This is a genomic window from Rhodococcus sp. NPDC060176 (assembly GCF_042728675.1).
In the GTDB taxonomy this organism is placed as follows: Bacteria; Actinomycetota; Actinomycetes; order Mycobacteriales; family Mycobacteriaceae; genus Rhodococcus_F.
In genome coordinates this window covers 173,015-225,020 of the sequence record NZ_JBHWYS010000004.1, presented here as the reverse complement: position 1 = coordinate 225,020, position 52,006 = coordinate 173,015, and the positions used below count along the sequence as shown (strand labels likewise).

The window sequence follows — 52,006 nt, the reverse complement described above, 5'->3', positions numbered from 1 at the left end:
ACATCCACCGGAGCCGGATCCGAGACCGTCACCGTCTGAGCCGACGCCGACGAACTCACAAACCCAGCGCCGGCGGTGAAGTCAGCGGTAACACTCTGCGCACCAGCAACATCGAACGCATGCGACAGAACTGCAGACCCACCGGCAACAGTCACCGGGGAACCGATCGCCGTGCCATTCGACTTGAACTGCACAGTGCCCACAGCGTTGTTCGGAGCAACCGTCGCCGTCAGATCAACAGCCGCACCCGTAACCGCCGTAGCCGGCACCGACAACGACGTCGTCGTCACCACATCCACCGGAACTGGGTTCGAGACTGCCACGTTCGCGGCGACGGATGTCGAACCCGCGTACGCCACCGCACTCGACGTAAATACCGCCGTGACAGAACGTGAGCCAGCGGATCCAAAAGAGTGAGCCAATGTGGCCACACCACCGCTGACGGTGACAGGGGACCCGATATTGCTGCCGTTGTCCTTGAACTGGACAGTTCCTGGCACGTTGTTGGGCCCGACTGTCGCCGTCAGGTCTACCGACGAACCCACCGTCGCGGTGGCCGGCACCGACAGCGCAGTTGTGGTGTCGCGCTTGGCAACCGTCACCGATGGCCCCATGGTGGAATGATCTTCGGAGACTCCGAAACCACTGCTTCCCATCACGGTGCCCCTGGCGGTGACGCCACCACCGAGTGCACCGAACGCGCAGGAATCCGTGACGAGGTACGTCACGCTGAGTGTCCAAGGATTGTTCCCGTTGACCAGCCAGCCGGCATTGGTCACAGTGACTGACGTTCCCGAGACGGACGACGGAGTGATCGCCGACGTGGATCCTCGCGTCAGTTTCGCAGACCCCGTTTCGTACGTCAGGCAGGCGGGGTGCACATCGACGAAGGTGTTGATGTACCCGTCTATACCGGACTTGGTGAGGGCAGTTGTGTACGTGATCTTGTCACCGAGATACACGGTGTCGACGTTGGAACTGCGTGTGAACCGGTACTTGCCCTCGGAGACGGTTGCCGTCGCAGCAGAGGAGACGGTAGCCGAGATGGAACCGACCGTGAGCAACGCCACCGAGGCGACGCCGACGAGCGCTATGCCACGACGAATCAGGTTACGCGACATGAAAACTTCTCCGACCTGAATCGCAGAACTCTTGGTGTGACATAGCTACTCCCGTCGACGGTATTCGAATACTGCAGATGCTGTGACCAGATCAGGAACCGAACGGAAGGGACCCCAACGATCCGGTTTCGAGCGAACCGGTACCTCCGTCACCGGGCACCTCGTTGACCTGGACGGTGCGGACATCGGACGTGGATCCCGTGAATCCGGCTGCGCCACTGTAAATCGCCTTGATCGAGTGCACACCGGTCGTCGTGAATGTGTGGTTGAGGGCGGCGATCCCGTTGATTACCGCAACAGCCTCACCGATCGGTGTGTCACCGTCCATGAACTGTACGGTTCCACCGTTCTGCACCGAAGTGACAGTGGCGGAGAGAGTTACCGACTTGTTGACGGTCGAACTGCCGGGAACGGTTATTCCAGTGGCTGTTGCGATGTCGGACGGAGCCGGAGCGGTGACGTTCACCGTGCGCGCCAGCGCCGTTGATCCGAGGATTCCGGAGCCGCCTGAATACACCGCGGTGATGCTGTGAGTTCCCGTGTTCGTGAACGTATGCGACAGGCCGGCAGCGCCAGCCGTCACGGCTTCCGGACCACCGATCGCGACGCCGCCGTCGAAGAACTGCACGGTGCCTTCTCCGACGATTCCGTCAGTCGATGTCCGAACGCTCGCCCACAAGTCTGTTTCCACACCGGTTTTCGCTTCACCGGGCACACTGAGCAATGTCACGGAGCCCTGATCGGCGACACTCACCTGAACGGACTGAACACTGGACGTTGATCCGTTCACTCCGTTAGTACCCGAGAACACCGCCGTGATGTCGTGCGAACCGGCCGTGGTGAAGGTGTGGTTGAGCGTCGCTGAACCGCTTGTCACCGCGATGGCGCCGCCGATATTCGTACCGCCATCCTTGAACTGCACCGTTCCGCCGTTGCCCGCAGGAGACACAGTGGCTTTGAGGTCAACGGCACTGCCGGTGTCAGCACTGAGCGGAACAGTCACGGTAGTCGCAGAATCAGCTGCTGCAGTCGACACGGTCACGGTCTTAGGGGCCGAGATCGAGCCGCCGAATTCTGCACCGCCGGAATAGACGGCCGAGATGCTGTGCGCACCGTTGGTAGTGAACTGATGCGAGAGTGTCGCCGATCCGTTGACCACTGCTACCGCACTTCCGATGTTCGCCGCACCATCTTTGAACTGGATGGTTCCTGAGCTTGGCGTCGGCGAGACCACCGCAGTCAAATCCACGGCTGCGCTGGTTGAGGCAACATTCGGCGCGTTGAGCGCTGTCGTCGTGTTCTGTTGAGCGAGAGCCACTGTGACGGTCGAGGGTTGGGAAGCCGAGACACCGAAGCCGGCGGCACCCGAGTACTCGGCAGTGATGCTGTGTGCGCCGGTAGCGGTGAACGTGTGCGCAAGAGAAGCGATTCCGCCACTCACGGCAACCGGGCCATCGATCGCAACTCCACCGTCCTTGAACTGGACGGTTCCACCGTTGGGTTGCGGGTTCACAGTTGCCGTCAGGGTGACGGCAGCGTCCTTGTTCGCGGTGGAAGGCACCTGAAGTGTCGTGGTCGTGTCTTGCGTGGAGCTCGAGATGTCGATCGTCTGCGCCTCTGCGGTCGAACCGTCGAAACCTGCAGTGCCGGAATAGACTGCGGTGATCGAATGCGCGCCGGTGGTGGTGAAAGTGTGGGCAAGCGTCGCTGCTCCGGCCGTCACCGGAATCGCGCCTCCGATGTCGATCCCACCGTCCTTGAACTGCACCGTTCCACCGTCGGTTGCCGGTGAGATGTATGCGTTCAGGTCGACGGAGGTCTGCTCGACAGCGCTCGCCGGCACGGTTACCGACGTGCTCGTATGTTCATTGGGTGCCGCCACGTTCACTGTCTGTGCTGACGACGTGGATCCGAGAAACTCGAGAACTCCCTCGTATGCGGCGGTTATGGAATGACCCCCCGATGTCGTGAATGTATGCGGCAGTGTGGCAACACCATTGACGACGGTGACTGGAGCACCGATGTCGGTCCCCCCGTCCTTGAACTGAACGGTGCCGCTGGTCGGCGCCGGCGAGACCTGCGCGACCAGATCCGTCGACTGGCCGACGGTGGCCGTCGTGCCGGATGTCAGGGCTGTTGTCGTCGCCACCTGTGTGACGACGTTGACGGTGGCCAGCGCCTGACCGCCTGCATTCAATCCGCCATTGTTCGAATCACGCGGCGAGCAGTTGTACCGCTCCCAGTACCCCGGCCACAATGTCTCGTACTGCAGGAAGGTGAATGCGTTTTTCGGGGAGTTGAACGAGCCCGAATCACCATCGGTCGCACGAACCTTCGGCTGCACCGTGCTGCCGGCAGCACCGGCAAGCACCGTCACATCGATCGCCGGCAACCGGAAGGTATTCCCCGCTGCGACCTCGATTCCGCCGTCGCTGTTCTTACTCGTGCTCGGGCCGTTGCTGCCCTTGTTGTTCGAGTCGGCAGTCTGGTTGTTCCCCGAAATACGTAGATGCGATCCTGCGCCGTCCGGCGAACCGCCGTCGTTGATCCGAATCACCGACGGAGCCACACCTGACAGATTCGATGATGAACCTGCCACCACTCGCGCATCCACGAAGGACACCCCCGAAGGAATGTCGAAGTCGTACTTGAGTCGCGTCCACTTACCGACACTGCGACCAGCATGACCACCTGTCGGCACCGACATTGCATTCGGTTGCACCCGGTACGTGAACGTCGACCCTGCCACTACCTTCTCCGGCGCCGACACCGTCACACCCGTCGAATGAAACACATCCGAGATGTCAACGGCCAAATGCTCGTAGCCGTCACACCCCAACTTGAAGTCAACACTCTTCTCCACGGGCGGCGACGACGACGGAGCTGCCGAAGCAACACCACCCGCGACCAATACACCGCCGACCAACGCCGCCACCACAACCGCGGAACTTCTTCTCACAGACACGAATACTCCTCAGCTAGCAACGCACGAAGGTCAGGAACCGAACGGAAGAAAATCACTGGATCCGCCGCCACCGTTGCCGGTCGAGGCCTTCTCGACGAGGACGGAGGTAGCCGCCGACGTCGAGGCAGAGAATCCGGCAGCACCGCTGTAGACAGCGGTAATCGGGTGAGCACCCACCTTGTCGAAGGTGTGCCCCAGGGTGGCAACGCCGTTGACCAGGACGACCGCCTGACCGATCGGTGTGTCGCCATCCATGAACTGCACGGTTCCACCGGCAGTCTCCGAGGCGATGACGTTGGCGCTCAACGATATTTGTGAACCCACCGTGACTGTGCCGGGTACGGAGATGACGGTGGCGGTCGAGATGTCCGACGCGGTCGCCTCCGATACGTTGATCGAACGGGCTTGCGCTGTCGAGCCGTTACGACCTTCTGATCCGCTGTAGGTCGCGATGATCTCGTGTGCACCCGTAGTGGAGAAAGAATGTGTCAGCTTGGCTACTCCGTCGAATACGAATACGGGCGCACCCAGGCTGACCCCTCCATCGGAGAACTGAACGGTTCCGCCGGTCGAAACAGGCTGCCCACTCGGCAATTCGAACACCGAAGCCCAAAGATCGGTGGCGGTGCCGGTCTTGGCTTCGCCGGGAACACTGAGCAGAGTGGCGGTGCCGAGATCCGCGAGACTGACGTCCACGGTGCCCGGGGCGGACGTGGAACCGTCGAATCCGACAGCGCCGCTGAACGCAGCGGCAATATCGTGAGACCCGGAATTCGTGAAGACGTGGCTGAGCGTCGCGACACCATCGACCAAGTTGATCGGATATCCGATAGGAGCGCCCGCGTCCGTGAACTGAACGGTGCCACCCGAAGGCTTCGGTTCAACCGACGCCTTCAGATCTACTGCGCCACCGGTCCTGGCAGCCGCCGGGACGGTCACCGTTGTCGACGTGGCGACATCGGAGGACGTCACCTCGATGCTCTGCGCCGCCGAAACCGATCCGGCGGACGTCGGATCACCGGAATAGAGCGCGGTGATCGCGTGCGTTCCAGCCGTCGTAAAGGAATGGGTGATGACCGCTACGCCGTTGTCGACGGCGACAGGGTCACCGACCGGTACACCCGCGTCGGCGAACTGAACGGTGCCACCCGCTGGTGCGGGACTGATCACCGCGCGCAACTCAACCGGGTTCCGGGTCGTTGCCGATGACGGCACGGTGACTACCGTCGTGGTCCCGGAGATTCCGTCATCGATCGTGATCGTCGTCGGCAGCGATCTCGAGGCTGTGAAGCCCACCGTTCCCGAGTAGATCGCAGTGATCGAATGACTGCCCGCCGAATCGAAACTGTGAGTAAGGTTTGCGGTCCCTCCGACGAGTTCGACCGGGGCGCCGATATCGACTCCACCGTCCTTGAACTGGATCGTTCCGCCAGTAGGTGTTGGGAAGACTGACGCGGACAGCGCTACTTCGTCGCCGGTCGCGGCTGACCCGGAAAGGTTGACGAATGTTGTCGTCACCGAATCTGCCGCTGCGACTCCCACGATCTGAGGAGTTGACGTCGAGCCCGCAAATTCGGATGTTCCGCTGTAGATCGCTGTTATCGAGTGCTGCCCGGAGGTTGCGAAGGAGGTGGTCAGCTTGACCTGCCCGGAGGTAACCTGCTGCGGCGCACCGAGATTGTTCGATCCGTCCTTGAACTGAACCGTGCCACCCGTCGGCGTCGGTGAGATTGTTGCACTCAAATCCACTGGCGCGTTGAGCGCCGAATTCTCGGGCGCGGTCACTGCTACCGATGTCGCAGTGCGTGCGGACTGGACCTTGATTACCTTGGCCGCCGATGTCGATCCGGAGACTCCGGGTACGCCGCTGAATTCAGCAGTGACGCTGTGGTCGCCGGCCGTCGTGAAGGTGTACGGAAGTGCGGCGGTTCCGTTGACGACCGCGACCGGTCCACCGATCGGGTTGCCTCCGTCCTTGAACTGAACCGTGCCACCAGATGTTCCACCGGAAACGCCCGCAGACAGGGTTATCTCGGTGCCTACGTAAGTCGAGGCCGGTAGGTTGAGCTGTGTGGTCGAGGGTGCATCAGCGCTCGATACTGCGATGGTCGCCAGCGCGCCTGCCCCGCTGTTGAGCCCCGATCCCGTTCCGTCCCGCGGAGAGCACTTGGTCGGCGCCCACTGGGTTCCACCGAGGAAGGTGGCTTTGGCGAGTTGGGTGCTGAAATTCTCGCTTGCGTTGTAACTTCCGGCGCTGCCGGACGTCCGCACCTTCGGAGTGATTGCCGTCCCGGCAGTGCCCGCGACGACGGTTACCTCGACGGCCGGCATCTGGAACCAACTGTCCCCGTTGCCGTTGGACGATCCGTCCAGATTCTTCTTGAGTTTGGGAGCACGGATGCCCCCTTCGCTGTTGGTGCTGTTCGAAGTGCCGTTGGCAATTACTTCGTTGTTGCCCGACAGCCGAAGCAGAGGTCCTGCCGAATCGACTGAACCCGACGTGTTGATCCTCAGCACGACTGCCGGAACCCCATCGAGGTTCTTACCCGTGTTCGGCAGCACAGCGGCCTGAACGAATGTCGTGTTATTCGGAATCTCGAAATCGAACTTCAACCTCGACAGATTGCTGGTCGTCGCGCCGGAATCACTGTCCGGGTATGAAGCCGGGCCAGGCTGGATCGTGAACGTAAATGTCTCTCCGGATACCACTGTGGTCGGCGCATTGACGATGACTGAATCCTCTTTGGTCTTGTCGACGTTGATGGCCGCCGATGCGCGACACGTACTTTTGAATGAGGTCGTGGTGGTCTGCGCAGCAGCCTGCCCACCACCTATAAGCAGCATCCCGGCCACCAGGGCAGCGCCGGTCAGAGGCGCGGCGCAGTGCCGGAGCGTCGAGATGTGCATTGGTTCTTCTCTCGGAATACTCAAACAGAGCGAAAATCAGGATTGAAGCTGGACGCCCGTACAGTACCCGCCAAAAGTAGCACGTGTATCAGTTTTTTCGGACAAACATTCACAAATTGCCGATACCTACGCTAACGACCAATCGCTGAGTCTTTCGGCAATGCAATGCCCCTTGCACCCATGGGCGCAAGGGGCATCACATCATCGGAGAATCAGGAACCGAACGGCAGCGACAGCGATCCGAGCGAACCGGAGCCTCCACCCCCGTTACCGACGTTCACAACCGATGCAGTCGACGTGGAACCCGTAACTCCCTGGGCTCCGCTGTAAACCGCGGTGATCGAATGATTTCCGGTGGTGGTGAAGGTGTGGCTCAACACAGCCTGCCCACCTACAACATCAACAGCCGTCCCGATCGGAGTCGTTCCGTCGAAGAACTGAACTGTTCCCGACGTCGCGCCGGAAGAACTGACCACAGCCTTCAGCTGCACCGAGGTGCCGACCTTTGCCGAAGACGGAGCCGTCAACGACGTAGAGCTCTCGACATCCGACGGGGTCGGAACGGTGACATTGACGTCGACGGATTCCGCTGTGGAGGCAGTGAACACACCGGATCCACTGAATGTGGCCGAGACTGCAAAGGTGCCTTCTGCTCCGAATACGTGCGGCAGCTTGGCAACTCCGTCCACAACCGCGACCGGGGCGCCTTGATCGACTCCCCCGATCTTGAACTGGACAGTTCCGCCGGACGGAACCAGGGCGTCCGAGGGATCTTCGGACACTGTCGCGAAGAGATCGACAGGGAGTCCGACCTTGGCTTCACCCTGAACGCTCAGAACCGTCTTCGTCGCCTTGTCGACCGGAGCCGGATCGGAGACAGTGACGGTCTGGGCAGATGCCGAGGAACTGACAAACCCTGCGCCAGCGGTGAAGTCAGCCGTAACACTCTGAGCGCCAGCAACATCAAACGTGTGCGACAGCGTCGCAACACCCGAGGAGACTGCAACCGGGGAACCGATCGCCGTGCCGTTCGACTTGAACTGCACAGTGCCGACAGCGTTCGAGGGAGCCACGGTCGCGGTCAGATCAACCGCCGTACCCGTGATCGCCGTAACCGGAACCGACAGTGACGTCGTGGTCTCGACATCCACCGGAGCCGGATCCGAGACCGTCACCGTCTGAGCGGACGCCGAAGAACTCACAAACCCAGCACCGGCGGTGAAGTCAGCCGTAACACTTAAAGCGCCAGCAGCATCGAACGAATGCGACAGCGTCGCAACACCCGAAGCAACCGTCACCGGGGAACCGATCGCAACACCGTTCGACTTGAACTGCACCGAACCAACAGCAGTGTTCGGAGCAACCGTCGCAGTCAGATCAACCGCCGTGCCCGTGATCGCCGTAGCCGGGACCGAGAGTGACGTCGTGGTCTCGACATCCACCGGAGCCGGATCAGAGACCGTCACCGTCTGCGCCGACGCCGAAGAACTCACAAACCCAGCACCGGCAGTGAAGTCAGCCGTAACACTCTGCGCACCCGCAGCATCGAACGCATGCGACAGCGTCGCAACACCCGAAGCAACTGCAACCGGCGAACCGATCGCCGCACCGTTCGACTTGAACTGCACCGTACCGACAGCGTTCGAGGGAGCCACGGTCGCCGTCAGATCAACCGCCGTACCCGTGATTGCCGTAGCCGGAACCGAGAGTGACGTCGTGGTCTCGACATCGACCGGAGCCGGATCAGAGACCGTCACCGTCTGAGCAGACGCCGACGAACTCACAAACCCAGCACCGGCAGTGAAATCAGCCGTAACACTCTGCGCACCAGCAACATCAAACGCATGCGACAGCGTCGCAACACCGCCAGTCACTGTCACCGGAGAACCGATCGCAACACCATTCGACTTGAACTGCACAGTGCCCACAGCAGTGTTCGGAGCAACCGTGGCCGTCAGATCAACCGCCGCACCCGTAACCGCCGCAGCCGGAACCGAGAGTGACGTCGTCGTCTCGACATCGACCGGAGCCGGATCCGACACCGTCACCGTCTGAGCCGACGCCGACGAACTCACAAACCCAGCGCCAGCAGTGAAATCAGCCGTAACACTCTGCGCACCAGCAACATCAAACGCATGCGACAGCGTCGCAACACCGCCAGTCACTGTCACCGGAGAACCGATCGCAACACCATTCGACTTGAACTGCACAGTGCCCACAGCAGTGTTCGGAGCAACCGTGGCCGTCAGATCAACCGCCGCACCCGTAACCGCCGCAGCCGGAACCGAGAGTGACGTCGTCGTCTCGACATCGACCGGAGCCGGATCCGACACCGTCACCGTCTGAGCCGACGCCGACGAACTCACAAACCCAGCGCCAGCAGTGAAATCAGCCGTAACACTCTGCGCACCAGCAACATCAAACGCATGCGACAGCGTCGCAACACCGCCAGTCACTGTCACCGGAGAACCGATCGCAACACCATTCGACTTGAACTGCACCGAACCCACAGCAGTGGAAGGAGCAACCGTCGCCGTCAGATCAACCGCCGCACCCGTAATCGCCGTAGCCGGAACCGAGAGTGACGTCGTCGTCTCGACATCCACCGGAGCCGGATCCGACACCGTCACCGTCTGAGCCGACGCCGACGAACTCACAAACCCAGCGCCAGCAGTGAAATCAGCCGTAACACTCTGCGCACCAGCAACATCGAACGCATGCGACAGGGTCGCAACACCCGAAGCAACTGCAACCGGCGAACCGATCGCCGCACCGTTGGACTTGAACTGCACCGAACCGACAGCATTGTTCGGAGCAACCGTGGCCGTCAGATCAACAGCAGTACCCGTGATCGCCGTAGCCGGAACCGACAACGACGTCGTCGTCTCCACATCCACCGGAGCCGAAGCAATGCTGATTGTCGCGAGCGGACCCGCGCCGGCATTGAGCGGTGTGGTGTCCTTGTTCTCGCGGGGCGAGCAACGGGTCGGCGCCCACTGTGTACCAAGGAAACTCGCCTTTGCGAGCTGAGTGCTGAAGTTTTCGCTGGCACCGAGGTTGCCGGCCGTACCCGCGGTCCTCACCTTCGGTTGGATCACTCCCGTCGCACCAGCGACCATTGTCACGTCGACTGCGGGAAGCCGGAACCAGGTGTCTCCGTTGCCGTTTGTCGAGCCATCGAGGTTCTTCTTGGACTTCGGTACTCGAATACCTCCCTCCGAGTTGGTACTCGTCGTCGGACTGTTGCCGATCACCTGGTTGTTTCCGGACAGCCGCAGGATCCCGCCGCTACCGTCGACGTTGCCAGAGTCGTTGACCCTGAGAACGTTCGGTGCGACGCTGTCGAGTCCGACCGAGGTGCCCGCGACGACGGCCGCGGAAACGAACGTCGCGTTGGCCGGGATTGCGTAGTCGACCTTGAGACGTGACAGGTTCGTAGTCGTCGCGCCGGAATCCTTGTCCGGATACGACGTTCCGCTCGGCTGAATTCGGTAGGTGAAAGTCTCGCCGGGTTGGACAGAAGCGGGTGCGTCGACCGTGATGAGGTTGTCGGTGACCTTGTGGACGTCTCCAATGATGGAGTCTGCGACACACGCTGTTTTGAAACCGGTGGTCGAGATCGCGGCGGATGCGGGCGTGCCGACCAGCAGCATTCCGGCGACCATGGCGGTTCCGGTTATGGGCACGGCGAATCGCCGCAACTGAGAGATTTGGGGCATGGGCACTTCCTTCGGAAGGGCAAACATGAGCAGTGGATTCGGACAAAACGTGTGCGCGCCGTCACAACATAACGAAAAAACTAGTACGTGTACTACTTTTGGCAAGACACTTGTCCAATTCACCCCGGACTCACCCTCGTATCACCAGACGCGGGATGGAAAAGCAGGGTATGGAAACTCGATTGAACGCAAAACTATCGCCAAAGCGGCCCATCGACAACGCTTTTGGTGGTCACCGCGCCATTCGGCGGGAAAAAGTTAATATTTCGTCAGTTCGGAAAAAGTTCCAAACCTACCAGTACGAAAGTACGAAAAGGGCCGCGACGGAGTCCGTCGCGGCCCTGATTGTGTTGGTTCAGCGTGTCAGCGAAGCACATCCGTGCCGACAAACGGCACCAATGCCTCGGGCACTCGCACCGAGCCGTCGGCCTGCTGATGGTTCTCGAGAATCGACACGATCCAGCGCGTCGTAGCCAAGGTGCCGTTGAGGGTGGCAGCCGTCTGCGGCTTGCCGTTCTCGTCGCGGTACCGAACTCCGAGGCGACGGGCCTGGAAGGTCGTGCAGTTGGACGTCGATGTCAGCTCGCGGTAGGTGCCCTGCGTCGGAACCCACGCTTCGCAGTCGAACTTGCGCGCAGCCGAAGAACCGAGATCTCCGCCGGCGACGTCGATCACGCGGTACGGAACGTCGATGGCGGCCAACATGTCTCGCTCCCAGCCGAGAAGACGCTGGTGTTCGGCGTCGGCATCCTCGGGACGGCAGTACGTGAACATCTCGACCTTGTCGAACTGATGGACACGGATGATGCCGCGGGTGTCCTTGCCGTAGCTGCCGGCCTCGCGGCGGAAGCACGAGGACCAACCGGCGTAGCGCTTCGGGCCTTCGTTCAGTTCGAGGATCTCGCCCGAGTGGTAGCCGGCCATCGGCACCTCGGAAGTTCCGACGAGGTACAGGTCGTCATCCTGCAGGTGGTAGATCTCGTCCGAATGAGCGCCGAGGAAGCCGGTACCGGCCATGATTTCCGGGCGCACGAGCACAGGCGGAATCATCATCGTGAAGCCGTTGGCGATCGCCTTCTGCGCGGCCAACTGCAGCAGTCCGAGCTGGAGCATCGCTCCGTAGCCGGTCATGAAGTAGAAGCGCGAGCCCGAAACCTTGGCGCCGCGTTCCATGTCGATCAGGCCGAGCGACTCACCCAGTTCGAGGTGATCCTTCGGCTCGAAGTCGAACTTCGGAATCTCACCGACGTGTTCGAGCACGATGTAATCGTCCTCGCCACCGGCCGGCGCACCTTCTTGTACGACGTTGGAAATCGCGCGGTGTGCGGCGTCGAGTGCGGCCTGCGCCTCGTGCTGCGCGGCCTCGGCTTCCTTGACCTTTGCCGCCAGTTCCTTGGAACCCTCGAGCAGGGCCGGCCGCTCCTCCGGAGATGCCTGTCCGACCTTCTTGCCGAAGGCCTTCTGCTCTGCGCGGAGGTTGTCTCCGGTCAGGACGGCAGCGCGTCGGGACGCGTCAGCTTCGAGCAGAGCATCGACCAGTCCTGGATCTTCTCCACGGGTGCGCTGCGACTCGCGGACGATTTCGGGGTTCTCACGGAGAAACTTGAGGTCAATCACGACTTCGAACTTTACCCACTCACCGCAGCTCGCCGACGCTCACGTCCACGTCGAAGAGGGGGAGATCACGATTCGAGCAGACTCAGGTAATCCTCGCGTCCGAACATCCGAGCCGCGTCGACGGCAGTCGGGTGTCCGCCTTTCGGGTCGGCTCCACCGTTCACCAGCGCTTTCACCACCGCATCCTCGCCCTTGAAGACGGCTCCGGCGAGTGGTGTCTGATTCTTGTCGTTGGGCCGGTTGACGTCGGCGCCGCGATCGATCAAGGCAACGACGGCGTCAGCGTGACCGTGATACGCGGCCAACATGACGAGCGTGTCGCCGCTCTCGTTGGTCAGATTGACGGGAACTCCGGCATCGACGTACGACGCCAGCCCGGCCGCGTCGCCGGTTCGTGCCATGTCGAAGAGCCGGCCCGCCAGCTCGACAGCCTCGGGATCGAGTGGGGTGTTTTCGCTCATGACTACAAAATACTCACAGACGCGATTGTGAGTTTTGTAGTGAAGGTTCGATATCGCCACGGCAACAGGCATGATGGAATCGATGTCCGAAGACAAGATCGAGAAGTCGCCAGATCCGGCAGATCCCCAGGGGGCGCCGGCGAAGAAAACTGTCTCCGCGAGTCGCACCCGTCGGGTCCTGGCTGCCGTCGCGGTGGGTGCGGTGGTCGCCGCGATCGCAACGATCGCGATTTCCGGAGGATTGAACAAGGACGACTCGTCCTCGGTCAGTGTCAGTGGCGGCGGTCCAGCAGCGACGGGCTCCGCTCGCGACGACGCTTTCACCGCGGCTGCGGCCGGCGACTGCCTCAACTGGACGCCTGCAACCGAGTCGGGCGGGGACCGCACGGACATGTCGAAGGTCCAGTGCGGAAGTGAGCATCGCTTCGAGGTCGCCGGTCCACTCGACCTGTCGGTATTCCCCGGCGCCGAATTCGGCCCCGGTTCCCGGTACCCGGGCGCCCTTCGATTCGCCGAACTCCGCGACGAGCACTGCACACCCATCGTCATGTCCTACCTCGGTTCGAAATTCGATCCCAAGGGCAAGTTCAGCGTCGGCCTGATGTTCCCGAGCGAATCCGGTTGGGCCTCGGGCGAGCGCGCACTGCGTTGCGGCTTGCAGTTCTCGACGACGACCGGCGAACTTCAACCGTTCGCGGGCCGCGTGGCGGATCAGGACCAGTCGAACGTGTGGGACGTCGGCACGTGCATCGGCATCAACCAGAACCTCCCGACCGATCCGGTCGACTGTGCGAAACCGCATGCATACGAAGTTATTTCGGTGATCGACCTCGGCACTCAGTTCCCCGGCGCGATGCCGTCGGTGGAAGATCAGGACCGCTATCTCGAAGGCGTCTGTACTCAGGCATCCAACGAGTACCTGGGTTCCGCAGACGCACTTCGCGACAAGACGCTGACGCTGTTCTGGGACAACATTTCACTGGAAAGCTGGTTGGCCGGTAGCCGCCGAGTCAATTGTTCGATCGGCAAAGAGGTCGAAACCGGCGGGTTTGCCGCGATCACCGGAAGCGCCAAGGGCGAGATCCTGATCAACGGTGCCGCTCCGGTTCCGCCACCCGCTGCACCGGAAGGTCGGTCGTTGCCGACGCCGTTGCCCGGCGCAGCTCCGCCGTCGTAAGCCATGACAGTGACTATGACGCCCGACCGGTTCGAGGAACTGGTCGGCGAGGCACTGGATCTGATTCCGCCGGAACTTGCGAAGGCCATCGACAATGTCGTGGTGCTGGTCGAAGCACGTGACGAGGAAGAACCGGGGCTGCTCGGTTTGTATCAGGGCGTCGCTCTGACCGAGCGGGATTCTCATTACGGCGGGTACCTGCCGGACACGGTCACCATTTTCCGCGATTCGATCCTCGATATCTGTGCATCCGAGGACGAGGTAGTTCACGAGGTTGCAGTGACCGTCATCCACGAGATCGCGCATTACTTCGGCATCGAAGAGGACAGGTTGCACGAACTCGGCTGGGGATAGGGGCAAAGTCGTCCGATTTTGGGGGGAACCAAAAGCGACCGGCATGCATCAAACTAGGTGCGGGGGGATTTCGACGGCTGTGTGCACGACCTCCCGACCACTTATCCGCCCTGGTCAGGAAGGAGTTCGGCACTATGTACGTCGATCCTCAAGCCCTAGTTGCCGCCGCAATAGAACTCGAGTCTGCGGCGACGCGCTTGCGCGGAATCGTCTCCACTGCGCAGCCGACGCTGCGTGTCCTTCCGGCCGGGTCCGAAGAAGTCTCCGGTAGCGCGGCACATTACTTCAACACCATCTCGGGCAGCCTTGCCTCGTCCACCGATCGGGCAATCGAGGAGCTCACCGCGGCCGCGGCGGCTCTGCGCAAGAATGCAGCTGCCTACGAGCTCGAAGACCAGCTCACCAAGACCAGCCTGGCGGCCGCACCGATCTGATCGACAGCGATCGAACTCGGCAACTTCGAACTCGACAACTTCGAACTCGGCAACACAGTCACACTTCCTGGGGGGAAGAACAATGGTCGGCATCACGGGCGTCATCTGGTATCCGCGGGGCGCAGCACCCAACTCTGCAGCACTGGTCGCCGGGGCCGGGCCGGTCCCTCTCGGTGTGGCGGCCGGTGCTTGGTCCACCGTTTCGTCCGGACTTACCGACACCGCTGCGTCCATCTCTCGCGTGATGGCGGACCTTCGCACCGGGTGGTCAGGAGAAGCAGCCGATGCCGCGTTGAGCAAGTTCGCACCGTTCCAGGAATGGGCTGGTGCGGCCGCGCTGCTCGCGGGAGAAACTGCAGGTAAGGCCCAGGTGCAGTCCGGCTCGTACACGGTTGCCACGCTCGCCATGCCGTCCCTGCCCGAGATTGCAGCGGTTCAAGCGGCCAAGGTCGCCGCGTACTCCATCGGCGGGGCGTTGGTAGGCGGGGCCGCTGCAGCCGAGGCTGCTGAAGAAGCTCTCAAGATTCGAGCGGCGGTGACGATGGAAACGTACGACGCCGCAACGGCCCATCTGGCCGTGCAGCAGAACTTCGACTCACCACCGTCCATCGCGGAACCCACAGCTGGGGCTTCCGCTTCGGCCGAAAGCCCAGGCAGCGCCGCTCGACAGTCCGTCGTGCACGCGGCATCCACGCTCGCTGACGTAATCGCGGATCCTGTGCGCGCCGCATCCGCTGCTGTCGCATCTGTAGTTTCCAGCCCGGTATTTGCCGCCGCTGCCTCGCAGGCCGGTGCCATCGCCGGTGGAGCGGCGGCCGCCGCCGGGGCCACGACAACCGCAGTCACGGGCGCCACCAGTGCCGCATCAGCTCTCGCGACGGCAGGAGCACGACTCGGCGGCGCAAGGCTCGGTGCTTCCACACCATCACTGTTCGGCACCCCGTCGGCAAGCCGGGCACCGGCACAGGTCAGCGCAGCATCTGCGACTACCGGAGTCGGAACAAGTGCAGACTCGTCGTCGAGCGTCAGCATCGGCCGGCACGCTCTTCCCGATCCCTCCACCGGCCAGAGCGCCGCACGCCAGAACCCCGTGACCTCGCCGGTTCAGGGCACCGCGGATACCGTCAGAGTGGATCCCGCCCGAACCGCAAGCGGATCTGCGCCGATCGCCGGCGGCCGTCATGCCGCCCAATCGGAAGACGAGACCGAGCACGAGACACCCGATTATCTCAAGCACTTCGAGCACTTCGCCGACGGCCGGACGGTCATCCCTTCGGTGATCGGTGGCGCACTCGAAACTGCAGAGCGTTGACGGTGGATCTCGGCACCACACCTGACGGCTGGAATTTGCCGGTCGTCACGGTGTCACAGGACGAAATCGACTATGTACGTGAGCGACTCGGACTCGACGCGCTTCCCGTGGTTCTCGGTGGCGCGTCGGTCCACGGCAGTGCGAGCGCTCACCATACGGCGATGCAGTCCGCGGCAGATTCACTCTCCGAGCGCGATCTCCTCCCCGGTGGGGAGATCCATCACGAACTCAGTGCCCGCCTGCGCGTCCTGACTCACCCCAAGTGGGAGTTGGCGCTGCGTCGGCATGCCGGCGGAAGCATTTCACGCCTCTGCATCGCGCAGGGCGAATTCCTTTGTGTCGAAGCAACATCAACCGAGTCTTCGTTTGCACTACGCAGTGTCACGTCCGAACCGGCCGTGCCCGTGGTCACCGCGCTCGGCAGCGCCGAAGCAATGCCGATCGCCGTGATCAACGCACCGACCGAAATGCTGAGCCTGGCATTCGGCGCCGGCCCGGATGCCGACAGCGTGACTTCTGCCTTGATCAACGCCGGGATACCCGAAGACGAAGCGCACCAACTGGGTAGCGCAATCGTCACCTGTACCGCTTTCGCCGAATTGGTCGGAATACCACACAGTTTGGGAGCGACGACGCTCATGACCGGCGCAGTGACGGTGTACGACACCTTGGCCGGCCGGCTCGTGGGTTCGACCACTCGGGCTGCCGACGGCACCGAATGGACATCCATCAGTTCCGGAACACCCCACCGCCTTCGGCAAGCCGTGAACGCGCTGGTAACCGAACTCGAGGAATCGACGCCGGACACTTCCGGGTAACCTCGGGGCGTCCCTTCAACGCCCGGAGCCTTACTTCAGCATGCAGTTCTCGCGTCAACCGTCGTCACCGGGCGAACAAGACTCGGTCGGCACGATCGATCGGCCGACCGAAGAACGGGCAACAACACCTCACCGACAAGATCTGAACGGACTGCGTGGCCTTGCCATCGGTTTGGTGGTCGTGTTCCACGTGTGGTTCGGACGGGTATCGGGCGGGGTGGATGTCTTCCTGGTTCTGTCCGGGTACTTCTTCGTCGGCTCACTGGTTCGACGCGCCGAAGCCGGGGGCTCGTCGAACCCGCTCCCAGCGCTGCGGCGGGTGTTTCTGCGGCTGTTTCCTCTGATCGCGGTGGTCAGCGTCTTGACTGCGATCGGGACCGCGCTGCTGTTGCCGCGGACGCGCTGGGCAGATCTGGGTGATCAACTGATCGCGGTGCTCGGCTTCTTCCAGAACTGGCAGCTCGCCAGCACCGCAAGCGATTACCTGGCCGCCGATGGTTCGGTCACTCCCCTGCAGCATCTCTGGTCGATGGCCGTGCAAGGTCAGTTCTATCTCCTGGCCATTGCACTCGTCTCGGTGATCGCCTACCTGGCTTCGCGCGTGAATCCGAACTACTTTCGACCCTCGCTCGCGGTCACCCTCTTCGTTCTGGCCGCCGGATCTTTCCTCTACGCGCTCGCCAAATCGTCACGCCATCAAGCTTGGGCGTACTACGACTCCGGTGCCAGGTTGTGGGAATTGGCTCTCGGAGGTCTGCTCGCGGTTCTGATGACCAGCACGCGCAGTCGGCAGATCGCGTCGTTGCCGTTCTCGATCCGGGCAACGATCGGTTGGGCGGGTCTTTCGTCGATCCTGTTGTGCGGAGTCGTTCTCGACGGCGCGGCGCAGTTCCCCGGCCCGTGGGCGCTGGTACCGGTGCTGGCAACTCTTGCGCTGATCCTGTCCGGAGTCGGCGACGACGCACCCTGGACGTCGCAGACGCTCGCCCATCCGGCTCTGACGTGGCTCGGCTCGTTCGCGTTCGCGCTGTACCTGATTCACTGGCCCATCCTGGTGTTTGCACTCGTGATCACCGGACGCCCCGAAGCCGGCCCGCTCAGCGGGGCACTGATCATCGCCCTCTCCGTCGCCGGGGCGCTCGCACTCCGGCGCCTGGTCGAGGTTCCGGTGGAGCGCGGAGGCCGCTCGCGCCGATTCACCGTTCTGGCTTGTGTCATCACCGCTGCCGTGGTCCTCGCCGCTTCGGTCGCTTGGCAGTCGTACGCGAGCAGCCAGACGACGGGCCAACGGGCGGTCGACACCCTCGACCTCCCTACCCATCCCGGCGCACTCGCGCTCACGGACGGTGCCGATGTACCCAAGGCGTCGATGGTTCCCTCGATCTTCGATGCGCCGCTGGACCTTCCGGCCAGCACGCTCGACGGTTGTATCGCCGATTTTCTCGAGCGGGACGTCGTCCACTGCACCTACGGCGACGCCGAGGCCGACAGAACCATCGCTCTCGCGGGCGGTTCGCACTCCGAACACTGGCTCACTGCGCTCGACGAACTCGGCAAGAGCCACGGGTTCCGCGTCGACACGTATCTGAAGATGGGCTGCCCACTCACGATCGACTCCATGCAGACGTTGTCGGACAACGATTATCCGGATTGCGTCGACTGGTCGCGTGGAGTGCTGACCGAGTTGGCCGACGCCTCACCCGATTTCGTGTTCACGACAGCAACCAGGCCGAGTTCCGACGGTCCCGGCGACGTGACGCCGGAGTCGTACGTGCACGTGTGGGAGGAACTGGGGCGCGACGGTATCGACGTGCTCGCCATTCGCGACACCCCGTGGTTGCATCACGACGGCGTCGCCTACCGCGCGATCGACTGTCTGGCGACCACCACGTCACCCGATCACTGCGCGATGCCACGGTCGGAGATGCTCAGCGACGTCAATCCGGCGCCGTCGGCAATCGCCGATCTGACCAACGTCCGGCTACTCGACCTCAGCGACGGCGTGTGCGGACCGGAGTTGTGCCGCGTCGTGGAGGGAAATGTGTTGGTGTATCACGATTCCCACCACCTGACCGCCAGTTACGTGAGCACCCTGTCCGCCGAACTCGGGCGCCAACTGAGCGTCCAGACCGGCTGGTGGTGAAGCAGGCGGTCAGCCCATCACGTCGTCGGCACCGGGGATGAGCCGATGCTCGAACGGCGGATTCACAGCTCCCCAGCGCAGGCACTCCCAGCCGCCGTCGGCCGAGGGCAACAGTTCGACGGTCTCTGTGTTGGCCAGGTGGTTGTTGGCGGCGAACAGACCGGGGACACCGGCAAGTTGGGCGGCGACAAGACGGATCGCCGCACCATGACTGACCACGACGATGTCTCCGCCGTCGCGTGAGCCTTCGAGAAATTCTTCCCGCAACGCGTTGACGACGGGGACGTACCGTTCCAGGACGTCGTATCCCGTTTCGCCGCCGGGAATGCGGGCGCCGAGGTTCCCGGTGTGCCAGTGATGGAACGTCTCCATGAACAGTCGGTGCGCGGCTTCGTCGGTGCGATCCTCGAGATCCCCGGCCTGCACCTCGTGCAGTCCGTCCCGCACATCCAGGGAGACGCCCGCCGCCTGCTCCACGAAACCTGCTGTCTGCCGTGCACGCAACGCCAACGACGACACAAGTGCGAGGGGCGGGGCCGAAGCGAGGCCGATGCCCAACGTTTCGGCCTGCGCCAACCCTGCCGGCGTGAGTTTTGCTCCAGGCAAGGCGGTGTCGAGACGCTTGGCGACATTCGCCTCCGTCTGACCGTGCCGAACGAGGATGAGCCTTCCGGTCATCGTTCTCCCTCTCCCCGCTTGAGCTCGTCGATCCAGTTGATTGCTTCTTCGTCCGAAGGTGGTTGCGGCCCGGTCGAATTCGCTGTTGCCCACGATCCGAGGAAGCGGACTCCGGATTTGCGATGCAGTGCACGCATCGCCTCGGCCACCAACGAGTCCTCGATGTGCCCGACGCAGTCCACGAAGAAGCGATAAGTACCCAATTCCGTTCGCATCGGCCGCGATTCGATCCGAGTCAGGTCGATACCGCGAGCTGCGAATTCGGAGAGTGCACGCACCAGAGAGCCCGGAGCGTTGTCGAGGTGAAGCACCAGCGCGGTGCGATCGGCCCCGGTCCGCGGCGGAACCGGGGCCGGCTTGGTGACCAGCACGAAGCGCGTGCGGGCACCGCCCACATCGGCGACGTTGTCCGCGAGGCTGTCGAGTTCGAGCATCTGACCGGCCAGCGCCGTGGACACACCGGCGTCGACGGTTCCGGCCTGCACATCCAGGGCCGCACCGGCATTGGACGAGGCCAGCACTACCTCGGCTTGTGGAAGGTTCTCGGCGATCCATCCGCGGACCTGTGCGCCCGCATGTGGGTAGGCCCCGATCGTGCGGACCTGATCGGCGGTAGCCCCGGCTCGAACCAGGATGGAGAAGCTCACGTCCAGATCGGTTTCGGCCACGATCTGCAGCGGCGAACCGAGGGCCAGCGAATCGAGCGTCGGCGCTACGCCGCCTTCCACCGAGTTCTCGAAGGGAACCACGGCCCCGTCGACCGAACCCTCGCGAACCATGTCGAGCGTCGCCGGCGGACTTCCTGCCGGTACTCGCTCGACGGTTTCGCCGAACGCGCCCTCAGCCTCCAACTGGGCGAGAGCTATCTCCGTGAAGGTTCCCGACGGACCGAAATACGCGATTCTTGGCACGCCTACGAGATTACGCACCGACCCGCGCCGGTCACTGCAAACCCGCGGCACGCAGAGCGGTTTCCACCGCCTGCGGATCCGCAACCTCGATCGTGAGCAGCACCTCGCGCATCGCGGACGCGGCTTCCGGGATCAGAGCAGTGAGTTTTTCCGGCTTCGGATCGACTATCGCGGCGCGAACGTCATCACCACGCAGTGCGGCGACGGTGCCACACAGCAAGGCGATCACCTCGTCGGCGTCGGCTGCGCGGGCTACGAAACCGACGGACTCGTGCGCGAGTACCGCCAGGAAATCGGCCACTTCGGTGGGCGTACGACCGGCGGCGAGTCCGGGAATCCGGCCACCTTCGCACAGTCGCAGTGCCGCTTCGGCAGGCGTCAGATCCTCTTCACCGCCGTCGACGTACACCGCGAGCGGAGCGGGCAGGCGCAGTGCGATCGCGTCGTCGATCTGGTCGGTGGTGACGTCGAGGTCGAAACGCACGGCCTCGTACGACGCACCGGTGTCCGCACGTAGTTTCTCGGGATCGATGTCGAGGCGGACGACCACCCGGCCCGCGGCTTCGGCGCCGATCAGGGTGGACGCCGGAACGACGGGGAGAAAGAGTGCTTCGAGGAGTCCGCGCGAGTTTCTCGGGGCGGGCAGCCCGAGTGAGAGAGGAATGGCCACGGACAAACCGTAACCCCGGCGAAGTCGACGGATTCCACGCGAGTTGCGTAAAAGTCTTGCGATTCACACCGGAGCGCCTTAGGTTAGGGTTACCTCATCATCCGATGGAGTTCGAAAGAACACCCGCCAAGGGGGCAGCATGGCAACGAAGACCAGCACCGGCCCGTCCACCGCCGAACGCGTCCGCAGCGCCTGCGTGCGCGCACAGGACGCAGTTCTCGCCATCGAAGGCAGCGACCCCACCGTCACGTCGGTGCATCACCTGCGTTCGAACGGTGACGTCGTCGTTGCAGTCCCACATGCCTCCGCAGCCGCGGCTCTGGCCTGGAACTCCGGCGGCGGCGGCTTGCCTGCCGTCCTCGAGATCACCGATCACGCACCACTGCGACTGCGCGAGCCCGTGCGCTCCCTCGTGTGGCTTCGCGGCACGTTGCACGCGGTGCCCGATTACGAGGCACGCGTTCTCGCCGACGACGTCGCATCCGAACATCCCCACCCGGGACTTCTCGACATCGGCCACACCTCGGTCCTTCTTCGTTTGAGCCTGGCCTCGGCTGTAGTCGCTGATTCGACGGGAGCAGAACCCGTCGCCGTGGACGAACTGCTGAACGCCAGCCCTGATCCCTTCTGGGAAATGGAAACGGCGTGGCTGCAGCATCTGGACGAAGACCACCGCGACCTCGTGGACCTGCTCGTGCGCAAGCTTCCCCCGTACATGCGCACCGGACGCGTTCGGCCACTCGGCATCGACCGCTACGGCCTGCGCCTGCGGGTCGAGGATCACACCGGTGACCGCGACGTGTGGATGCCGTTCGCCAACCCCGTCGACGACGCTCCCGCGCTGAGCCGCGCCATCCGCATGCTGGTCGGGTGCCCTTTCCTCAACGGCCTCCGATCGGGCGGCGCATCGAACGGCTAGCGTTGCGCGGGTGAATGCCCGCGAAACCGTCCGCACGTGGTTACGGCCGCCGACTCCCGTCCCGGCCGGCCCGGCGCTCGATCCGGCCGCCAGACGCGGAGTCTGGATCGAGATCACGATCGTCCTGCTGGTCACCTTCGGACTCAGCGGATTGTCCGGGATCCTGTCGCTCGCCGAATCCTTGGCGACGCCGGTTGCGCTCTCGGATCAGACGGTTGCGCTCAATCCCTCGCGGGCCGCCATCGACTGGATCGACCTGGCGCGCCAATTACTGGGCGTCGCAAAGCTTCTCGCATGGGCAGCGCTAGGACTCTATCTACTGTGGCGCTCGGGGATCGGTCCGCGTGCTGCGGGGCTGACTCCCAAACCTCGATTCGGACGCGACATAGCCCCGGGTTTCGGCTTGGCCGCCGTGATCGGTCTCCCCGGCCTGGTGTTCTATCTCGTGGCTCAGGCGCTCAGCGTCAACCTCACCGTCCAGGCCAGCGCGCTCGACGACCACTGGTGGCGGGTGCCGATCCTCGTACTGTCCGCAATCGCGAACTCCGGCGCCGAAGAGGTGCTGGTCGTCGCCTACCTGATCACTCGCCTCCGAACGCTGGGTTGGAGCGAGAACAAATCGCTGCTCGCATCGTCACTCCTGCGCGGCAGTTACCACCTCTATCAGGGGTTCGGCGGCGGCGTCGGAAACGTGATCATGGGGCTCGTGTTCGGCCGGTACTGGCAGCGCACCGGGAAACTCTGGCCACTGGTCATCGCCCACGCTCTCATCGACATGGTGGCGTTCATCGGTTACGCCCTCCTGCGCGATCACGTCTCCTGGCTGCCGTGACCGGTACCGTGAACTGGTGACCGGCGACTCCGAATATCCTCAGCGCCCTCCGCGGCGCCAGCCGCCAGGGCCACCTCCGCGTGGACCGATGCCTCCGAGGCAGAACCCTCCACGCCCGAATCCACCCCGTCAGGGCCCACCCCCGCAGCGGCGTCCACCGATGCCGCCGGAAGGCCCGACGGTCATACGCCGCGACGGACGCCCGCCGCAGCAGAATCCGGCCAATCAGGCCTGGTCACAGGCCCCACAACAAGCGCCGCAGCAACCCAGACGCGAGGACTGGGCACCGACCCAGCGCCCGCAGCCGTTCCAGGACGATCCCCGTCGTCAGGGTGGGCAGCGTCAGGATCCGCAGCGTCAGGCCAAGTACGCGCCCGCTCCGCCGCGCCGAACCCCGCCGAACGCCCCGCCGCGCCCTCCTGAACCACCGAAGCAGCGACGCCCACGTAAGCGTCGTAGCTGGGGTAAACGTATCGGCATCACGTTGTTGGTGTTGCTGCTCGCATTGGCCGGTGCGCTCTATTACGTCGACAGTTCGCTCAATCGAATCGACGCGCTGCCTGACTACGCAGGACGCGTCGCCGATACTCCGGGAACGAACTGGCTGATCGTCGGCTCCGACTCTCGTGAGGGGCTCACCCCCGAGCAGGAGCAAGCCCTTGCGACGGGCGGCGACACCGGACCCAAGCGCACTGACACGGTGATCTTGGTCCACGTCCCCAAGAGCGGGAAGACGACGATGGTCAGCATCCCGCGCGACTCGTACGTTCCGATCCCCGGCTACGGCTCGGACAAGATCAACGCCGCCTTCGCCTTCGGTGGCGCTCCCTTGTTGGTGCAGACCGTCGAGGAGGCAACGGGGCTTCGCATCGACCACTACGCCGAGATCGGATTCAGCGGGTTCGCGGGCATCGTCGACGCCGTCGGCGGCGTCAACGTGTGCCTGGCTCAGCCGATCGACGACCCGCTGGCCGGGATCAACCTCCCCGCCGGGTGCCAGGACTTGAAGGGTTCGGATGCACTCGGGTTCGTGCGAACTCGCGCGACGGCGCTCGCCGACCTCGACCGCATGAACAACCAGCGCCAGTTCATGTCGGCGTTGCTGTCGAAGGCGACGAGTCCGACCACGTTCCTCAATCCGTTCCGGTTGTGGCCACTCGTCTCCGATACCGCCAAATCTCTACAGGTCGACGAAGGCGATCACATCTGGAATCTGGCCTCACTCGCCTGGGCGCTTCGGGGAGGGATGACCACCACGACGGTTCCGGTCGCCGGTTTCGAGGACGTGGACGGTTCGGGCAACGTGTTGTTGTGGGACAAGGCGCGCGCTTCGCAGTTCTTCGACGCCCTGGCCAACGATCAGCAGATTCCACAGGATCTGATCACCACGGGGTAATCGCCCTGAGTTCCGGTAGTACCGCGGGAGGACAAGCCCGGCGAACAAATCGCTTTCCGGCAGGACGCGGAATCGGCGGCCGAAAAATACCGTGAAGGTATGAACACAACACACCGCCGATTCCGCACTCTCGCCGTCGTTGCCGCCGCCGTCGGAGCTGCTGCACTCGTGACGTCCTGCTCCGGAACCTTCGAGAAGTTCGACGACTCCAAGGCGTACAAGAAAACCGAAACCTTCTCTTTTGCACAAGCATCCAACGGAATCGACACACTGCCGAGTTGGGTTCCCGCCGGCGCAACGGGTATCGACGAGGTCATCCGCACCACCGGCAACGAACGCATCCTGCGAATGACTGCGAACATCGCGGAGATAGATCACAACAGCTGCATCGCACGACCCACCGTCGAAACTCGTCCCGCATCGTTGTCCGCACAGTGGTGGCCGACGGGGGTCGAGAAGGGCAGTTCTTTTCAGTGCGGCGATTGGTACGTCGGCGAAAAGGACTCGTTCGTCTACGGGTACCGACCGGAATCTCTCGGCTTCATCATCGATCAGCTCGACAAGAAGTAGCTCCCTCTCAGCGGCGACGACCCAGTAACCTGTTGGGATGACACAGGCGAAGAACTCGAGCGAATTCACCACTCTGCTGCGTCAGCAGATCCGTAACGAGTTCACTGCATCGCAGCAGTACATCGCGGTAGCGGTGTACTTCGATGCTCACGATCTTCCGCAGATGGCCGCGCGCTTCTACAGCCAGGCCACCGAGGAACGCGGTCACGCGATGATGATGATCCAGTACCTGCTCGACAACGACCTCGACGTGGACGTACCCGGTATCGACGACGTCGTGACGAAATTCGACAGTGTCCGGGCTCCGGTCGAATTGGCACTCGAGCAGGAGAAGACGGTCACCGAGCAGGTGACGCAGCTGGCACGTACAGCTCGCGATACCGGCGACTACCTGGGCGAGCAGTTCATGCAGTGGTTCCTCAAGGAACAGGTCGAGGAAGTGGCAAGTATGACAACACTTCTCACCATCGTCGACCGCGCAGGCGACAACCTGTTCCACCTCGAAACGTTTGTCGCACGCGAGATGAACACCCCGGCCGCTGCCGACGCAATGGCGCCGACGCCCGCCGGCGGCGGCGTCTGAGGGCCACCGGCCTACCGAGTCTCAGGCCGCTCGGCGGCGTTCAGTGCTCTGAGGAAATTGTTGTACGCCTCAAGATCACTGTCGCCGTCGATCTCGGCGCGGCGGTCCAGGGCGGCATTCATCCGTTTGTCGTCCCGGTTCCAGCGCATCGCGAAAATCACGACCACCACCAGCGCGACGGGCTCTCCGTACGACCACGCGAGGGCGCCCGCCAGCTGCTGATCCTGCATGACATCCACGCCCCACTCCGGAGGCGGATCCACGAACGTGGTCAGCAGCGGCTTTGTGGCCATCATGAGTACGACGCCGATGAACACGTGCAGCGGCATCTCCACGAACAGGTCGAAACACCGCCCGAGGTAGCTCTGCCGCACCGGGAGTGGGCCGGTCGCGAGCACCGGCATGATGAAGAGCAGACCGCTGGCGAGAAAGAAGATCTCGAGCGAGACGTGTCCGGCCGGTAACGCCGAGACGGTGTCGAAGATCGGCGACAGATAGATCCCGTAGTAACTGAACAGAAATACCGGGATCGTGAAACCGGGGTGCAACACCCATCGCGCCGGCGGGCTACGCAATGCCGAGAGGGCAAGCGCGAGAATGCCTCTCCCCATCCCTCGGTGCGGCGTCGAACGCAGTAGCAGCAGTCCCGGCGAGCCCAGTACCCAGAGCGGCGGGATCGCCATCGAGAGCGTCAGGTGTTGGAACATCCAGACACTGAAGAGTTCGTAGCCGTAGCTCTCGACCTTCAGTCCGGTTACCGCGATCAGCAGCAGGCACCCACCCAGGAAACACGCTGTCCGATGCCACGGCCACGGTCTCCCACTCGCGCGAACTCGCTGAGCGCCAGTCCAATACCAGAGTGCAAGAACAACTCCCAGCGCAGGAAGAAGCGGGAGGGACGAAGTATCCCACTCCAGCATCTGCCCGATCGACGGCGGCGGCGTGTCGTTCACGAACGCTTCACCGGCGGGTCCTCCTTCGTCTCCATGCGGGTACCGTCGACTCTACACCTAACTACTATGTTGGATAGTATTTAGGAATTCGACGGAAGGTCCAGGTGCACAGCAGTGTCCAGAAGCATGAAGATATCCGCCGCCCTGATCGCGGTGTTCGCGGTAGCACTGATCACGTTCATCACCGTCGATCCGATCCGGGCGGACAACGAGAGCGCCGATCGGGCAGCACAATCCACCGCCGTCCTCACCGACGACGCGTACCGATTGACCTCGGCCGCCGACGGCAAGGTGAACCTGGTCGAGTTCCTCGACTTCGAATGCGAGGCCTGCCGCGCGCTGTACCCGACGATGGAGCGAATCAGAGCCGAGTACGAGGATCGAATCACGTTCGGCATCAGATACTTTCCGATTCCGAGTCACACCAACAGCACTCTCGCGGCGCAGGTCGTCGAATCCGCATCTCGCCAGGGCAAGTTCGTCGAGATGTATCAACGGATGTACGAGACGCAGTCGCAGTGGGGTGAATCTGCCGAATCGCAGGAGGCGTTGTTCCGCTCCTACGCACAAGATCTCGGCCTGGACATGAACCGATTCGAATCCGACCTCGGCAGCCGCGGCGTCCGCGAGCGGGTCGAGCGCGACTTCGAAGAAGGTCGACGCCTCGGCGTCCAGGGCACGCCGACCCTCTTTCTGAACGATGTGAAACTGGCCCCGATGCCGACCTACGAAGATCTGAAAGCCCAGATCGACACCGTACTGGGACAATGAACTCCGTCCTTACCGGTCGCATTCTGGCTGTCGCCGGCCTTGCCGGCCTGATCGCGTCATTCGTCCTGACGCTCGAGAAGCTGGCAACGCTGAGCGACCCGGCGTACGTACCGTCGTGCAGCATCAACCCGATCATCAGCTGCGGCACCATCATGAGTTCACCGCAGGCCGAGGTGTTCGGATTCCCCAATCCGATATCGGGTCTGATCGGCTTCACCGCGCTCACCACTGTCGGGGTCCTCGCTGCTAACGGAGTATCTCTCCCGCGGTGGTGCTGGTTCGCCACACTCGCCGGGCTGGCCCTGGCCGCGACATTTGTTCACTGGTTGATCTTCGCGAGTCTCTATTCGATCCAGGCGCTGTGCCCCTACTGCATGATCGTCTGGATCTCGGTGGTGTGTTCACTCTGGTATTGCGCCCTGCACCTTGCGGTTTCGCGAACCAACAGCGCCACGACCGCCACCGCCGCCAGATACCACTCGGTAGTGCCCACGGTATGGATGCTCCTTGTGGTGCTTGCAATCACCGAGGCCTTCTGGTGGTACTGGCGGACACTCGCCTGAGTACGGGATTCAGGTCACAGCAGCGCAGATACCCGCGGAGACGGCTACCGTCACGGCTGCGGCAACGGCCGTCGTGACAGCCGCCGGCACACAGGCCGCCACCGCGCAGGTCAGTCGCCGAGGCGACGCCACGTCGCCGTCCACCAGGGAACGCAATCGCACTGCGGTCGCGCCGCCGCGATCGCCCAAGCTCCAGTCCGGCTGAGGAAGCGGCGATTTCGACACCACGGCAAGAGCGGAACGCACCGCAGCCGGGCTGGTGACGCGAGCGGCGTGCCGGTCCGCTGACAGTTCCACGATCGCGCCGACGGCAGCAGGTGCCGCCGCGAACAACGGCACTCGCGGCAGAACAGCGGCCAAGACTTCGCACGCACCGACGATTCGGTGATGACCGCCGCTCAGGTGCGCACGCTCGTGCGCGAGAACCGCGTCACGCTCGCCTCCGGTAAGAGCGGATGACAAGCCTTGCGTCGCAACAACAAATCCAGGCTTTCCGGCGACGCTGTACGCCATCGGCAGCGGATGATCCAACCACAACACGTCGGACTCCGAGTTGTCGCGGCGCGCGACGATCGAGAGAACATCACGATGGAAATCTCGGACTCTCGCATGCTCACGCGCTTGTTTGCGGCCGGCCAACACGATCCGAACGGCGATCAAACCCACCACAGCAACGGCTGTACCGGTGATCAGTTCACCCACCCACGAACTAGTGCCGTGCGCGAAGGCGCTGAAACACCGAGCGATACCGTCGACCAGCCCCTCGACCGGTGCGTGGCTCGGCCACACCAGAACCAAGACCGCGGAGAGAGCGAGATACAGAGCCGACGCCATACTGCCGAGCCACGCCGCAAGCAGCACCGCCGGTGACAACGCCGAGGAAACAGCTCGCAACGCTCTCGGAACCAAGAATCCCACGAGTACCGCACCGAGAAGCATCGGCAACGCCAATGTCATTGCGCACCTTCCCCGGAAAGACCTCGGCGCAGGGCCTCGTTCTCGGCGTCCGTCATGGTCTTGGCGAAGTGCAACAGCACGGCAGCGGAATCGGAACTGCTGTCCAACAATTCGCGTAGGGCCCTGGAGGTGGCTTCTTCACGGGTGCGGCTCGGCCGATAGAAGTAGGCGCGACTCTTCTTCTCGCGACTCACCCACCCCTTGTCGTAGAGATGCGTCACGACGGTCAGGATGGTGGTGTACGCGAGCTGTCGACGCTCGCCCAAGATCTCGACCAGATCCTTGACCGAGAGTGCGTCGTCGGACTGCCAGAGCACATCCATGACCTCGACTTCGAGTCCGCCCAGCCCCTGCATTGCTCCTCCATCGCGTCGTGACAGAACTTCAGTCGCCCGTGGTCTTCTCCCCGAACGACACGCCCCGGGAATTCAGATACGCGAGCGGATCGGTCTTCTGTCCGTCAGATTGCCACACCTCGTAGTGCAGGTGTGGTCCTGTCGATTGTCCACGATTGCCGACGGTCGCGATCAGTTCACCCGCCCGCACCTTCTGACCGGCGACCACGAGCGCCTCGTTGATGTGTCCGTAGACGCCGACGGTCCCGTCATCCTGCTGGATGCGGACCCAGAGCCCGAATCCCGCCGCGGGGCCGGATTCGAGCACAACACCGTCGGTCGCCGACACGATGGGTGTTCCGATCGCGTTCGCGATGTCGAGACCATAGTGGGTGGTTCCCCACCGTGGACCGAAGTTGGACGTCATCGTCCCGCTGACGGGGGCCATCACCTGCGGCTTCTCTGCCTCGTACGTCAGCGCCGCTCGCTCGGATTCGAGTTGTCGCGTCTTGCCGAGTTGTTCGGCTATTCCGGCAAGATCCGTCGTTCGAACAAGGTCGAGGATCTCCGGCACCGACACCGCCGCCACATCCTCGACTGCAACCGGCGGCGGCGATGCGTGCCCGATGGAAGTGCCGGACGCCAGGATTGCGCCCGTCGCCACGGAAACCGCGGCTATGCGCCCGCCGGGTCTGATCGGCTCGGCTTTTCGATGTCGTCCCACTTCTCGGTCCTCGCGTCGATGACAAATGAAGGTCTACGCCGCCACCATACAACTATGTTGCATAGTTTTTAAGACATGCACTATTGCGCATATATGCATATGTGTCTAGGCTGACGTCGACGAAAGGATCTTCGATGTCACACGGACACGGACACGGAATCTCCCCCGCCGAGGCTGCGACCAGCAACAGCGGCAAGCATGTCAACAAACTGTGGATCGCCGCCGGCCTCGGGTTGGTGACGTTCGTTCTGCAGGTGACGGTCGGACTCTTCACCTCGTCGCTGGCACTGCTCTCGGACTCGGCGCACGTGTTCACCGACATCTTCGGCATCTTCATGGCGCTCGCCGCGATCCTCGTCGCACAGCGTGCCGCCCGGCGCCCCGACCGCACTTTCGGCATGTATCGCACGGAAGTGTTTGCAGCACTGGCCAATGCGATCCTGCTCTTCGCAGTCGCCGGATGGGTGCTCTACGAGGCTGCCAGCCGATTCTCGGATCCGCCCGAGGTTCCCGGCCTCCCCGTCGCGATAGTCGCCGTCGTCGGATTGGCGATGAACGTCATCGCCTTCCTGATGCTGCGCAGTGGCGCGAAGGAAAGTATCAACATCCGCGGCGCCTACCTCGAAGTCATGGCGGACATGGTCGGGTCCATCGGCGTCCTCGTCAGCGGCTTGGTCACGCTCGCGTTCGGTTGGCGTTACGCCGACCCCGTCATCGGCGTAGCCATCGGCCTTTTCGTCTTGCCGCGCGCCTTCAACCTGGGTCGCCATGCCGTCCGCATCCTGCTCCAGCAGGCTCCCGATCGCATCGACGTCACGTCGATCATCGAGAAGATCAACACCCTCCCGGGCGTCGTCGACGCGCACGATCTACACGTCTGGACGCTCACCTCGGGGATGGAAGTTGCTTCCGTTCACGTCACAGCGGCAAGTGACGCCGATCCCACAACAGTGCTCGCGGCCACCCAAACCTTGCTTACCGAGGCCTTCGAACTCGAACACGCCACCGTACAGGTGGAACTACAGGGAAGTGACGGTAAATGCGCGGAACTCGCCTGGTGAAATGGACATTCCTAAATGAAACATTCGATTTCACCGGGCTCGATAACCTCACGGAATTCGGCGAAAAATTAGGTCTTCTTTAGTTTGGGAACGCTTACCACAATAAGGTCAGACTGGGATGACAGGGCCTCTGACCTGCACTATCTTGGAATTCATGACTTCTGGGGAGACTCACATGACCAAATTCCACGCACTACTCCGAGACCAGATTCGCAACGAGTTCAACGCTTCGCATCAGTACATCGCGACAGCGGTTTACTTCGACAATGCGGATCTGCCACAGCTGGCAAAGCACTTCTACAAGCAGGCTGTGGAAGAGCGTAACCACGCCATGATGATCGTTCAGTATTTCCTCGATCGCGACATCAACGTCGAACTCACCGGCGTCGACGCTGCGAAGGCCGACTTCAAGGATGCCCGCGAGCCCATCGCCCTCGCGCTGACGCAGGAGAAGACGGTCACCGAGCAGATCGTCCAGCTCGCTAGCACTGCCCGCGAAGAAGGCGACTACCTCGGTGAGCAGTTCATGCAGTGGTTCCTCAAGGAGCAGGTCGAGGAAGTGGCAAGCATGACAACACTTCTCACCATCGCGGATCGCGCAGGCGCCAACCTGTTCGACCTCGAAGACTTCGTTTCCCGTGAGATGAGCACCGTCGGTGACACCACCGGTGCGCCGAACGCAGCAGGCGGAACCATCTAGCCTGCAGCACTCACAGATTTTGCCCTCGAGCCGAACGGTTCGCTTCCTGCCAGCAGGATCGAACTGATCAGCTCGGGGGCATCTGTCATCGGTACGTGCCCCAGACCGGGCAGAACCATCAACTTTGCCTGCGGGAACGGCTTTTTCACGCGCTGCGCCTGATACACGGGCAGGATGAGATCGCGTCGACCCCACGCAACCGTCACCGGCACAGTGGGATCCACGATGGGCGGCAACACGAAGTCCATCTCGAGACCGAGGTCGACGAGTTCGTTGGACACGAGCGAACGGCAGTCGGCCAACGCCGCCGCATACCCGACATGACTCGGATGAGCGAAGAACGCGGCGAGCGCCGGATAGCGAATCAGCTTGTACCGCAATGCGCGTGGCAATCCGTCGCCCATGAGCTTGGCCGTGCCGCGCAGTGCACGGAACGTGTTGATCGCTCGCACCTGATCGAGGTGATTGACAAAGAACCCGGCCGGCGAAAGAGCTGTTGCCGACGCGACGTCTCCGCGCGCCGCCAGCGAGAGTGCAATCCAGCCGCCGAGCGAGTTTCCGGCGACGTGGGCGCGCTCCCCTGCCGGAGTTACTTCCTTGACGAACTCACTGACATCGTCGATCAGCTGTCCCATGACGTCAGGACCGAGTTCGGGCAGCAGTGACTCTCCGTGACCCGGCAGGTCGACGGTGACGACGCGGCGGTACGGCGTCAGCTGGTCCAAAAGCGAATCCCACGCCTGCCGTCGATGGACGATGCCGTGGACGAGCACAAGCGTGGGACCACTACCGGAGATGTCATGCGACAAGGTCATGTCGCCAACATTAACCGTAACTTTGCGTAACGCCTATAGTTATGGCGAAAAAATCAGCGCAGCGTGACCTGACGACCACGAAGTCCGTCGCGCGAGCGAAGCTCGGCCGAGGTGAGCGGAGCATCGACGGCCAGAGCCTCGGCAAGACGCTCACCGAGCTCGACGGTTGCCGCAACCCACTCGTTTGCATGCTTTTCGCGGTCGAGGTCGAAGACGGGAACCAACAGGCCGTGGGTGCGGAACGAGCCCGCGTAACGCGAGCCCTCACCCAGGTGCAGTCCACCGGTCGCGTGCACGCGCGCCAGCGCGAGCATCAGGTCGTCTTCGCTCTCGGGACGAACCCAACGCAGGTGCGCCTTCTCGCCGGCGTCTACCCACCACGCGGCAACGAGGCCGTCGCCTTCGAGGCGTGCAGAGGGCATGATCGCCGAGTTGGCGTGCTGCACGGTGGCGGCAACCTCGGGATCAGTTTCGACGCCTTCCGGAATCCACCAGTTGAAGTTCTGGTGCACGGTGATGTCGAGCAGCGCCGACGGATTGACGACAGCGGTGACCGCGGGGGTCTCGGAATCGGGGTTCGCGGCAGAAAGCGCGTCGCCGGGGGCCGCGTCCTTGATCCAGTTCACCGAAGCGGCGAGGTCTGCGCCGAGGTCGGCCGAGTGCGCCTGAACCTGGACACCGACAAATCCGGTGGCCGTCTCGCCCTCGTCGCGGACGAGTGCGGCAACAGCGCCGGGGAGGACCGTCGCCAACGTGACGGGACGGTCGGAGCCGATGACCGGCAACGGAGCCGTGGCGGACGGAACGAATTCACGCAGCGCGACCAGATCGCACTCGGCGGCAAGGCCCTCGAACGGGCGGCTGACTACGCCGGCAGCGGCTTCACGCTCTGCTTGGCGTGCCGCCAGCTTCTCTGCGCGTGCGCTGCCCTGCTTCGGTCCACTGTTTCTTTTGCTCTTCTTGGCCACGAGGGCAAAATCTACACGCTGCCCAGCCATTGCTTCGTGCGCCCGGGATGGTTGGTGGCAACCCAACTGACCCCGAGCTCACGACACAGGTCCACATCCGCCTTGTCGTCGACGGTCCAGCAGTACGTCGCGCGACCCGCAGCGGCGGCCCGATCGACCAGATCGGGATGTTCGCGCAGCGCCTTGATCGACGGCCCGATCGCCGTAGCGCCCACAGCCGTCGACGCACCGCCGCCGAGGTACCGCGACGCGTCACCGAGCAGGACCGTCGGCAGCAGCGGTGCCGAACGGCGCACTCGCCACACCGCACTCGCCGAGAAAGACATGACGACAGCGCGCGAATGATCGGCCGACGGCGGTGACGCGATCCCGAAGCGGTGCAGTTCCGCCAGGAGTTTGGCTTCGACCAGGCCGCCGAAGCGCACGGGGTGCTTGGTCTCGATGAACAGCTTCACCGGGCGCGCAAAATCCAGGGCGAGGGTGATGAGATCGGCGAGAGTCAGCAGTTCGGCCGGTTCGCTCGTCGACCCGTAGTCCAGAGCGTTCAGCGAATCGAGAGTCATCTCGCTGACGATCCCCGTCCCGCTCGAGGTGCGGTCGACCTTGCGATCGTGAACGCAGACCAGGTGTCCGTCGCGGGTGAGCCGAACGTCGCATTCGAGCCCGTCCGCACCCTCTTCGAGAGCTAGTTCGTAGGCGGCGAGGGTGTGCTCCGGCCGCGCAGCCGACGCACCTCGGTGCGCAACGACGAGTGGACCGCGACGATCTGGGCTCACAGGGCAGCGGTCTCCTTCTCGTCCAGCACCGAGCGCGGCACTGGCACCCACCGGGTTTCCGATTCCGGTTCACCGCGCCAGCTCTTGCGCTCGATCCGGCGGATCACGACGAGCGTCAACGCCGCGGTGACGGCAGCGATCAGTGCGATGAATCCGTTCAGCAGAACCCCGTCCGCCATGGCCTGAATCCCCGGGCGTGATCGCCAGTACGCGTTGACCACCAGCAGCAGAGCGCTGAATCCCCAGAAGCCCCACCAGATCTTGACCAGCAGGATTCCGCGCGGATCACGGCGAACGAGCTCGAGGAGATAGACGGCCGGCATCACCAGGTTGAGGATCGGCACAGCGCAGCCGACGACCACTTCCGAGGCGGTACGCGGATCGGATTCCCGGGCGCGTGCGAAGTGTTCACGACGCCGACGAAGCAGCCAGCACACGGCGGCTACGGCAGCGAAGACGGAGACCAGCAGTCCACCCAACTGGGTGAAGTACACGGCGGCGTCGGAGACCGTGAGCAACGGCTGCGGGATCAGCGTGGTGCGGTTGCGGACCAGGATCGCGTATCTGCCCAGTTCGGCGAACACCGCCAGTCCGTAGAGGATCGTCGCGAGCGTCAGCAATGGCTCGACTCGATCGGCCATCCGGTCCGCACGCGAGGGCGGTACCGATGAGGTATCGAAGACGTCATGGAGTCCCCACTGCGGGACCGCGTCGTAGCGCGGAGTGGAGAAGCTACGACGCACTGGTGCGTCCCCCACGCCTCGTGGGTCGGACGGTGAGCGCGCGATCCAGCGGAAGCCTCGACGGTTGGGCGGTTGGTAGATCTCGGTCCGGGTGGGGATGAGGAGAACGCCGCTGCAGCGCGGGCACCACTGCGTCGGGCCGCCGACTCCATTGCGCTGCGTCGGGCCGCCGACTACGGGCCAACGCGCGGCGCACCGGGCGCAGACCTGAACGACACTCACAACTTCGATTCTGTCACGCCGTATCGGTAACGGCAGCAAATGGATTCACTCCCGATTTGTGATCGAACCTCCACCGCCTTCACCTGCATTGTTCGAATAATGTGACCTCCGCCACTTAAAAACTCGAGTTATCCACAGTTTCCACAGGTTCATCCACAGTTCTGGATGAATGAATCGGGCTTTATCCACAGGTCACGGGCAAGACCCTGAGAATTTGCTGACAGGTGTTAGCGAACGATGCACAGGCTCGAGGATGAATTTGACACCGCAGGTCAGTGAACTTTCGGGCGTCGGCGTCATTTATCCCGGCAAAGTTCACAATCCATTCAGAAATTGTGCCCGAAAAGACAGAAAAGACCGTTATCCCCTTTTTCGCCGAAGGCCGGTTTTGACACACCTGGAAGCATGACCGTCGATGACTTCTCCGTCGACGACTTCTCCACAGGCCGAGCCAACTCTGACGTTCACCGCGAAACGGGTCATGCAGCTCGCGTTCGTATTGATCGGATGTCAGCTCGTCATTCGCGCCTGGGTTGCCGCGAGTAACTACTTCTACTGGGACGACCTCATCCTCATGGGCCGGGGCGCGCGCTTCTCGCTCTTCTCGAGCGAACTCCTGCTCTACGATCACGACGGTCACTTCATGCCCGCGGCCTTCTTCTTCACCGGGTTGATCGCACGCATCGCACCGTACAACTGGGCACTGTCGGCGACACTGCTCGTCATCGGTCAGGCCGTGGCGTCCTTGGCGCTTCTCCGCACTCTTCGGTTGGTCCTCGGCTGGCGACCGGCGCTGTTGATTCCGCTGATCCTGTATCTGTTCGTCCCGCTGACACTTCCGGCGTTCTCGTGGTGGGCGGCCGCGCTCAATGCCTTGCCGCTACAGATCGCACTTGCCTGGGCGTCCGGGGACGCGATCAAGCTGTACCGCACCGGGCATGTGCGCTACGTGTTCTCGGGCACCGCAGTTTTTGTCGTCTCCCTATTGTTCTTCGAGAAAGCAGTGCTCGTTCCGTTCGTGGCACTCGCTTTTCTGGTGCTGTACTTGCCCACGCAAGGCGAAGGAACGCCGATCCGGAGTGCGATCACGAAGTGCCGACTCCTGTGGGCGGCCTGCGCCGCTGTCCTCGCGATCTGGATTCCGGTGTACCTGACCACCGTCGAGTCCCCGGTCACCGGGTACGGCCGTTCCATGTCCACCGAACTGCTGCATCACGGCACGTCCTTGGGGATGCTTCCCACTCTTATCGGCGGCCCCTGGCACTGGGAGCGGTGGATCCCCAGCCCCGCGTGGGCCGATCCGCCGACGGTATTGGTGGTCGCGGCCTGGGCCACACTGCTGACGACGGTCGTGATGACAGTGCGTGCCAGACGCGGCGCCGCCTGGATCTGGGCCGCCGCGGCGCTGTACTTCCTGGCCTCCGTCGTGGCGATGACCGCGACCCGATCCGACGCCGACACCACCTACGAATTGGCGCAGACCTTGCGCTACTACACGGATTCGGCGGCGGTGTTCGCCCTCGCCGCCGCCCTGATTCTCGCCTCACCTCGGCGACGTCCGGCCCGCATGCCCGTCGCAGTCGCCGCCGGACTGTCAGTGCTCTTCGTTGTCAGTTCGCTCGTCTCGACTGTCACGTTCGTCGACATCTGGCGCGAGAACCCGACTCGCGACTACCTCGCCAACGCACGAATGTCGTTGTCCCAGAATCAGGATGCTCCGCTGCTCGAGCAACCCGTCGCGATCGCGGTACTTCTTCCCGTCGCCTTTCCGAACAATTTGGCAAGCAACGTTCTCGCGCCTCTGTCTGATCGACCCGAATTCTCTTCCAGCACTCCGATTCTGCGCACGATCGACGACAGCGGAAAGATTGTCGATGCCGAAGTGACCTGGACGAGAAGGATTCCCGAAGGAACGGCACCGAACTGCGGCACCCGCTCCGAAGGCCCGATCGAACTCCCACTCGACGGCCCCCTGGCCGGTTGGGAATGGACGGTTCAGCTCAACTACCTCGCGAGCACCGACGGAACGATCGACGTCGCGTTGGAGTCCGGCGACGCCGTATCAGTACCCGTGACGCAAGGTTTGCACTCAGCGTTCGTACGCCTGGTCGGCCACGGAAACAGTGTGAAAATCACGCCGACAACGCCGGGACTGACCCTGTGTTTCGGCGGTGGACAAGTCGGTGCCGTCGTCCCGACCTCCGCAAAATAGTGGCAGAGTAGAAGTCATGGAGCTGCGTATATTCACCGAACCCCAGCAGGGCGCTACCTACGAACAACTACTGACTGTTGCCCAGACCGCCGAAAAACTCGGCTACGGCGCATTCTTCCGCTCGGACCATTATCTCGCCATGAATACCGACGGCCTTCCCGGACCTACCGACGCGTGGATCACGCTCGCCGGTATCGCCCGCGAAACGTCCACCATCCGCCTCGGCACCCTCGTGACGTCGGCTACGTTCCGTCACGCCGGCCCGCTGGCCATCTCGGTCGCGCAGGTCGATCAGATGAGTGGTGGCCGCGTGGACCTCGGCATCGGTGCCGGTTGGTACGAGGAAGAGCACCAGGCGTACGGGATCCCGTTCCCCGCGCTCAAGGATCGCTTCGAACTGCTCGAGGAAACTCTCGACGTCGTGACCGGTCTGTGGCGTACGCCGGTCGGCGACACGTTCGACTACGACGGTAAGCACGTGCAGATCAAGAACTCTCCCGCGCTTCCCAAGCCGCACCAGGTCGACGGTCCGCCGATCCTGATCGGTGGCACGGGCAAGAAGAAGACTCCGGCACTCGCCGCTCGGTTCGCGAACGAGTTCAACATCCCGTTCAAGTCCCTCGAAGAAACGAAGGACATCTTTGCGCGCGTTCGTCAGGCTTGCGTCGACATCGAGCGGGATCCGAACGAATTGGTGTACTCCAACGCTCTCGTCCTTTGCTGCGGCCGCGACGAGGCAGAAGTCAAGAAGCGCGCCGAGGCCATCGGACGAGACGTGGACGAATTGCGTGAGAACGGTCTGGCCGGAACACCTTCGGAACTGGTCGACAAGATCGGAACATTCGCCGAAGCCGGTTCACAGCGTGTGTACCTGCAGACTCTCGATCTCGCCGATCTGGATCATCTCGAACTCGTCGCAAGCGAGGTCATGCCCCAACTGCAGTGAGATACGGGCCGGGATCTACAGCGCGTTCGCGTCGAGGAATGCGCGTAGGTCCCGGTCCCACTGGGCCGAGCGCGAACGGTCGAGAAACACCCGCACCAGCATGAACGCGATGACCAGCAAGGACATCACGCTGAACCAGGTGAAAACCCCGGTCACAACGGCTGCGACGTCGGCAGCGCTCTGAGTGATCGGGGCTACGGACTTGTCACCTTGATCGTTGACGTAGATGTCGACCTCGGTACCGGCAGGCGTCGCTGAGTCGACAGTGATGTCGCTCGTGTGAACCTCACCGTTCCAGTTCCACTGTGCGCTGGCCATTTCCGTCGTCGGCGCAATGTAATCGGCGTTAGAGACGGTGGTTTGCTTCGAATCCGCCGTTGTCGTCGCCGAAATGCTGTGCAATTCCGAGGATTGTTTGGCGATCAGTGCGTTCTGGCTCGAAGCCGTCGCGGCGCCGGCCCACACTGCGAGTGGCAGCAGCAGAATTGCGAAAATGATCAGACCGAAGGACATGAACCCTTCGATCCGATCACTGCGGCGAACCATCGGATCGTGGCCTACGTGAATGGTGCGTCGAAGCAGCGACGCAGTTCCTCGCGTACTACCTGACATTGTGAACTCAGTTCTCTCGACGACACACTGTTACTTCGAGATTCCCTTTGTTTCGATCTAGTTGCAAGTGTTAACGAGCTGAATCACATGTGTCCTCCAACACCTGTTCCAGTTATTCGCTCGGCGGAAGGATATCCGTCTGCGCCGGAACCTGATCCTGACGGAGTAATCCCACCGGGCAACTGACGCCGGTGGCATGCACCGGGCAGTAACCGCCGGGATTCTTCGCCAAATACTGCTGGTGGTAATCCTCCGCATAGAAGAAGTCGCGCAGCGGACCGATTTCGGTGGTGATCGCGCCGTATCCCGCTTCGGCAAGCCTTTCGCCGAAAGCGACGGCCGACGCGTGAGCGATTTCTTCCTGCTGCGCGGACGTCGTGAAGATCGCAGAACGGTACTGCGAGCCCTGGTCGTTGCCCTGACGCATCCCCTGCGTCGGATCGTGGTTCTCCCAGAAGTGCGCCAGGATCTGCTCGTAGGAGATCACCGCGGGGTCGAAGACCACCAGCACTACTTCGGTGTGCCCCGTGCGTCCGGAGCACGTCTCTTCGTATGTCGGATTGGGAGTGAAGCCGCCGGCATAACCCGCAGCGGTCGTGTACACACCGGGAAGCTGCCAGAACTCCTTCTCGGCGCCCCAGAAACAACCCATACCTACGACGACGGTCTGCATTTCGGCCGGAAACGGCGGCGTCAACGGATGTCCGTTGACGTAGTGCGCGGTAGGTACCGGCATTTTCTGCTCTCGCCCGGGGAGGGCGTCCTCAGGCGCGATCAGCGTGGATTTTGCGGACGCTCGTCCCAGAATGTCGTCGTACCAGCTCATGCTTCGATGCTACGCGCGAGCGGCTGTTTCGCCACGCCGTGACCGCGCGAGCACCTGGCAGCTCCACCCAGCGGTAGCCGATTTCTGCTACCGCAGCCGTGACCAGAAGGAACAGTGCGAAGGCCAGCGTCGGTCCCACATACATCACGGTGTTCTCGACGACGCGGTACAGGATCAGGGTGTGCACGAGATAGATGACGTAACTGCGCGTCGAGAGCCACTTCACGACCGACCAGCGCGTCGGGACGCCGTCGTAGCGGCCGATGAGGACAACCGCTGCGGCGACTACCGAGATAGTCCACAGGTAGTGCTCGCCGGCCCAGTACACGCGGAACTGGGTCGCCACGCTGATGACGTGCATCTGCATGAGGACGGCCGCGATCAGCCAGCGGCCGGGAGCGAGCTTCGCCCACGCGAGGTACATGATCTGGCCGAGGAAGACGGCCGGCAGCGTCGCGGCGATCTTGGACAGCATCGGCACGGTGTACGGCAGCGGCGCGTAGACGTTGTAGAGCAGAACCAGTGAGCACAGCGCACCACCGGCGAGCGGCATGACGATCGGACGCAGCCGCAGTATCGGACGAGCGGCGACGCACGCGAGATAGAAGAGGAATTGGACGGTGAGCGTCCAGGTCACTCCGAGAACTGCCACCTCGGGCTTGAGAAAGAATCCGCCGAGAAAAAAGCTCATCAACGCTTCGGTATCGGAAATACCTTCCTGACCGCTGAACATTCCGTTGATTCCGAGGCGGACCAGAAGAATGGCAATCGCGGTTGCCACCCAGAATGCGGGCAGCAGTCGACTGAATCGGTTGGTCAAGAACTTTCCGGGACCATCGCGAATCGCGGACCGCGTCACCAATGCGCCGGTAAGCATCATGAATACTGCGACGCCGACAAAAGAGAGGTGCTGGTTGAGTTCGGCCGGCTCGATCAAAACGCCGTAGACGACGTCGATCACCCACCAACCCGAGCCGAGATCGTCGATGACGTAAAAAGAGATGTGGGAGTAGATCACGGCGGCAACCGCCAGGGCTCGCAGCAGGTCAGCGCCCGGAAGATTCACCCGAGGCGCGGCCGCCTCTGGTGATTCCGGGAGGAAAACTGGTGCGGGCACCGCGCAAGTTTAAGGTTCCGTTCACCTTTACGACGAATTTGCGCATATTAGCTTACCCTTAGATCAGGGTAAGTTTGGTTACCCAAACTTTATTCTTTGGTGATTACTACCTGAGCCGGACTGTTGCGGACGGTGTACGAATGTTATTGGGTGGAAACCCGAAGAATGATTTGCACATACGCGAGTGACGTCACGCCGTGACCGGTGATCGACGCACTCTAAAGCACCAGGGCTCACCAGCCCGCAAAGAAGGGACCCTCGTGTCTGTTTACACGCTGCCGGAACTCCCCTACGACTACGCAGCCCTCGAGCCGCACATCTCGGGCAAGATCATGGAGCTGCATCACGACAAGCACCACGCGGCTTACGTTGCCGGTGCCAACGCTGCACTCGAGAAGCTGGCCGAGGCTCGTGAGAACGACACCATCGCAGCGCAGGCCAACCTGCTCGAGAAGAACCTGGCGTTCCACCTCGGTGGCCACACCAACCACACCGTTTTCTGGAACAACCTCAGCGCTGACGGTGGCGACAAGCCCGAAGGCGAACTCGCCGCAGCGATCGACGACAACTTCGGTTCGTTCGATCTCTTCCGCGCTCACTTCTCCGCTAACGCCAACGCCATCCAGGGCTCCGGCTGGTCCATCCTCGCGTGGGACTCGATCGGACAGCGTCTGATCATCGTCCAGCTCTACGATCAGCAGGGCAACATCTCCATCGGCCTCACGCCGCTGCTGCTCCTCGACATGTGGGAGCACGCCTTCTACCTCGACTACCAGAACGTCAAGGGCGACTACGTCAAGGCATTCTGGAACATCGTCAACTGGAACGACGTCTCGGCTCGCTTCGACCGTGCACGTACCCAGACCGCAGGTCTGATCGTCTAGTCACGCTCTTCTCGCGAACGGCGGCGCCTCACCAGGGGCGCCGCCGTTCGTGTCAGCAGAGCACCACCGAGCAGGACCGTCGTCGCTCCGAAGACCAATGCCAGTGTGCGAGTTCCGGAGTCACCGCTGCTCGCGATGGTCTGATTGACGGCCACCGGATCCGACAGCACCGAGGTCAGCTGAACCTGCTGCGGAGTGGTCATCGCGGGAATGCCGGATTTTGCGCCGTCGAGGCCCGTGACCAATGACTTGGCGATCCCTTGCAGCGTCGTGAATCCCTGGGTGATCTGGTCGGTCACGTCACCGAGCATCTGCGGCGCCTGATCGGCGATAGGAATGAGTCCGTCGTTCAATTGTCCGGCAGCACTGCTCAGTTGATCGCTCGCCCCTTGCAGCTGCCCGACGGCGGTGCGGACCAGATCACCGAGCTCCGTATCGGGTCCGACCGAACCACCCAACAGCGCCGGAACGGTGCCCAATTGCGCATTCAGCGCACCGAGATCCGAACTCACACCGGCCAGTTGCGCTGTCACGTCAGGCGGGATCGGAAGGCCGTTCAACGCGGTCTGCAACGTGTCGATTCGTGTCTTCAATTCCGCGGTCGAGGACGACGCCTCCCCCAACGTCAAGCCCAGCGAATCAGCGCGCGTGGCCAACTCTTCCGCCGATCCCGATGCCTGATCGACAACACCGGATACCTGTTCCGCCACGCTCATCAACTCCAACGCCCCGGATCGTGCGGTCTCGAGATACGGCAGCAGTGTGCCGGCGCCCGCCTTCACCTGATCGATGGACTTTCCGGCCTCGTTGGTTCCGGCGACCAGAATCTGTGCGGTGGTGAGGTTTTGATCTATCGAGCGCCTGGCGGCTGACGTCTGAGCCAGCAGACCCTTGATTCCGTCGGCGCCGACCTGCGCGGACACCGCCCGAGTCAGTTCGGTCGACCTCTCCGGATCCGAGCCCTTCACCGCCAGCTCGACACTCGCCTGGCGGGGGTCCGTGCCGAACATCGACGCAACCGATTCACTGAAGTCTTCCGGCACCGTCAACGTCGCGAAGTAGTTGCCACCGGGGTTGTCGACCACCTGGAAGTCGAAGTCTTCATTCTTGCCCAGAGTGTCCACCAGCGTGTCACCCGCTCGAAGTTCCTTGCCGTCGAGAGTGGTTCCGGCGTCGGCGTTCACGATCGCAACGGTGCGCGAATTGTCAGCACCGCCGCCCGCGAAAATCACGAAGCCGATCCCCGCGACCGCAGCTGCGACTATCGCCGCTACACCACCCACCGCCAGCCGTCGACCGAGGCGTGACGGCTGGCGGTGGGTGTTCTCGGTGGTGTTCTCGGCGCTCATGGGCGAGACGATAAAGCAACAACTTGTAGAAACGCTGAGAAGTACTAGTGTGCGGGCGTGGCCGGCTTTTCAGGCTCCTCGGGTTTCTCCTCCGGCAGGTCCCGAGGCCCGCTGATCAGGATGTCGGCCCAGCGTGTGGCTGGGTCGATGTCGAGCAGGACAGCCTTCACCAACAACGAGAGCGGGATCGCCAGCAGCGCTCCGAGTGCCCCGAGAACCCACGACCAGAAGACAAGCGAGAGGAACGTCATCGTCACCGACAGTCCGACGGCGTCGCCGACGAACTTGGGTTGGATGATGGACTGGATCACGAAGTTGATGACGGAGTAGACGACGATCACCCAGAGCATCAGCCAGGGTCCGCCCTGCAAGAGCCCGAGAAGTGCCGGCGGGATGACGCCGATGACAAACCCGATGTTGGGGATGTAGTTGGTGATGAAGGACAGCAGCGCCCACAGAACGGGTAGCTGAATGCCCATCAGCCACAGCGCACCACCGTCGAGCACCGCCACGATGAGTCCGAATACCGTCGAGACCACCAGGTACTTGCGAGTCCCTGCGGCAAAAGTGGAGAGCGCGTAGGAGATTTCGGGACGCTGCTCGGCCAGCACGTGTAACCGCGAGCGGATACTCATGCCGTCGAAGGCCATGAACAGCAACAGCGCGAGGATGAACACCAGATCCGACAGAATGCCGAGCAGGCCCTCCAGCCCGCTTTCGAGTACACCCACTACTTTCGTGAGATCGATACTGCTGAGCGTGCTTTGGATCTGTTCGGTGCTCACTCCGAAGTCGGCCAACTTGTCGCGGCCCTCGTTGAGGAGGTTGGTCATCTCCTCGGAATACTGGGGCAGGATCGTCGCCAACTGCGCCGTCGACACGATCAACGAGGCAGCGAGCCCGAGCAGAATCAGATAGACGGTGACCAGCGAGCCCAACATCCCGACCCACTTGGGCCACCCGCGTCGCTGCGACCAATCCTGAATGGGCTGAACGGCAATCGTCAGCACCAGTGCGAGGAAGACCGGTCCGAGGATGCCGCCGAACACCTTCATTCCGCCGACGGCAACCACGGTGGCCGCGATACCGAGAAGGACGATCAAACCGCGAGGGATCGACCAGTTCTCACTACCGGACAGCGTGGGGATCGGAGCGGGAGCCGCGACGGCCGGCTTTCCCTTCTTAGAGAACACCGACTTCCTTTGCCCGGCTCCTGATCTGGAATGCTCCCACGATCATGACGAGGCCGAACAAGATTGCGTACCAACCCAACAACCAGATGAGGCTGATGATGCCTTCGCCGGGCGCGACGAGAAGAATGATGCCGAAGATGACAGCGAGCACCGAGGCTGCGAGCAACCATCCCCAACTGGATCCGGGAAGCGTCTTCATCTTGAAGGCGCCGACGATTCCGAAGATTCCGAACATGATGGCGTAGAAGGCAATGATGTACAGCAGCACCAGCGCGGTGATGCCTGGCCAGACCAGCGCGACCACACCGGCTCCCACCGAAACGACGCCCGTGAAGACCCACCATCCCCACGAACTCAGGTGCTCGCGATCCCGGACGGCTCGAACGATCGTGATCAAGCCGTCGGCAATGGAGTAGATACCGAACAGGAAGACCAAGGCCACCACGGTAATTCCCGGCCACACCAGTGCAATGATTCCGAAGATCACACCGAAGATTCCGCGGATCAGGATCATCCACCAGATCTCTTTGCCGTACTGCACGAACGGATTCTGCGTGACCATCAGTAGCCTCCGAAGCAAGCGGGTGTCTCTGACCGATTCAACAGCTCTTCAAACAGGGCAATACCGACAGATCGTATGGCTATCGAGACCTTTCCGCCCATCGAAACGCGCGGCTGATACCGAGTTGTGCTCTTCGGGTCCGGAGCGAGAGGACCTTCAGCCTGCTTCCTGAATACCTACTTCCCGAATACCCGGCGCTGTCCACGATCCCGACAGCACTGCCGCCTTCGGCCAGTACAGGCGAAGAAAGACGTTGAAGTCACCGGACGGAGCCGGCAGCCAGTTCCGCTCCTTCTCACCACCAGGGGATTCGTGCTGAAGATAGATGTCGAGGGAACCGTCGTCGGCAAACACCAGATCGCTTCGATCACCGATCGCGTATCGGTCGATCGGGTTGTCCACGAAGAACTGCCGCTCGTTCATCATCGTGAGCGACCAGAAGCCCTCGACCGGCGGCAGTTCGTCCTTCTCGAAATGAAGTACGTACTTCTTCTCGCCGGTCAGTGGCTTCCCCTCGACGTCCGTGGTGGCGTGCGGGTACACGGCATCAGCATCGAGGTTTGCCCCGAAACCGAGCCAGACGATCAAAGCCCGCTGAGCGTAATGAGTTCCGTAATGCCCCAAGCCGCGGTGCATCGTCCAGCCGTTCTTCGGACTACCCTCGGCCTCTTTGGCGATCTCGCTCAGCACGTCCATTCCGGTTCGTGCAGCTCGGTCGAGGGCATCACGCACCTCTTGCGGACGCGACTTCCAGGGCAGCGAGGAGCCGATTCCGATGTCGGACAGCTGTTTCATCATCTCGGTATCGTCCGGGCGGGGAGGATTGTCGTCGAGAAGTGCGTCGAGTGTGGTGAAGAAGGCCTCGCCGTCCATGGCGGCCACCTGGTCCACCGGCGGCGTCCGAGTGTCGACGGCAGCGTTCACCGGCACTTCACCGGGCGTGTAGTCCTGCGGGTCACCCGTCCACTCCGACAGAGGTGTCAGTCGCGTCCGGTCCTGCAAGCTGTGCACTTCAGCCAGGTCCGTTCCCCCCGACGTCGCATAGCGGGCGACTATCCAGTTCATCGCCGTCGGAGAACGCAGCAGCGTCAAACCTTTGGGTACGTTGCCTTTCCAATTCGGCCCGGCCACCAGATACGGTCCCCCGGTCCGCCCCACGGTCCGAGATCCCGGCACCGTGAACACGTCGCTCCACGCGTCGAGGATGGGCACCAGCCAGTACCGCGTCCCGAAGTCCGGCAGCGAGAGCACCTGCGGTTCCGTCGAGACGTCCAGCCACCCCGACGAGTAGAGAGTGTCCGCGTTGGGTGAGACGACATCGGTGAAGGTCGCGTCGGGCGTTGTACGCGCATAAGCGAACTGGTTGAGCGGGGCTTTCATCGCCACCGGGGCCGGCACCGCGGTCATGACGTCACGCGATACTGCCGCAATCAACAGTGGATATCCGAAGATCCACGCCTGCGTTGCCAGGTCTTCCAGCCGAGAACGGTTCTTCGACAGAGTCATGCCTGCGCATACCACCGCCCTCACCAGCGCAAACCTGGCTGGCACTCTCCCCGTCTTGTGTGCCAATGCCGATTGGGTGCATATTTCGATTACCCAACGAGGTGTGCCGGACCGACGCATGCGCGTCTGCCCGAGATTTGCCCCAGCACCGAGGGAGGAACAGAAATGAACAGAAACGAAGCAATAGGCATTTCTCCGTTCCAAGCCGCCGGATCTTTGCAGGGGTTTGTCATTTCCGGGCGTTGGCCGGACACCACCCAGGAGTGGGCTCAGCTTCTCGCCTTGGCTGTCCGAGTGGCCTCGATGCCGGGTTTGTTGCCGACGACGACGGTCTTCGGCGTTCGTGAGGACGTTCCCGAGGACCCCCAGCCGGGCACTGTCGGTCTGGTGGTTGCCGAAGGTCCGGTGCTGGGCGATTTTGCCCTGACACCCGGCCGTTTCTCCGATCACCAGCCACCGGCCCTGATCATGCTGCACCCGCCGTCGGAAACCACGTCCAGCCTGCCGGAATGCGAGGGCAGCGCGTCAGGGTGCGTACTACTGCCCGGTCTTCCCTACCTGGGTTTGGAGCATCGTGCGGCCTGGGTCGAGGCAGAGCCGGACGGCACAGTCGTCTCCATGATCAGCCGTGTCGGCATCGATCCGATCAGCGATCCCGACACCGCTGTTTTGGCCATGCTCCTCGCCTCGTGACGGCCCCGGTAAGCGATAAGTTCGGACTCCCAAACTTGCTGCGCGCTTTGCCAATTCGTTTCGACCGCGCTAACGTGGGTAGCAACGAAGGGGAGTAGCCCCCAATCGCCTGTGTCGACATACTGGTTCGACGCGCTCCGTCATGTGCGGATCGCGAAGCACCCGGCCTGGCGAACCGAAGGTCCTGTGGCCTCGGTGGGCGAGACCTTCGGCCGGACAAGCGCACCCGCTGCGCCTGCCCAGGCCGGAGGCTCGCATTTTTCCTCCGACCTACACCGACCGGAGGAGTAAATCTTGCTTGCCGCAATACTTTTGAGTTTCGGCGTCATCTTCGTCGCGGAACTCGGCGACAAGTCGCAACTGATGGCAATGACGTTTGCCTTGCGCTATCGCTGGTGGGTCGTTCTCGGCGGAATCACCGTCGCCACCACCCTTGTTCACCTGGTCTCGGTCGCCGTCGGCCACTACGTCGGCGTCGCACTTCCGACTGCGGCAATATCGATCGTCGGCGGTATCGCGTTCCTGATCTTCGGCCTCTGGACGCTGCGCGGTGACGATCTCACCGACGACGAGCAGAACAAGGCCGGTCGCGTCACGCGGTCCGCCTTCATCGCCGTCGCGTCGGCGTTCTTCCTGGCCGAACTCGGCGACAAGACCATGCTCGCCACCATCACGCTCGCCACCGACAACGACTGGATCGGCATCTGGATCGGATCGACTGTCGGCATGGTGGCGGCAGACGCTCTGGCCATCATCGTCGGCTCGGTACTGGGCAAACACCTTCCGGAGGGATTCATCAAGATCGGTGCCGCGGTGCTGTTCTTCGTCTTCGGCGTCTGGCTGCTGCTCGAGGGCATCTTCCCGGACTCGTCGGCCGGCGTCATCGGCGGCGGAGTTGTTCTCGCAGTGTCCGTGGTGGGTGCGCTGGCCCGGATGATCTGGAAGCGCACCCACCCGAAGCCGACGTCAGAGCTTGGCTCTGATCTCCTCGGCGATCGGTTGGAACTGCTCGAGGAACGTCAAGGCCCAACCGAATGAGGCGACGCCCTCGTAGTCGAACGAGTACACCTGATCATTCTTGACGGCGCGCAAACGCTGGAAGATGGTGTCGCCAGCCAACTTCTCGTCGATAGGGCCCTTGCCGCTGTTGGTGATGATGACGTCGGCCTCGTCGAGTAGCTCCAACTGCTCCTTCGGGAACCACTCGTTGCTGCCGGCAGGAATTGCGAGCGAGCGGTCGTTGAACTGGAACCCGGCCTCGCTGATCACCGTCGTCTGATACTTCGTGGGCGAATACAGCGAGAAACCACTCTCCTCGAAGTACGTGGTGTAGACGACCTTCACCTTGCTCAGCACATCAGCGTTGTCGCTGCGGAACTTGGCGATCCGCGCCTCGTACCGATCTGCCAACTCCTGGACCTTCGCGCTTTGGTTGAGCGCGTCCGCGACCCCAAGGGCGCGATCCTTCCACGCGTACTGCCCGTCTTCGGCAAAAACCGCGGTCGGTGCGATCGACCGGATCTGCTCGTAAAGATCCGGGTTGTTCTCCGACAGCAGGTTGGTCATCACGATCAAGTCGGGAGACAAAGCCGCTATCGCCTCGGCGTTGGGCTCGTACCAGCGTCCCACCTTCGGGAGAGACCGAAGAGCAGACGCATAGGGTTCCGGGACGCCGTCGGCGTTCTCGTAGTCCACCGGCAGTCCGACGGGTGTGAATCCGGCGTCGAACATCGCGGGACCCGTGTAGTAATCGGCGCTGACCACCCGTTGCGGGTTGGCGGGCACTTCCACCTGCCCGAGAGCGGTATTGATGGTGCGCATCGACCCTTCGGCAGACTCGCTGGTGCTGGTTCCGCAGGCCGTGAGCAATCCGATTCCGGCCAACGCGCCGGCCCCGAGGAAACCGCGACGGGTAAGCGCGGCCGTAATGCGTGTGAACTCTGCGTCGGTGTCGAGAGTCGGCAAGAGAAGTGATGTCATGGGCTTCCTGACGGTCAATCGAATTAGGGTCGCCTAAAATTACTCTCACCTGCGTCGTTGCGGTGAAGTTTGTTGGCCAAGAGGTGTCTCTTTCGCGCCAGAATTCAACTGGTAATACCACTTGACCTCTTACTAGTAAGCGCTTAAGGTCGGTACATGTTCCAACCCGTTGCACGTACCTCGGCCTCCGGCGCAGTCTTCGACCAGATTTCCGTGAAGGTGCTGGCCGGAGAGCTGGCTGCCGGCGAGGCACTACCCAGCGAGCGCAAACTCGCCGAGGCATTCGGTGTCTCCAGGCCGGCAGTCCGAGAGGCTATTCAGAAGCTCGCCCAAGCCGGACTCGTCGAGGTCCGCCAGGGCGAGTCCACGTCGGTGCGCGATTTTCGACGCCAGGCCGGACCAGAACTTCTCCCCCAACTGCTGGTTCGCGATGGTGTCCCCGACCTGACGGTGGTGCGCAGCGTCCTGGAAACTCGCGAGTTGATGGGACCGCAGATCGCGGTGCTGGCGGCTCGTCGCATCTCCGCAGAATCTGCCCAGGACCTCGACGCGGCCGTGGATCATCTAGGCGCCACCGAAGATCCGGTCGAGCTGCAAAGCCGCGCGCTGGCGTTCTGGGACGTCGTCGTCGACAGCGCAGATTCCATAGCCTTCCGCTTGATCTTCAACAGCCTTCGAGCTGCATACGAGCCGGCCATGACGGCGCTTGCCTCCGTCATGGTGGCCGAAGTCGGCCAAACCGATCTGTATCGAAAACTGGCCTCCGCCATCACTTCACACGACGAGCCCGCCGCCGAGACCCTGGCAGCAACGCTGCTCCACACCGGTACGACGGCAATCGGCGACGCTCTCACCTTCCTGGAAGGACTGAAACCATGAGCAAGCCTCTTACCCTGGCCGATGCCGCACGGACGTTTCGTAGGTCACCGACGCCGTGGATGATCGGCACCATGCTGCTGGCCGCGGCGGCGACGCGCATTGCCTTGGGCGACTGGCAGATCACCGACGCACTTGTTCCGCTCGTGATGATCGCCGCATTCCCGTTCGTGGAGTGGATCATTCACGTCTTCGTTCTCCATTGGAAGCCGCGGACCATTGGCGGCGTCACACTCGATTCACGGCTGGCGCGAAGCCATCGGGAACACCACTTCGCGCCGCGAACCGTCTCACTCATCTTCATCCCGTGGCAGACGCTCCTGATCGTGATTCCCGTTCTGACAGCCGTCGCCCTCCTGGCGTTTCCTCGCGTCGAACTCGGCCTGACATTCCTGACCTGCATTTCCGTGCTCGGTCTCGGCTACGAGTGGACGCATTTCCTCATCCACAGTGACTACAAGCCGAAAACTGCTCTCTACCGGTCGATTTGGCGCAACCACCGCAACCACCACTTCAAGAACGAGCACTACTGGTTCACCGTCACCACCGCGGGAACTGCCGATCGCGTACTGGGCACCTACCCCGATCCCAAATCCGTCGAGACATCCCCGACGGCGAAGAACCTGCACGGCACCGCGTCAAAGCTGTGAATGAACGCCGGTTCCTGGCCCCCAGCTGGCAATGAACTTGAACTTGACTGTGTATCAGTAATTTTCGTTGAAACTCACCAGTGCCGTGCTTAGTGTCGGTGGAGTCAGAAGTTCGAAAAACGCTGTAACCGAAGGACACACCACATGTTCAACGATGTATTCAACAACGTAATCCACCCGATGGTCACGAACTTCCAGCAGTTGGGCCCCCAGCAGTTCATTCCGCAGCAGTTCATCCCTCAGGGCGTGTTCCAGCAGGCGCCGCAGGCGGCCGAGCAGGCAGTGACGATCTTCGGTAGCTGATACCGCAATCCACAGATAGCGCCACTCAGGGGTCGTCCGTCCAATATGCTGGACGGACGACCTGAGTGCCTCCGCCTGACAAGGATCCCCATGACCGCGAACACCCCCATCCACGCTTTCACCGACGACGCCCTGGGCGACCTCGACGCCACCGCCGTCGCCGCCCGGATCGAATCTGGTGAGGTGACCGCACGGGAAGTCATGGAGGCGTCGATCGCCCGCGCCGAGTCCGTGCAGGGGCAATTGAACGGTCTGGCCTGCACTGATTTCGATCGTGCCCTCGCCAGGAGCAACCGGCCTGCCAAGGGCGTCTTTGCCGGTGTCCCCACCGCGATCAAGGACAACACCGACAGCGCCGGCCTTCCCACCCAGCAGGGCAGTACCGCCTTCACCGCGATCCCCGCCAAAGCCGACAGCGATTTCGCGAAGCAGTTCCTCTCCACCGGGGCCATTTCGATCGGCAAGACTCGACTACCCGAGTTCGGATTCAGTGCGTCCACCGAATACATGACGGAAGAACCCGTCCACAACCCGTGGAATCCGGCGTACTCGTCGGGCGCTTCCTCGGGTGGCGCAGCCGCGCTTGTTGCTGCCGGCGTACTCCCGATCGCGCACGCCAACGACGGCGGTGGATCGATTCGCATTCCTGCCGCTGCCTGCGGACTGGTCGGACTCAAACCCACTCGCGGGCGTACCGTCGCCGACCCCGCCGACAAGTCGATGCCGATCCGGTTGATCGCTCAGGGCGCCGTTACTCGCACTGTTCGCGACACCGCACGATGGATGTCTGCGGCTGAGAACTACTACCGCAATCCGCGACTCGCACCGGTTCGCCTGATCGAAGGACCCAGCTCAACACGATTGCGCGTCGGCGTGATAGCTGATTCCGTAACCGTCACCAAGACGGACGACGAGACGCGCAAGTCCGTCGAAGCTACGGCCGAACTCCTTGCAAGCCTTGGCCATCATGTCGAGGACGCGGCACTGCCCGTCGGCCCCGAATTCATCGACGACTTCAGCATTTACTGGGGCTTCCTGTCGTTCGCCATCTCCACCGGTGGCAAACAAATGCTCGGACCCGACTTCGACAAGTCCGGTACCGACAATCTCACCAAGGGCCTC

The 52,006-nt window shown here is 62.6% G+C and carries 49 protein-coding genes (1 of these 49 only partly in view); 24 read left to right on the top strand and 25 right to left on the bottom strand.

Annotated features, from left to right (window positions below; translation table 11 throughout):
- The 6 genes from ACFWEM_RS20665 to ACFWEM_RS20640 all read right to left on the bottom strand — a co-directional run.
- A partial coding sequence (locus ACFWEM_RS20665; protein WP_378536504.1) for an Ig-like domain repeat protein occupies positions 1–1,121 on the bottom strand: 1,121 nt, incomplete at its 3' end.
- Positions 1,122–1,212: 91 nt separating this feature from the next.
- The gene (locus ACFWEM_RS20660) at positions 1,213–4,086 is read right to left on the bottom strand and encodes a beta strand repeat-containing protein (RefSeq protein ID WP_378536502.1); all 2,874 of its coding nucleotides are present in this window, start codon (positions 4,084–4,086) and stop codon (positions 1,213–1,215) included.
- Between the two features lie 30 nt (positions 4,087–4,116).
- Positions 4,117–6,993, bottom strand: a complete 2,877-nt coding sequence (locus ACFWEM_RS20655; protein ID WP_378536500.1) for a beta strand repeat-containing protein — start codon at positions 6,991–6,993, stop codon at positions 4,117–4,119.
- A gap of 212 nt (positions 6,994–7,205) precedes the next feature.
- Complete coding sequence (locus ACFWEM_RS20650; protein WP_378536498.1) at positions 7,206–10,712, bottom strand: beta strand repeat-containing protein; 3,507 nt, start codon at positions 10,710–10,712, stop codon at positions 7,206–7,208.
- 363 nt (positions 10,713–11,075) lie between these two features.
- Entirely contained in the window at positions 11,076–12,329 is a 1,254-nt protein-coding gene (gene serS / locus ACFWEM_RS20645; RefSeq protein ID WP_007736032.1) for a serine--tRNA ligase, read from the bottom strand.
- Between the two features lie 65 nt (positions 12,330–12,394).
- Positions 12,395–12,790, bottom strand: a complete 396-nt coding sequence (locus tag ACFWEM_RS20640; protein ID WP_230816040.1) for an ankyrin repeat domain-containing protein — start codon at positions 12,788–12,790, stop codon at positions 12,395–12,397.
- A gap of 70 nt (positions 12,791–12,860) precedes the next feature.
- Here ACFWEM_RS20640 and ACFWEM_RS20635 point away from each other — a divergent pair, with 70 nt between their 5' ends.
- From ACFWEM_RS20635 to ACFWEM_RS20610, 6 genes are all read left to right on the top strand, one after another.
- A complete protein-coding gene (locus tag ACFWEM_RS20635) occupies positions 12,861–13,967 on the top strand; it encodes a septum formation family protein (protein WP_081557200.1) in 1,107 nt (368 codons plus the stop codon).
- 3 nt (positions 13,968–13,970) lie between these two features.
- Positions 13,971–14,321 carry a metallopeptidase family protein gene (locus ACFWEM_RS20630; RefSeq protein ID WP_007736028.1) on the top strand — a complete coding sequence of 117 codons (351 nt, stop codon included), beginning with the start codon at positions 13,971–13,973 and terminating at the stop codon, positions 14,319–14,321.
- A 134-nt stretch (positions 14,322–14,455) separates the two neighbouring features.
- Positions 14,456–14,755, top strand: a complete 300-nt coding sequence (locus tag ACFWEM_RS20625; protein WP_378445529.1) for a PE family protein — start codon at positions 14,456–14,458, stop codon at positions 14,753–14,755.
- Positions 14,756–14,837: 82 nt separating this feature from the next.
- Positions 14,838–16,067 carry a PPE domain-containing protein gene (locus ACFWEM_RS20620; RefSeq protein ID WP_378536497.1) on the top strand — a complete coding sequence of 410 codons (1,230 nt, stop codon included), beginning with the start codon at positions 14,838–14,840 and terminating at the stop codon, positions 16,065–16,067.
- Between the two features lie 2 nt (positions 16,068–16,069).
- The gene (locus ACFWEM_RS20615) at positions 16,070–16,885 is read left to right on the top strand and encodes an ESX secretion-associated protein EspG (RefSeq protein WP_378536496.1); all 816 of its coding nucleotides are present in this window, start codon (positions 16,070–16,072) and stop codon (positions 16,883–16,885) included.
- A gap of 40 nt (positions 16,886–16,925) precedes the next feature.
- Positions 16,926–19,028 carry an acyltransferase family protein gene (locus ACFWEM_RS20610; protein ID WP_378536495.1) on the top strand — a complete coding sequence of 701 codons (2,103 nt, stop codon included), beginning with the start codon at positions 16,926–16,928 and terminating at the stop codon, positions 19,026–19,028.
- Between the two features lie 9 nt (positions 19,029–19,037).
- On the opposite strand, the gene ACFWEM_RS20605 is transcribed toward ACFWEM_RS20610, so the two are convergent.
- From ACFWEM_RS20605 to ACFWEM_RS20595, 3 genes are read right to left on the bottom strand one after another with little or no spacing between them, the layout of a single operon-like run.
- Positions 19,038–19,706: a histidine phosphatase family protein gene (locus tag ACFWEM_RS20605; RefSeq protein ID WP_378445525.1), complete on the bottom strand. Its 669-nt coding sequence runs from the start codon at positions 19,704–19,706 to the stop codon at positions 19,038–19,040.
- Positions 19,703–20,617, bottom strand: a complete 915-nt coding sequence (gene pheA / locus ACFWEM_RS20600; protein ID WP_378536494.1) for a prephenate dehydratase — start codon at positions 20,615–20,617, stop codon at positions 19,703–19,705. The genes ACFWEM_RS20605 and pheA overlap by 4 nt, the downstream gene beginning before the upstream one ends.
- Before the next feature lie 31 nt (positions 20,618–20,648).
- Positions 20,649–21,287 carry a hypothetical protein gene (locus ACFWEM_RS20595; protein WP_378536492.1) on the bottom strand — a complete coding sequence of 213 codons (639 nt, stop codon included), beginning with the start codon at positions 21,285–21,287 and terminating at the stop codon, positions 20,649–20,651.
- 139 nt (positions 21,288–21,426) lie between these two features.
- Between ACFWEM_RS20595 and ACFWEM_RS20590 the strand changes: the two genes are divergently transcribed.
- From ACFWEM_RS20590 to ACFWEM_RS20570, 5 genes are all read left to right on the top strand, one after another.
- Positions 21,427–22,206 (top strand): DUF2470 domain-containing protein, encoded by a 780-nt coding sequence (locus ACFWEM_RS20590; RefSeq protein ID WP_378536490.1) that lies wholly within the window; start codon positions 21,427–21,429, stop codon positions 22,204–22,206.
- Between the two features lie 10 nt (positions 22,207–22,216).
- Positions 22,217–23,038 (top strand): CPBP family intramembrane glutamic endopeptidase, encoded by an 822-nt coding sequence (locus ACFWEM_RS20585; RefSeq protein WP_378536487.1) that lies wholly within the window; start codon positions 22,217–22,219, stop codon positions 23,036–23,038.
- A gap of 160 nt (positions 23,039–23,198) precedes the next feature.
- Positions 23,199–24,434 (top strand): LCP family protein, encoded by a 1,236-nt coding sequence (locus ACFWEM_RS20580; RefSeq protein WP_378445521.1) that lies wholly within the window; start codon positions 23,199–23,201, stop codon positions 24,432–24,434.
- Between the two features lie 99 nt (positions 24,435–24,533).
- Entirely contained in the window at positions 24,534–25,004 is a 471-nt protein-coding gene (locus ACFWEM_RS20575) for a hypothetical protein (protein WP_378536485.1), read from the top strand.
- A 37-nt stretch (positions 25,005–25,041) separates the two neighbouring features.
- Positions 25,042–25,587 (top strand): ferritin, encoded by a 546-nt coding sequence (locus ACFWEM_RS20570; RefSeq protein WP_378445519.1) that lies wholly within the window; start codon positions 25,042–25,044, stop codon positions 25,585–25,587.
- 11 nt (positions 25,588–25,598) lie between these two features.
- On the opposite strand, the gene ACFWEM_RS20565 is transcribed toward ACFWEM_RS20570, so the two are convergent.
- Positions 25,599–26,540, bottom strand: coding sequence for a cytochrome c oxidase assembly protein (locus tag ACFWEM_RS20565; protein WP_378536483.1), 942 nt, complete (start codon positions 26,538–26,540; stop codon positions 25,599–25,601).
- 126 nt (positions 26,541–26,666) lie between these two features.
- Here ACFWEM_RS20565 and ACFWEM_RS20560 point away from each other — a divergent pair, with 126 nt between their 5' ends.
- Together ACFWEM_RS20560 and ACFWEM_RS20555 are read left to right on the top strand one after the other, a co-directional pair.
- Positions 26,667–27,311 (top strand): DsbA family protein, encoded by a 645-nt coding sequence (locus ACFWEM_RS20560; protein WP_378536481.1) that lies wholly within the window; start codon positions 26,667–26,669, stop codon positions 27,309–27,311.
- Positions 27,308–27,874 (top strand): vitamin K epoxide reductase family protein, encoded by a 567-nt coding sequence (locus tag ACFWEM_RS20555; protein ID WP_378536479.1) that lies wholly within the window; start codon positions 27,308–27,310, stop codon positions 27,872–27,874. Before ACFWEM_RS20560 ends, ACFWEM_RS20555 begins: the two co-directional genes overlap by 4 nt.
- Before the next feature lie 9 nt (positions 27,875–27,883).
- Here the strand turns inward: ACFWEM_RS20555 and ACFWEM_RS20550 are convergent, their stop codons facing one another.
- Genes ACFWEM_RS20550 through ACFWEM_RS20540 form a run of 3 tightly spaced genes read right to left on the bottom strand, consistent with a single transcriptional unit; the run spans position 27,884 to position 29,845 of the window.
- On the bottom strand, positions 27,884–28,831 hold the full coding sequence (locus ACFWEM_RS20550; RefSeq protein ID WP_378536477.1) for a M56 family metallopeptidase: 948 nt from the start codon (positions 28,829–28,831) through the stop codon (positions 27,884–27,886).
- The gene (locus tag ACFWEM_RS20545; protein WP_378536475.1) at positions 28,828–29,187 is read right to left on the bottom strand and encodes a BlaI/MecI/CopY family transcriptional regulator; all 360 of its coding nucleotides are present in this window, start codon (positions 29,185–29,187) and stop codon (positions 28,828–28,830) included. Before ACFWEM_RS20545 ends, ACFWEM_RS20550 begins: the two co-directional genes overlap by 4 nt.
- Before the next feature lie 28 nt (positions 29,188–29,215).
- A complete protein-coding gene (locus ACFWEM_RS20540) occupies positions 29,216–29,845 on the bottom strand; it encodes a M23 family metallopeptidase (RefSeq protein ID WP_378537150.1) in 630 nt (209 codons plus the stop codon).
- A gap of 179 nt (positions 29,846–30,024) precedes the next feature.
- Here ACFWEM_RS20540 and ACFWEM_RS20535 point away from each other — a divergent pair, with 179 nt between their 5' ends.
- Together ACFWEM_RS20535 and ACFWEM_RS20530 are read left to right on the top strand one after the other, a co-directional pair.
- The gene (locus tag ACFWEM_RS20535) at positions 30,025–30,951 is read left to right on the top strand and encodes a cation diffusion facilitator family transporter (protein ID WP_378536472.1); all 927 of its coding nucleotides are present in this window, start codon (positions 30,025–30,027) and stop codon (positions 30,949–30,951) included.
- 154 nt (positions 30,952–31,105) lie between these two features.
- A complete protein-coding gene (locus ACFWEM_RS20530) occupies positions 31,106–31,651 on the top strand; it encodes a ferritin (RefSeq protein ID WP_024487904.1) in 546 nt (181 codons plus the stop codon).
- Here the strand turns inward: ACFWEM_RS20530 and ACFWEM_RS20525 are convergent.
- The 4 genes from ACFWEM_RS20525 to ACFWEM_RS20510 are packed head-to-tail and all read right to left on the bottom strand — an operon-like array spanning position 31,648 to position 35,175.
- A complete protein-coding gene (locus ACFWEM_RS20525; protein WP_003944129.1) occupies positions 31,648–32,466 on the bottom strand; it encodes an alpha/beta fold hydrolase in 819 nt (272 codons plus the stop codon). The genes ACFWEM_RS20530 and ACFWEM_RS20525 overlap by 4 nt on opposite strands.
- 53 nt (positions 32,467–32,519) lie before the next feature.
- Positions 32,520–33,434: a DUF5926 family protein gene (locus ACFWEM_RS20520; protein WP_378536470.1), complete on the bottom strand. Its 915-nt coding sequence runs from the start codon at positions 33,432–33,434 to the stop codon at positions 32,520–32,522.
- A gap of 11 nt (positions 33,435–33,445) precedes the next feature.
- The gene (locus tag ACFWEM_RS20515) at positions 33,446–34,210 is read right to left on the bottom strand and encodes a glycerophosphodiester phosphodiesterase (RefSeq protein WP_378445512.1); all 765 of its coding nucleotides are present in this window, start codon (positions 34,208–34,210) and stop codon (positions 33,446–33,448) included.
- The gene (locus ACFWEM_RS20510) at positions 34,207–35,175 is read right to left on the bottom strand and encodes a DUF4328 domain-containing protein (RefSeq protein ID WP_378536468.1); all 969 of its coding nucleotides are present in this window, start codon (positions 35,173–35,175) and stop codon (positions 34,207–34,209) included. Before ACFWEM_RS20510 ends, ACFWEM_RS20515 begins: the two co-directional genes overlap by 4 nt.
- Positions 35,176–35,590: 415 nt before the next feature.
- Between ACFWEM_RS20510 and ACFWEM_RS20505 the strand changes: the two genes are divergently transcribed.
- Positions 35,591–37,387, top strand: a complete 1,797-nt coding sequence (locus tag ACFWEM_RS20505) for a hypothetical protein (protein ID WP_378536466.1) — start codon at positions 35,591–35,593, stop codon at positions 37,385–37,387.
- Positions 37,388–37,403: 16 nt separating this feature from the next.
- A complete protein-coding gene (locus ACFWEM_RS20500; RefSeq protein ID WP_378536464.1) occupies positions 37,404–38,333 on the top strand; it encodes an LLM class F420-dependent oxidoreductase in 930 nt (309 codons plus the stop codon).
- Between the two features lie 15 nt (positions 38,334–38,348).
- Here the strand turns inward: ACFWEM_RS20500 and ACFWEM_RS20495 are convergent, their stop codons facing one another.
- The 3 genes from ACFWEM_RS20495 to ACFWEM_RS20485 form a co-directional block, all read right to left on the bottom strand.
- On the bottom strand, positions 38,349–38,945 hold the full coding sequence (locus ACFWEM_RS20495) for a hypothetical protein (protein ID WP_378536462.1): 597 nt from the start codon (positions 38,943–38,945) through the stop codon (positions 38,349–38,351).
- 112 nt (positions 38,946–39,057) lie between these two features.
- Positions 39,058–39,771 carry a peptide-methionine (S)-S-oxide reductase MsrA gene (gene msrA / locus ACFWEM_RS20490; RefSeq protein ID WP_378536460.1) on the bottom strand — a complete coding sequence of 238 codons (714 nt, stop codon included), beginning with the start codon at positions 39,769–39,771 and terminating at the stop codon, positions 39,058–39,060.
- Complete coding sequence (locus ACFWEM_RS20485) at positions 39,710–40,837, bottom strand: acyltransferase family protein (protein ID WP_378537147.1); 1,128 nt, start codon at positions 40,835–40,837, stop codon at positions 39,710–39,712. The genes msrA and ACFWEM_RS20485 overlap by 62 nt, the downstream gene beginning before the upstream one ends.
- 311 nt (positions 40,838–41,148) lie before the next feature.
- Between ACFWEM_RS20485 and ACFWEM_RS20480 the strand changes: the two genes are divergently transcribed.
- The gene (locus ACFWEM_RS20480; protein WP_003944189.1) at positions 41,149–41,772 is read left to right on the top strand and encodes a superoxide dismutase; all 624 of its coding nucleotides are present in this window, start codon (positions 41,149–41,151) and stop codon (positions 41,770–41,772) included.
- On the opposite strand, the gene ACFWEM_RS20475 is transcribed toward ACFWEM_RS20480, so the two are convergent.
- From ACFWEM_RS20475 to ACFWEM_RS20460, 4 genes are all read right to left on the bottom strand, one after another.
- A complete protein-coding gene (locus tag ACFWEM_RS20475; RefSeq protein WP_378536458.1) occupies positions 41,769–43,121 on the bottom strand; it encodes a hypothetical protein in 1,353 nt (450 codons plus the stop codon). The two genes, ACFWEM_RS20480 and ACFWEM_RS20475, sit on opposite strands and share 4 nt — an antisense overlap.
- Before the next feature lie 44 nt (positions 43,122–43,165).
- Positions 43,166–44,314, bottom strand: coding sequence for an AI-2E family transporter (locus ACFWEM_RS20470; protein WP_378536456.1), 1,149 nt, complete (start codon positions 44,312–44,314; stop codon positions 43,166–43,168).
- Positions 44,304–44,876, bottom strand: a complete 573-nt coding sequence (locus tag ACFWEM_RS20465; protein WP_378536454.1) for an HdeD family acid-resistance protein — start codon at positions 44,874–44,876, stop codon at positions 44,304–44,306. The genes ACFWEM_RS20470 and ACFWEM_RS20465 overlap by 11 nt, the downstream gene beginning before the upstream one ends.
- A 156-nt stretch (positions 44,877–45,032) precedes the next feature.
- Positions 45,033–46,382, bottom strand: coding sequence for a DUF1254 domain-containing protein (locus ACFWEM_RS20460; protein ID WP_378536452.1), 1,350 nt, complete (start codon positions 46,380–46,382; stop codon positions 45,033–45,035).
- A gap of 165 nt (positions 46,383–46,547) precedes the next feature.
- On the opposite strand from ACFWEM_RS20460, the gene ACFWEM_RS20455 reads away from it, so the two are divergent.
- Positions 46,548–47,075 carry a peptidase gene (locus ACFWEM_RS20455; RefSeq protein ID WP_230816072.1) on the top strand — a complete coding sequence of 176 codons (528 nt, stop codon included), beginning with the start codon at positions 46,548–46,550 and terminating at the stop codon, positions 47,073–47,075.
- 294 nt (positions 47,076–47,369) lie between these two features.
- Positions 47,370–48,113 carry a TMEM165/GDT1 family protein gene (locus tag ACFWEM_RS20450; protein WP_378536450.1) on the top strand — a complete coding sequence of 248 codons (744 nt, stop codon included), beginning with the start codon at positions 47,370–47,372 and terminating at the stop codon, positions 48,111–48,113.
- Here the strand turns inward: ACFWEM_RS20450 and ACFWEM_RS20445 are convergent.
- Positions 48,042–49,055 (bottom strand): ABC transporter substrate-binding protein, encoded by a 1,014-nt coding sequence (locus ACFWEM_RS20445; RefSeq protein WP_378536448.1) that lies wholly within the window; start codon positions 49,053–49,055, stop codon positions 48,042–48,044. The genes ACFWEM_RS20450 and ACFWEM_RS20445 overlap by 72 nt on opposite strands.
- A 156-nt stretch (positions 49,056–49,211) precedes the next feature.
- Here ACFWEM_RS20445 and ACFWEM_RS20440 point away from each other — a divergent pair, with 156 nt between their 5' ends.
- From ACFWEM_RS20440 to ACFWEM_RS20425, 4 genes are all read left to right on the top strand, one after another.
- Positions 49,212–49,934 carry a FadR/GntR family transcriptional regulator gene (locus tag ACFWEM_RS20440; protein ID WP_378536446.1) on the top strand — a complete coding sequence of 241 codons (723 nt, stop codon included), beginning with the start codon at positions 49,212–49,214 and terminating at the stop codon, positions 49,932–49,934.
- Positions 49,931–50,581 (top strand): sterol desaturase family protein, encoded by a 651-nt coding sequence (locus tag ACFWEM_RS20435; RefSeq protein ID WP_378536444.1) that lies wholly within the window; start codon positions 49,931–49,933, stop codon positions 50,579–50,581. Before ACFWEM_RS20440 ends, ACFWEM_RS20435 begins: the two co-directional genes overlap by 4 nt.
- 144 nt (positions 50,582–50,725) lie before the next feature.
- A complete protein-coding gene (locus ACFWEM_RS20430) occupies positions 50,726–50,884 on the top strand; it encodes a hypothetical protein (protein ID WP_003944172.1) in 159 nt (52 codons plus the stop codon).
- A gap of 90 nt (positions 50,885–50,974) precedes the next feature.
- A protein-coding gene (locus ACFWEM_RS20425; protein ID WP_378536442.1) for an amidase crosses the window boundary here: on the top strand, positions 50,975–52,006 show its 5' portion. 381 nt of this gene lie beyond the right edge of the window; 1,032 of the gene's 1,413 nt are visible here — the first part of the coding sequence; the start codon lies at positions 50,975–50,977; its stop codon lies off the right edge, out of view.

What these genes read in the sequence shown, in the direction of transcription:
- ACFWEM_RS20435 (WP_378536444.1), top strand. Translation starts at nt 49,931, where the DNA reads ATGAGCAAGCCTCTTACCCTGGCCGATGCCGCACGGACGTTTCGTAGG.
- ACFWEM_RS20625 (WP_378445529.1), top strand. Translation starts at nt 14,456, where the DNA reads ATGTACGTCGATCCTCAAGCCCTAGTTGCCGCCGCAATAGAACTCGAG.
- ACFWEM_RS20570 (WP_378445519.1), top strand. Translation starts at nt 25,042, where the DNA reads ATGACACAGGCGAAGAACTCGAGCGAATTCACCACTCTGCTGCGTCAG.
- ACFWEM_RS20500 (WP_378536464.1), top strand. Translation starts at nt 37,404, where the DNA reads ATGGAGCTGCGTATATTCACCGAACCCCAGCAGGGCGCTACCTACGAA.
- msrA (WP_378536460.1), bottom strand. Translation starts at nt 39,771, where the DNA reads ATGAGCTGGTACGACGACATTCTGGGACGAGCGTCCGCAAAATCCACG.
- ACFWEM_RS20445 (WP_378536448.1), bottom strand. Translation starts at nt 49,055, where the DNA reads ATGACATCACTTCTCTTGCCGACTCTCGACACCGACGCAGAGTTCACA.
- ACFWEM_RS20580 (WP_378445521.1), top strand. Translation starts at nt 23,199, where the DNA reads ATGCCGCCGGAAGGCCCGACGGTCATACGCCGCGACGGACGCCCGCCG.
- ACFWEM_RS20550 (WP_378536477.1), bottom strand. Translation starts at nt 28,831, where the DNA reads ATGACATTGGCGTTGCCGATGCTTCTCGGTGCGGTACTCGTGGGATTC.
- ACFWEM_RS20535 (WP_378536472.1), top strand. Translation starts at nt 30,025, where the DNA reads ATGTCACACGGACACGGACACGGAATCTCCCCCGCCGAGGCTGCGACC.
- ACFWEM_RS20495 (WP_378536462.1), bottom strand. Translation starts at nt 38,945, where the DNA reads ATGTCAGGTAGTACGCGAGGAACTGCGTCGCTGCTTCGACGCACCATT.
- ACFWEM_RS20630 (WP_007736028.1), top strand. Translation starts at nt 13,971, where the DNA reads ATGACAGTGACTATGACGCCCGACCGGTTCGAGGAACTGGTCGGCGAG.
- ACFWEM_RS20590 (WP_378536490.1), top strand. Translation starts at nt 21,427, where the DNA reads ATGGCAACGAAGACCAGCACCGGCCCGTCCACCGCCGAACGCGTCCGC.
- ACFWEM_RS20465 (WP_378536454.1), bottom strand. Translation starts at nt 44,876, where the DNA reads ATGGTCACGCAGAATCCGTTCGTGCAGTACGGCAAAGAGATCTGGTGG.
- ACFWEM_RS20455 (WP_230816072.1), top strand. Translation starts at nt 46,548, where the DNA reads ATGAACAGAAACGAAGCAATAGGCATTTCTCCGTTCCAAGCCGCCGGA.
- ACFWEM_RS20525 (WP_003944129.1), bottom strand. Translation starts at nt 32,466, where the DNA reads ATGACCTTGTCGCATGACATCTCCGGTAGTGGTCCCACGCTTGTGCTC.
- ACFWEM_RS20575 (WP_378536485.1), top strand. Translation starts at nt 24,534, where the DNA reads ATGAACACAACACACCGCCGATTCCGCACTCTCGCCGTCGTTGCCGCC.
- ACFWEM_RS20530 (WP_024487904.1), top strand. Translation starts at nt 31,106, where the DNA reads ATGACTTCTGGGGAGACTCACATGACCAAATTCCACGCACTACTCCGA.
- ACFWEM_RS20440 (WP_378536446.1), top strand. Translation starts at nt 49,212, where the DNA reads ATGTTCCAACCCGTTGCACGTACCTCGGCCTCCGGCGCAGTCTTCGAC.
- ACFWEM_RS20430 (WP_003944172.1), top strand. Translation starts at nt 50,726, where the DNA reads ATGTTCAACGATGTATTCAACAACGTAATCCACCCGATGGTCACGAAC.
- ACFWEM_RS20560 (WP_378536481.1), top strand. Translation starts at nt 26,667, where the DNA reads ATGAAGATATCCGCCGCCCTGATCGCGGTGTTCGCGGTAGCACTGATC.
- ACFWEM_RS20475 (WP_378536458.1), bottom strand. Translation starts at nt 43,121, where the DNA reads ATGAGCGCCGAGAACACCACCGAGAACACCCACCGCCAGCCGTCACGC.
- ACFWEM_RS20555 (WP_378536479.1), top strand. Translation starts at nt 27,308, where the DNA reads ATGAACTCCGTCCTTACCGGTCGCATTCTGGCTGTCGCCGGCCTTGCC.
- ACFWEM_RS20650 (WP_378536498.1), bottom strand. Translation starts at nt 10,712, where the DNA reads ATGCCCCAAATCTCTCAGTTGCGGCGATTCGCCGTGCCCATAACCGGA.
- ACFWEM_RS20545 (WP_378536475.1), bottom strand. Translation starts at nt 29,187, where the DNA reads ATGCAGGGGCTGGGCGGACTCGAAGTCGAGGTCATGGATGTGCTCTGG.
- ACFWEM_RS20620 (WP_378536497.1), top strand. Translation starts at nt 14,838, where the DNA reads ATGGTCGGCATCACGGGCGTCATCTGGTATCCGCGGGGCGCAGCACCC.
- ACFWEM_RS20610 (WP_378536495.1), top strand. Translation starts at nt 16,926, where the DNA reads ATGCAGTTCTCGCGTCAACCGTCGTCACCGGGCGAACAAGACTCGGTC.
- ACFWEM_RS20505 (WP_378536466.1), top strand. Translation starts at nt 35,591, where the DNA reads ATGACTTCTCCGTCGACGACTTCTCCACAGGCCGAGCCAACTCTGACG.
- ACFWEM_RS20460 (WP_378536452.1), bottom strand. Translation starts at nt 46,382, where the DNA reads ATGACTCTGTCGAAGAACCGTTCTCGGCTGGAAGACCTGGCAACGCAG.
- ACFWEM_RS20605 (WP_378445525.1), bottom strand. Translation starts at nt 19,706, where the DNA reads ATGACCGGAAGGCTCATCCTCGTTCGGCACGGTCAGACGGAGGCGAAT.
- ACFWEM_RS20655 (WP_378536500.1), bottom strand. Translation starts at nt 6,993, where the DNA reads ATGCACATCTCGACGCTCCGGCACTGCGCCGCGCCTCTGACCGGCGCT.
- ACFWEM_RS20640 (WP_230816040.1), bottom strand. Translation starts at nt 12,790, where the DNA reads ATGAGCGAAAACACCCCACTCGATCCCGAGGCTGTCGAGCTGGCGGGC.
- ACFWEM_RS20635 (WP_081557200.1), top strand. Translation starts at nt 12,861, where the DNA reads ATGATGGAATCGATGTCCGAAGACAAGATCGAGAAGTCGCCAGATCCG.